Source organism: Bradyrhizobium sp. th-b2, assembly GCF_000426785.1.
Classification (GTDB): domain Bacteria; phylum Pseudomonadota; class Alphaproteobacteria; order Rhizobiales; family Xanthobacteraceae; genus Bradyrhizobium; species Bradyrhizobium septentrionale.
In genome coordinates this window covers 1-56975 of the sequence record NZ_AUGA01000019.1, presented here as the reverse complement: position 1 = coordinate 56975, position 56975 = coordinate 1, and the positions used below count along the sequence as shown (strand labels likewise).

The window sequence follows — 56975 nt, the reverse complement described above, 5'->3', positions numbered from 1 at the left end:
CGGAACATATTTAGTCCCGTCGCGACATCTTGATTGCGGATGCCTTGCCCGAGGGCCCGATTTGCGGGCAGACTGCGACTTGGCAGTCCTGCCAATTTCATTCCTTCCAGACAATTTGCTGGCGTGACGTCGTCGATGGCATCGGCGCCCCACGCGTCAGGAGCTATCCATGGAAAATCTGCAGACACAGGGCATCCGCCTGCCGTAGCTCGGGCTCGGCACCTTCCGCATGCAGGGCGACGCCTGCCGCGCGGCGGTCGAGAGCGCGCTCGGGCTTGGTTACCGGCATATCGACACCGCCGAAATGTACGCTAATGAAGAGGCGATTGGCGCGGCGATCGCGACCGCGAATGTCGCGCGCAAGGACCTGCACGTGACCACCAAGGTCTGGCACGAGAATTTGGCGCCGGACGCGATCCGCAAGGCGTTCGACACCAGCTTGAAGAAGCTGCGGCTCGATCATGTCGATCTCTATCTGGTGCACTGGCCGTCGCGGAGCATGAAGCTGCCGGCGGTGTTTGAAACGCTGATGCAGCTGAAGGAGGAGGGCCGCACCCGCGCGATCGGCGTCGCCAATTTCACCACAGCGCTGCTCAAGACCGTGGTCGAGGACATCAAGGCGCCGATCGCCTGCAACCAGATCGAATACCACGCGATGCTGGACCAGACGCCGGTGCGCAAATATCTCGCGGCGAAATCGATCCCGCTGGTGGCCTATTGTCCGCTGGCCCAGGGCCGCTTCGCCACCGACGAGACCCTTGCAAAGATCGGCAAGAAGCATGATGCGACCGCAGCGCAGGTGGCGCTGAAATGGCTGCTCGATCAGGACGGCGTTGCGGCGATCCCGAAAGCCTCGCGCGCCGAAAGCCAAAAGGCCAATTTCGATGCGCTGAAGGTCAAGCTCGACGACGACGACCGCAAGGCGATCGGGGCATTGCGCAAGGACATGCGCTGCGTCAATCCCGGATTTGCGCCGGCGTGGGATTGAGCCCGGCGGGCATTTGATGAGAACGTAGAAAAAGAAAATGGCTCCGCGAGGAGCCATTTTCCGTCTGTCGATTTAGTAGCGATCCCGCCTGATAACCACCGTGCGGTCATGGTCGTGGTGCCAGCCGCGATGCCAACCGCGGTCGTGGCGCATTCCACGGTCATGGCGCATCTCGGCGCGCGCGCCCCAGCCACGATCCCAGTGATGGTGGCCGCCGCGCTTGATCACGACGGTCTCGGCGCTCGCGATCGACGGAACGGCCACTGCAAGCGCACCGACAGCCGCAAGAACAAAGCCAAATTTTTTCATCTCATCCTCCTCAATGATGCGTGGAGGAAACCGTACAGGCATCGAAACGTTCCTGAGGAAACGGAGGAGTTTTCTGAACGGTTGTTCAGGCAATTGCGGCCGCTGCTGTGCGTCGCGCATTGTCGCGCACAATCGATAGATGAGCGCTGCAGGTCGCTTCGATGGCCTTGCCTAAGGGCTGCGTCCGACGCATCATCGCGTCATAAAAATCATATTGGGGGGCGTCGCCGTGAGCGGATTTTCGCGCCGGGATTTTTTGAAAGTTTCTGGATCGGCCGCTGCCGCCGCCATCGCGGCGCCGGCCGCTGCGGCGATGGGGCCGGACGACAAGTTCGACCTCGTGATCAAGAGCGGCGACGTGATCGATCCCAGCCAGTCGCTGCGCGGCAAGCGCGACATCGGCATCCGCTGGGGCATCATCGAGGCAATCGAAGACGAGATCCCGGCCGCTCGCGCCGCCAAAACCATCGACGCCTCGGGCAAGCTCGTGACGCCGGGCCTCGTCGACCTGCACTGTCACGTCTATCCGTACGGGTCGGCGATCGGCATTCCCGCCGACGAGTTGGTGCAATTCCAGGGCACCACGACGGTGGTCTCGGCCGGCGATGCCGGCGTCAACAATCTGGCGGCGTTGCGGCGCTTCATCGTGGCGCAGTCGCGGGCGCGGATCTACGCCTTCCTCCATATTGCGAACAACGGCCTGTCGGCCTTCCCGGTGGCCGAGCTCTACAATATCGACAACGCCCAGGTCGAAGCCTGCGCGATGGCGCTTGCCGAGAACCCGGACTTCCTGATCGGGGTCAAGGTGCGGATGTCGGAGAACGTCATCTTCAAGCACGGCATCGAGCCGCTGAAGCGCGCCATCCAGGCCTGCGAGATGTGCGGCTGGCCGGCGCGGATGATGGTGCATATCGGCGGCGTCGAGACCAGGGAACTGATGTCCGACATCCTCGATCTGCTGCGGCCAGGTGATATCCTCACCCACGCCTATTCCGGCGCGCCGAACATGTCCGGCGCCTTCACCAACATCGTGCAGGACGGCAAGTTGCTGCCGGCAGCGCTCGAAGCCAAGCAGCGCGGTGTGCTGTTCGATGTCGGCCATGGCGGCGGCAGCTTTGATTTCACGGTGGCGGAGATCGCTATTCCGGCGGGCTGCACGCCCGACACGATCTCCTCCGACATCCATGTCTTCTCGGGCAACTCGCCCGGCATCCCGTTCCTGCCGAACGTGATGAGCAAGTTCCTGGCGATGGGCTCGTCGCTGGATCAGGTGGTGGCGATGGCGACTTCGGTGCCGGCGCGGGCCATCAACCGCGCTCCCAAGATCGGCACGCTGCAGCGCGGCGCGCCCGGCGACGTCGCGATCATGGACCTCGTCGAAGGTCCGGTCACCTTCGTCGACACCCGCAACAACAAGCGCGACGGCAATCTGCAACTGAAGCCGGTGCAAACGGTGGTCAACGGCGTGCCGTTCGGCCGGCCCTATCAGGCGCCGTTTTCGGTGAGGTGATTAGGTCTCTCGATCACCTCTCCCCGTTGGGGAGAGGTCGGCGCGAAGCGCCGGGTGAGGGGACGCAGGTCCACGAGAGGGCGCAACCCCTCACCCGGATCGCATCTGACCTCTCCCGCAAGGGGAGAGGTGAACCGACAACGCTGCTGCAGCCTGACGTGTTCAATTAGCCGCTCTTCTCCACATTGCTGCTTCGTGCCGGTACGCCGAACTCCTTGCGGCACACCTCGGCCAGCACCGCGACGCCCTCGCGGATCTGCTCATGCGAGGGGCTGGCGAAGCAGAGGCGGAGCCGGCTGCCGGAATGCGCCTTGCTGGTCGACCATTCCGGTCCCGGATTGATCGAGACGCCGGCGGCAAGCGCCGTCTGATAGAGCTTCAACGTGTCGACATTGTCGGGCAGCTTGACCCAGAGAAAGATGCCGCCCTTGGGGGCCTCGAATTCGGCCGCGGTGCCGAATTGCTCGTTCAGCGCCTCCATCAGCGTGTCGAGCTTGGCGCGCAGGCCCTTGGTCAGCCGCGGCACGTGGGTCGAGAAATGCGGCGCGCAATATTCTGATAGCACCATCTGCTCCAGCGCGCCGGAGCCGGCGTCGGTCTTCAGCGGCAGCATCCGCGACATGATCTCCCAGGGCGCGACGATGAAGCCGACCCGCAGCGCCGGCGCTATCGACTTCGAGAACGAGCCGATATGGATCACGCCGCCATGCTTGCTCATGGCATGGATCGCGGGCGGCCGTTCGCCGCTCCAGATCAGATCGGCATAGCAATCGTCCTCGAAGATCGGCACGCCGTATTCTTTTGACAGCTTCAGCATCTCGGCGCGCCGGCTCTCGGGCAGGATCGAGCCGGTCGGGTTCTGCACCGTCGGGATGGTGTAGATGTATTTCGGCGTGATGCCGCGCCGCCTGTGATCGGCGAGCGCTGCGGCCAGCGCATCGATCCTGATGCCGTCGCCATCGAGGGGAATGCCGACCGCGTTGACGCCGAGCCGCGTCAACCGGTTCAGCGAGCCCTGATAGGTTTCCTGCTCGATCAGCACGGTGTCGCCCTTGGCGAGCAGGGTCTGATTGACCAAATCGAGCGCCTGCAGCGAGCCGGAGACGATCATGATCTCATCCGGCGTGCAGGCAATCCCCGCATCGCGCTTCAGCTTCTCGGTCAGGAATTGCCGAAGCGGCAGGTAGCCCTGAGGCCCGTGCGCGAGGTTGTAGGTCGCCAGATTCCTGCCTTCGCGTTTCAGCACGGCGTTGACCGCCTCGAGCAGTCCGTCGACCGGGACCTGGTCGGGATCATTGTTGCCGCCGACGAAGCTGTATTTGGCGAGCCCGGTCCATCGCGCCGCCGGCGCAGGCAGGCCGGCCGGGAGCAGCGGTGCGAAGTCGAACTGGGCTGAGGTGGACATGGACGTTTCGCTCCGTGTTGTTGTCGTTGAGAAGGCCGCGCGTAAGCGGCCCTCTATGCAGTCAGTTCTTGCCGGGCAGCCTGATCGGCCGGCCCTGGCTGATGAAGGCGTAGTGCCCGGGGCCGACGCTGCCGACCATCAGGGCCTCGACCGCCGGTTCCGCGATCTCGCCCGCCGCCGCCCAATCGACCACGAAATTCGCGCCGGTGCCGCCGCGGGTATCGGTCGTGGCGATAGCAACCTCGACGGTCGCGAACGGTTTTAGCGCGATCGGTGATTTGAGGTAGCTCTCCACCATCTTGCCTGATGTGTCGTAATAGGCGATCCGCTTCAGCACCAGCGGCCTCGTCTCGGAGGCGTTGTGCACGCTGAGCGTCACCGAGAAATCCGCCCTCAGCTTGCCCTGGCTCATCGACACGCTGGAATAGACCGGCACGTAGAACGCACCGGAGGCCGTGAGCCCTTCGGCCGGCACCGCGGTCAGCGAATTTGCAAAATTTTGTTCAATACTTCCGGGGGATTGTGCTAGCGCCTCAGGCATGCGCACGGTGAGGCAGACCAAAACTGCCAGAAAAATGCCGCCTGCGCGGATGTGACACATTGCTCGGTTGATCCTCACGCCCGGCCCTCTAGGTTGCGGCAACAGGAAGTCTTTGACGCATGCATGAACTGATCCCCGACATCACGCTCTGTATCCTGTTTGCCTGGGGGCTCGGGCTGCTCGCCCATTTCTCCCGGCAACCGCTGATACTGGCGTACCTTATCGCCGGCTTTTTCATTGGTCCATTCGGCATGGGCTGGGTCAAGTCCCAGGAGTCGATCAGCATCATCTCCGAGCTCGGCCTGATCTTCATGCTGTTCATGATCGGGCTGGAAATCGACCTCAAGAAGATCATCCGCGCCGGCAAGGTCATCCTGTTCGCCGGCGTCGGCGAGCTGCTGGGCGGCTGCCTGATCGGCGTCGCGTTCTTTGCAGCCATCGGGCTTGCGATCGGCGGCGGCAAGTTCGACGCGGTCTATCTCTGCGTCGCCTGCGCGCTGTCCTCGACCGTCATCATCGTCAAGGTGCTCTACGAGAAGCGCGAGCTGGATACGCTGCCGGGCCGGATTACGCTGGGCGTGCTGGTGTTGCAGGACATCTTCGCGATCCTGTTCCTGGCGGTGCAGCCGAGCCTGGACAATCTGCAGATCAGCGTCGTGTTGCTGTCGATCGCCCGCGTTGCGGTGCTGGTCGCGACCGCGCTGGTGCTGAGCCGTTACGTGCTGCCGCGGCTGTTCCACCAGATCGCGCGCCGGCCCGAGCTGGTGCTGCTCGGCGCGCTCGCCTGGTGCTTCTTGATCGGCGAGATCGCCGAACGGCTGCATCTGTCGCGCGAGATGGGCTCGCTGGTCGCCGGCGTCTCGATCTCGACCTTCCCCTACGCGCTCGACGTCACCGCCAAGGTCACGACGCTCAGGGATTTCTTCATCACCCTGTTCTTTGTCGCGCTCGGCATGACGATCCCGATTCCGGGACTCTCGGTGATCGGACTGGCGCTGGTGATCGCGGCCTTCACGGTGGCAAGCCGCCTGGTCACGACGTTCGCGCCGCTCTATCTGATGAAGCAGGGTCTGCGCGCCAGCCTGCTGCCGGCGATCAATTTGGCGCAGATCTCCGAGTTCTCGCTGGTGGTGATCCAGACCGGCGTCGCCGCCAACCACATAGCGACCGAAACGGCGAATGCAGTCTCGTTCGCGTTCGTCGTGCTGGCGGTGCTCTCGACCTTCGCGATGGCCCGCAGCGACCAGATCGTGCGCGGCCTGATCGGTCCCTTGAAGCGGATCGGGCTGCGCGACCTCGACCATGAAGGCCAGGGCCGCGGCGAGGCCGGGCAAGCGGGCGAGCATGGCGAGATCCGGCGCATCGTCATCCTCGGCTTTTTCCGCGCGGCGAGCGCGCTGATCAGCCAGATCGAGCGCCAGAACCAGTCGCTGCTCGAGCAGATCAGCGTCGTCGACTTCAATCCGCTGGTGTTCCGCACGCTGACCGATCGAGGAATGCACGTGATCTATGGCGATATCAGCAATGTCGATACCCTGGTCCATGCGGGCATCGGCAAGGCCGAGATCATCATCCTGAGCGTGCCGGATTTCCTCTTGGTCGGCGCCGACAACGAGAAGCTGGTGCGCCACGTCCGCGCGCTGAACCCGACCGCGAAGGTTGTCGCCACCGCGGACCTCTTGACCGGCGTCGACGATCTCTACGCCGCCGGCGCCGATTACGTGACGGTGACCCGCCTCAGCGACGCCGGCGAGCTCTATGCCGTGATCGAGGCCACCGATGCCGGCCTGCTCGACGACAAGCGCGCCGAACTGGACGCCCAGTTGAGCGACCGCCGCGAGGTGCTGCCGTAGGAGAGCATGATCCGGGAAATGCGGTACCCGTCACCGTCCTGGTATGCCTGCCGGACGCATGGCGGGTTGCATAATGATACTGGCGCTGACATCGGAACCCGGCTAATCCACTGCCTGCATGTAACGAGATGTCAGGACAATGGCCGATACGATCCAGGAAGTGCTGCAAGCCTTTGCGAAGGGCGAACTCGTCGTCGTCACCGACGATGACGATCGGGAAGGCGAGGGCGATCTGATCGTCGCGGCGTCGTTCTGCACGGCGGAGAAGATGGCCTTCATCATCCGCCACACCTCCGGCATCGTCTGCGCGCCGATCACCACCGAGGACGCCCGCCGGCTGCGGCTCGACCCGATGGTGGCGCACAACGAGTCCAACCACACCACCGCCTTCACCGTCTCGATCGACTACAAGCCCGACGGCGGCACCGGCATCTCGGCCGAGGAACGCGCCTCCTGCTGCCGCGCGCTCGCCAATCCCAATGCCGGCGCCAACGATTTTGCGCGGCCGGGCCACATCTTCCCGCTGATCGCGCGCGACGGCGGCGTACTGCTGCGCTCCGGCCATACCGAGGCCGCGGTCGATCTGTGCCGGCTCTCGGGCCTGCCGCCGGTCGGCGTCATCAGCGAGCTGATGAACGACGATGGAACCGTGATGAAGGGCGAGCAGGTGGCGAAATTCGCCGCTGCCCACAAGCTCAAGCATGTCACGATCGCGGACATGATCGCCTATCGCCAGGCGCGCGAGAAGCTGATCGAGCGGGTCGCGACCTTCACCACCGAAAGCCCGATCGGGCCGCTGCAGGGCTATGCCTATCGCTCGCCGTTCGACGAGATCATGCACGCCGCCTTCGTCTATAACGGCATCGGCGACGGCCGGGACGTGCTGACACGGCTGCACAAGCCCAACATCGTCAAAGACCTCTTCACCGGGCCGGCGCGCATGGAAGCCGTGCTGCGGCACTTCAAGGCTGCCGGCCGCGGCGTGCTGGTCTATCTGCGCGACGGTGCCGCCGGAGTTCCGGTGCAGCCGGTCGAAGAGTCGAAGACCGCGGAGGCCGATCGCCACAAGCAGTGGCGCGAGGTCGGTGTCGGCGCGCAGATCCTGCGCGATCTCGGCGTCACCTCGATCCGGCACCTGACCTCGTCGGTGCACGACTACAAAGGGCTGTCCGGTTTCGGCATCGAGATCGTGTCGAACGAGAAGCTGGAGACCTAGCACTGTCATTCCGGGGCGATGCGCATGCATCGAACCCGGAATCTCGAGATTCCCCGGGGCGCAATGGCGCCCCTGAGGTTCACGCTGTCGCGTGCCCCGGAATGACGACAACCCAATTCAATTGCGCTTCGCAGCATAGCGCTTTAATTTATCCGCCAATTTCCGAGTGACGATGCGAAAGGATGTTTCATGAGCGTGCGCCCCCAGGCCAAGGACAAGCCGGCTGCCGCCAGCTTCCAGTGGGATGATCCGTTCCTGCTCGACGAGCAGCTCACCGAAGACGAGCGCCTGATCCGCGACACCGCGCGGGCCTATGCGCAGGACAAGCTGGCTCCACGGGTCACCAAGGCCTATCTGGAAGAGAAGACCGATCGCGAGATATTCAACGAGATGGGTGAGCTTGGCCTGATCGGTGTCACGCTGCCCGAGGAATATGGCTGCGCCAATGCGAGCTACGTGGCCTACGGGCTCGTCGCGCGCGAGATCGAGCGCGTCGATAGCGGCTATCGCTCGATGAACTCGGTGCAGACGTCGCTGGTGATGTATCCGATCTACGCCTATGGCGACGAGAACCAGCGCAAGAAGTATCTACCCAAGCTCGCGACCGGAGAATGGGTCGGCTGCTTCGGCCTGACCGAGCCGGACGCCGGTTCCGATCCCGGCGGCATGAAGACCCGCGCCGAGAAGGTGGCCGACGGCTACAAGCTCAACGGCGCCAAGATGTGGATCTCGAATGCGCCGATCGCTGACGTCTTCGTGGTGTGGGCCAAGTCGGCGGCGCATGACAACCAGATCCGCGGCTTCATCCTCGAGAAGGGCATGAAGGGCCTGTCGGCGCCGAAGATCGGCGGCAAGCTCAGCTTGCGCGCCTCGATCACCGGCGAGATCGTGCTCGACAATGTGGTGGTGCCGGAAAGCGCGCTGCTGCCCAACGTCTCCGGCCTCAAGGGTCCGTTCGGCTGCCTCAACCGCGCCCGCTACGGCATCTCCTGGGGCGCGCTGGGCGCCGCCGAGGACTGCATGCATCGCGCGCGGCAATACACGCTCGACCGCAAGCAGTTCAACCGGCCGCTCGCCGCCACGCAGCTGGTGCAGAAGAAGCTCGCCGACATGGAGACCGAGATCGCGCTAGGCCTGCAGGCCTCGTTGCGCGTCGGCCGCCTGATGGACGAGGGCAAGATGGCCCCTGAGATGATCTCGATCGTCAAGCGCAACAATTGCGGCAAGGCGCTCGACATCGCCCGCATGGCGCGCGACATGCATGGCGGCAACGGCATCCAGATCGAGTACCACGTGATGCGCCACGCCGCGAACCTCGAGACCGTGAACACCTATGAGGGCACGCACGACGTCCACGCCCTGATCCTCGGTCGCGCGATCACCGGCATCCAGGCGTTCTCGTAAGGAGCGCTCACCCAAACGCCGTCATGGCCGGGCTTGTCCCGGCCATCCACGTCTTGGGGCTCGCAACGGAAGACGTGGATGCCCGGGACAAGCCCGGGCGTGACGAGGTCAAAGAGAAGCCGGACATCACGGACAAGAGCCATGGCCGACAACGACGACATCCCGTTCAACCGCGATTTTCCGCTGCAGCCCGGCGTGGTCGAACAGGTCCGCCCCGGCGTGCGCCGCGTCCTCTGCAACAATCCGAGCCCGTTCACCTTCACCGGCACGGTCAGCTACATCATAGGCCAGGGCAAGGTCGCGATCATCGATCCCGGTCCCGATGACGAGGCGCATGCGACGGCGCTGCTCGATGCGGTCCAAGGCGAGACCGTGACCCACATCCTGGTCACTCACACCCATCGCGACCATTCGCCGAACACGCCGCGGATCAAGGCTGCGACCGGCGCACCGGTTTACGCCGAGGGGCCGCACCGCGCCTCGCGCCCGCGCTTCGAGAGCGAGAAGCATAATCCGGAGTCCGGTGCCGACCGCGATTTCAGGCCCGACGTCGAGGTCAAGCACGGCGACGTCATCGAGGGCACAGGCTTTGCGCTGGAGGCGGTCGCCACCCCCGGCCACACCGCCAACCATCTGGCGTTCGCCTGGGCCGAGCGCAGCATCAATTTCGTCGGCGACCATGTGATGGGCTGGTCGACCTCGATCGTGGCGCCGCCCGACGGCTCGATGATTGACTACATGGCCTCGCTGGAGCGGCTCGAGCAGCGGCCCGAGCAGCTCTATTTCTCCGGCCACGGCCCGGAGATTCCGGAAGGCCCGCGCTACGTCCGCTTCCTGGCACGGCACCGCCGGGCCCGCGAGGCGTCGATCCTGCATCGCCTCGGCAAGGGCGAGGCCGACATCCCGACCATGGTGCGGGCGATCTATATCGGGCTCGATCCGCGCCTCGCCAATGCCGCCGGCTATTCGGTGCTGGCGCATCTGGAGGATCTGGTCGCGCGCGGCATCGTGGCGACCGATGGCGATCCGGTGATCGGCGGCACGTACAGAGTGGCCTAGCCTGTCATTCCGGGGCGTGCGAAGCACGAACCCGGAATCCATTTCACCATGGAGTCTGCGGCCTGATGGATTCCGGGCTCGTGCGGAGCCTGTCATCGGGCCGCGCCTTGCGCGGACCCGTTGGCGCGCCCCGGAATGACGGGAAGATTACTTCTTCACCGTCTTCGCCGGCGGCGTCTTCGGCGGCGCGACGGGGGCCGCCTTTTTGGCAGGTTTGGCGTTGTCGTTGTCGGCGGCGGTGTTGAGGTCCTCGATCAGCCTCTTGACCCGCGCAGCGTTGCTGCCGAGATCGGCGTCGAAGTAGCGCGACGCCGAGCGGATATCGACGCGCGAGTCCTCGTCGTCGGGCGTGACCCGGATCGAGACGTCCTCGCGGAAACCCATGATCGGGGTGCGCGCCACCGCCTCGATCCGGCCGATGCGGCGCGGCGGCTGCGGCGCGCGCGCGTCGATGACGAGCCATTTGCGGCGGTTCACCAGCCGCAAGGTCATCTCATAGGCGCGGTCGACCGGGGCTTCGAGCTCGACGGTTTCGATATCGGGCCAAGCCGCGCGCTGCTGCTCGGCCGAATAGAGGCCGGCATAGGCGGCCGGGTTGGTGCCTTCCCCGGTGCGCAGCCGCGCCAGCGCCTCGAATTTCGGCGGGTCGATCGCGTCGGTGGTGATGTCGTAGATCCGCGGCAGCTTGCGGTACTGGTAGGCGAGGTAGGCCGGGTAGGCGAGGATCGCGGCGTCGATCACGAGCGCGAGCAGGATCCGGCCCATGCCGCGGGTGCCGTTCTGCCAGATCGCGGCGAAGGCGGCGAGCCCGAGCAGGATCGACAGGCCGGCCAGGCCCAGCGCGCCGAAGAAGGTCATCAGCGCCGGTTTGACCTCCAGGAACCCGAAGCGGACGATGAGGATCGAGACCACCACCGCGACGACGGCAAAGATGGCGAGGTTGCGCGACCAGGTGGCGAGACCGGACACGGGCTCCTGCTGGTAGGGAGCGGAAAACCTGCGCGCCATCGTCGAAAAATCTGCCGGTTGAGATGTCCTTGGGCGACCTCAGCCGCCGCCAATGATCGTGTGAGACCACGGACCTGCGGCGAATTCAAGGGATTTGGGCGTCACCCCCAGATCGTCATGGCCGGGCTTGACCCGGCCATCCAGGTCTTGCGGCACACGAAGGCGTGGATGCCCGGGTCAAGCCCGGGCATGACGACCGTTAGCTTTCACACCGCGGCGGTCGGGAAGGTGTAGTCCTTGAACTGGTCGCGCAGCGCGGTCTTCAGGATCTTGCCGGTCGCGGTGTGGGGAATGCCGTCGACGAAGGCGACGTCGTCGGGCATCCACCATTTGGCGATCTTGCCGTCCATGAACTTGAGGATGTCCTCGCGCGTGGCGCTCTCGCCCTGCTTGAGCTGCACGATCAACAGCGGCCGCTCATCCCATTTGGGATGATGGACGCCGATCACGGCGGCTTCCGCGACGGCCGGATGGCCGACCGCGAGGTTTTCCAGATCGATCGAGGAAATCCATTCGCCGCCGGACTTGATCACGTCCTTGGAGCGGTCGGTGATCCGCATATAGCCGTGCTCGTCCATCGTCGAGACGTCGCCGGTGTCGAAAAAGCCCGCATCGTCGAGGATGTTGGCGTCGACCCGGAAATAGGCCTTGGCGATCGCGGGGCCTGAGACCTTGAGACGGCCGAAGGTCTTGCCGTCCCACGGCAGCTCCTTGCCGGCATCGTCGGTGATCTTCATCTCGACGCCGAACGGCGGGTAGCCCTGGGTCTGCAGGATGTCGAGCCGCTCCTCGCCGCTGCGATCGTTGAACGGCGGCTTCAGCGTGGCCAGCGTGCCGAGCGGGCTCATCTCGGTCATGCCCCAAGCGTGGCGCACCTGGCTGCCCATGTCGAGGAAGGCCTTGATCATCGAGCGCGGCATCGCCGAACCGCCGCAGATCACCATCTGCAGATCCGGCAGCTTGAAATTGTTGGCCGCCATGTATTGCAGCAGCATTAGCCACACCGTCGGCACGCCAGCGGTGTGGGTGACCTTCTCGGTCGACAGAAGCTCGTAGACCGAGGCGCCGTCGAGCTTCGGGCCGGGCATCACGAGCTTGGTGCCCATCGAGGGTGCGGAGAAGGCGATGCCCCAGCTGTTGGCATGGAACAAGGGGACCACCGGAAGCATTGTGTCCGAGGCGGAGGTGCCGAGCGCGTCCTTCGAGTTGGCCATCAGCGCGTGCAACACGTTGGACCGGTGCGAATAAAGCACACCTTTGGGATCGCCCGTCGTGCCGGAGGTGTAGCACATCGCCGCGGCGGTGTTCTCGTCGAAGGTCTTCCACTCGAACTTGCCGTCGGACGCCGCGATCCAGTCCTCATAGGCGACCGCGTTCTTCAGCGCGGTCTGCGGCATGTGCGCCTTGTCGGTCAGCACCACGTAGCGCTCGACGCTCGGCAGCTGGCCGGCGATCTTCTCCAGCACCGGAACGAAGGTGAGGTCGGTGATGACGATGCGGTCCTGGGCGTGGTTGACGATCCAGGCGATCTGTTCCGGAAACAGCCGCGGATTGACCGTGTGGCAGATCGCGCCGATCCCCATGACGCCGTACCAGACCTCGAGGTGACGCCAGGTGTTCCAGGCGATGGTGGCGACGCGGTCGCCGAGCTTGATGCCGTCGCGCTCCAGGCTCTGCGAAACTTTCAGCGAGCGGGCATGGATTTCGGCGTAAGTGGTGCGATGGATCGGGCCTTCGACCGACCGCGTCACGACTTCCTGTGTGCCGTGATATTTGGCGGCGTGCTCAATAATCTTGTGGCACAGCAACGGCCAATCCTGCATCAAGCCAAGCATACGCAAATCCCTCCTCGATCCTCACGCATGATCCACCGGCATCTTGGGCGGCCGGCAGTAAAATCATGGAATTGACATGAACTGTAGCGCGGAGAAAGCAAGCCGAAAATGGCCTGATGGTGCGTTTCGTCGCGCCCGCGCGGCAATGGTTACCGCCGCCGTCGCGTTGCATTGCCTTGGCATGCAAGCAGGATCCGCCGAAGCCGCCCGCCGCGCCCCAGGCTTTCCGTGGGACGATCTGTTCGGCATCAGGCCGCAGCGGCCGCACAAGACGGCCCGCCGCGCAGCAGTGCCGCTGCCGAAGCCGCGCCCGGCTGACGCGCCGGCGGCCGCCGAGCCGCCCGCAGCTGTGACGCAGCCTCCGGCGGCGCCTGCCGAGGCCGCCAGGCCTAGCGAGACGGCGAAGCCGGCCGAGGTTGCAAAACCGGCCGAGCCCGCCGCGCCGCAGCTGTCGGCCTGCCGGCAGGCCCTCACCGAGGAGATCGCGATCGCGCCGAGCATTCCCGACATCCACGGCGCCGGGGGCTGCGGCGGCGAGGATCTGGTGCGGCTGGAGGCGATCGTGCTGCCCGACAGGCGCAAGGTCGCGGTCAAGCCGGCGGCGATCCTTCGCTGCAAGATGGCCGCCGCGGTCGCCGACTGGGTCCGCACCGATATCGCGCCTCTGGCGCAGAGCCTTGGCGGCGGGATCAGCAATCTCGACAATTTCGACTCGTTCGAGTGCCGCGGCCGCAATCGCATCGCCGGTGCCCAGCTCTCGGAGCACGGCCGCGCCAATGCGCTCGACGTGCGCGCGTTCGGTCTAGCCAACGGCAAGTCGATCTCGCTGACCGACCGCAGCGTCGCGCGTGACCTGCGCGAGACCGTGCTGCATTCGGTCTGCGCCCGCTTCTCCACCGTGCTCGGTCCGGGCTCGGACTGGTACCATGAGGACCATGTCCATCTCGACCTGATTGAGCGTCGCAACAATTACCGGATCTGCCAGTGGAATGTGTACGACCCGCTGCCGCAGAGCGCGCCGCTGTTGCCGGCCAAGCGCCCCGACGAGGCGCCGCCGCGCGAGGTCGCCGCCAAATCCGACGCGTCCAAATCCGACGACGGAAAGGCCGATGCCGCGAAATCAGATGACGCGGCCGCCGACAGCGCTATCGAGACCAAGCCGCAGCCAACAAAAAAGCGCCGGCAAAGCCGGCGCCTTTGATCGCGATTGCGACGTGATTGGGATCAGTAGGGGACGTTGCCGCCGCCCTGCAGCGCCATCTGCGGCTTGTAGGGCGAGTCGCCGTGCTTCGGCTCCAGCACCACGACGATGGTGCCGAGCTTGACCCGGCCGTAGAGGTCGATGACGTCCTCATTGGTCATGCGGATGCAGCCCGAGGAGATCGACGAGCCGATGTATTCCGGCTGATTGGTGCCGTGGATGCGGAACAGCGTGTCCTTGCCGCCCGAATAGAGATACATCGCGCGCGAGCCCATCGGATTGTCCGGACCGGGTGCCACGAAGGTCGGAACGCCGAGGCGCGAGATTTCGCCGGGGGTCGGGTGCCAGGCCGGCCATTCGGTCATGCTGCCGACCTTGGCAATGCCGGACCAGGCCATGGCTTCTTCGCCGACGGTGATGCCGTAGCGGATCGCCTTGCCGTCGTTCATCACGTAGTAAAGGTAATGGTTGTCGGAATCGACCACGATGGAGCCGGGGGCTTCCTTGCGGTGATACTCGACGATTGCGCGGCGGAACGGCTCGGCCACCGGGGTCTTGACGTAGGTGGTCTTGGCCAGCAGTTCCTTGTCGTGCGGTTTGAAGTTCGCGGTATTGACCGCCTCATAGGTCGTGGCCTGCATGCAGCCCGACAACATCAGGCCCGCGGCCAGGATTCCAAAGGCAACTTTGAGAGACATGATTACATTCCAATCGAAAATCCGCGTCTCAAAGCGTCAAAATTGCGCCCAAAACGCCACGATTCCATGAAGGGCATTATTGCCGAAGCCTGCCATTATTCCCAGACTTTAGATGCCTTTCCCGCATCGCGGGACGTCGTCTGTGGCTTTTTTGCCGCAAGTGTTCTGGTGCGGGACTGGTTTTTGTGCAAACAGGCAACGGTCATCGAGTCGAAGCCGCGTCGCGTCACATTCACCGCCACTTGGCCGCCACAAAGATGGACGCCCGGTTAATGCCCCGGTCATGAAGCGCCAGCCAGAATCGCGCTAAGTCGGCGGGTCTTGCCAGCCCTGTTTCTTGGAGTTCCTGATGCTGTCGGCGTTCGTTCCTTCCGATTTCTCCCTCAAGAAGGCCGCCATCACCGACCTGGGGTCGCTGCCCGAGGGCGCGGTCTGGGTCGATCTGGTGAATCCGACCGTTGAGGAGGACCGGGCCGTCGAGAAGCTGGCGGGGATCGCGGTTCCGACCCGGGAAGACATGCAGGAGATCGAGATCTCCAGCCGTCTCTATATCGAGAACAGCGCGCGCTACATGACCGCGACGCTGATGTGCCAATCCGACACCGACATGCCGCGCACCACGGCGGTCACCTTCATCCTGACCGGCCATCGCCTGGTCACCGTGCGCTACGACCTGCCGAAGCCGTTCGCGCTGGTCGAGAACAAGCTGGCGCGCGCCTGTGCCCCCAGCATCACCGGCGAGCAGGTGCTGATGGAACTCTTGGACGCGGTGATCGACCGTTGCGCCGACATTTTGGAGCGCTGCGGGGCCGACATCGACCAGGTCTCCCACGACATCTTCGAGCCGGAGAGCGAGCGCCACGGCCACGCCAAGCAATATTCGCAGATTCTGATCACGATCGGCCGCAAGGGCGACCTGACCTCGAAGGTCCGCGAAAGCCTGGTCTCGATCGGCCGCCTCGTCACCTTCCTCTCCGCGATCGTGGAAGGGGTGAAATGGTCCAAGGACATGCGCGAGCAACTCAAGACCATGCAGCGTGACGTCGCCTCACTGACCGACCACGCGTCCTATCTTTCCAACAAGATCACCTTCGTGCTCGACGCCATGCTCGGCGTGGTCAATCTGGAACAGAACAACATCATCAAGCTGTTCTCGGTGATGGCGGTTGTCCTGATGCCGCCGACGCTGATTGCCTCGATCTACGGCATGAATTTCAAGCTGATGCCGGAACTCGAGTGGACGCACGGCTATCCGTTCGCGCTGGTGCTGATGCTGATTGCGGCGATCGTGCCGTACTGGATCTTCAAGTGGAAGAAGTGGCTGTAGGGCCTGTTTTTCAGGGCACGCGTCGCATTTTGGGATTCGGGCAACTGCCTTATTTCCTCTGCTAAAATTTGAGTGTTGCGCTGAACGTTTGGGCGAAACTTGTCTGCGATAACGCCCGCCTCGAAGCCGGAGGACAGCAATGGTTGAGAAGATCATAACGCCACGGCGTAACGTCATCGACTTTGCGCGCTATCAACAGGACCGCGCAGCAGGCAAGGTGCAGGCGATCTCGCCGAGACTTTGCCGTTACTGTGGCGCGGCGCTGCTTGATGGCGAGGACGAAGACGATTGCTCCAGCGCGTTGAACGACATCGCGCTGCAGCCTGAGAAGAAGTCGCGTCGGTTTTACGCCGACTAGAGGCCGAAGCCTCGGAGGCAGAAGCCTCGTTTGCCTTGTTACGCCTGCAAGTGAAGCAATCCCAAAGTGACGGCCGCGGCGGCGGCCGGGATCGCCTCGAAACTTCCTTCGCCGAAATAACGGCTCATCCCAGGCTCAGACGTGCTGACCACCGTTAATGTGGATCTCCGCACCGTTCACGTAAGAGCTGGTCTCCGTACAGAGAACGTAAATGATCTTGGCGACCTCGTCCGGCGTGCCGAGGCGATGCATCGGGATTTGCTGATCGACGATCTTCTCGGTGCCCGGCGACAGGATCGAGGTGTCGATCTCGCCTGGTGCGATCGAATTGACGCGGACGCCGACGCGGCCGAAGTCGGATGCCATTTCCCGCGTCAATGATGCCAGCGCGGCTTTCGAGGTCGCATAGGCAACGCCGGCGAACGGATGCACGCGGGAGCCTGCGATCGAGGTGACATTCACCACCGCGCCCCTGGCGTGCTTGAGCTCGTCGATCAGTCCGCGGGCCAACATGATCGGCGCGAAGAAGTTGACGCGAAACACGTGCAGCCATGTCTCGATATCGGTGTCCATGGTCCCGAGCCGCGCGCCGCCCGCCCCCTTCGGCGAGATCGCGGCGTTGTTGACCAGCGCGTGCAACTCGTCGTTCACCAACCGTTTGCGGATCTCGGAGATGGCGCGAACCGTGTCGTCATGATCGCCGAAATCGACCTCGATGTGATCTTCCGGTCCCGCGCCCCAGGGGCAGACTTCCGGAAATGCATGCCGTGAGCAGGTGATCACGCGCCAGCCGGCGGAAGCAAACCGGATCGCGGTGGCGTGGCCGATGCCGCGGCTGGCACCGGTAAGGAGCAGGGTACGGCGCGGCGCGTTGGAAGGAGGGGACATGGTGTCTTTCAGGCTGTCGTATCAAGGATAGAGCCGCACCTTCGACCAGGCGCTGCCGGCGCCGTCGCGGCGGAATTCGATGCGGTCGTGCAGGCGGAACGGGCGGTCGTGCCAGAACTCGAAACGCTGCGGCGTGATCCGCCAGCCGCTCCAGCCCGGCGGACGCGGCACCTCGCCGATCATGTATCTCGCGCCGGTCTTTGCGATCGCCTGCTCGAAGGCGAAGCGGCTCTCCAGGGGCTGCGACTGCTTGCTGGCCCAGGCGCCGATCTGCGCCTGTTTCGGCCGTGTGGCGAAATAGGCGTCGGCCTCGGCATCGGTCACCGGCGTGACCGGCCCCCGGATGCGCACCTGACGGCGCAATGATTTCCAGTGGAATAGTAAAGCGGCCTTAGGATTTGCGGCCAATTCGCGGCCCTTGGCGCTCGCAATGTGGCTGTAGAACACGAAACCGTCGGCGTCGAAGCCCTTCATCAGCACCATCCGCACGTCGGGCAGGCGGTCGGCATCGACGGTCGCGAGCGCCATCGCGTTCGGATCGTTCGGCTCGGACTTGACCGCTTCCGCAAACCATTCGCCGAACAGGGCAAACGGCTCCTCCGCCGCGGTGAAATCACCCGATGTTAACGGTGTCGGGTGTTTGATGGAGGTCGTGTCGGTCATGTCAGGAGTCCCGATTTGCATCCGCCCGTGTCCGAGAGCGCGCTACTGGCCCTATATAGGGCATGGGGGCGCGTTGGCCTATCGGCGATCCATCCCGCGGGCGCGGTGGTGACATTGATTCTGATCGGCGTTGGCGCCAGCGGCTGCAGCCTGTCGCGCAGCGGTGCTTTCGCCAAGATGGACGACAAGGATGTGACGGGTACGATCAACCCAACCCAGGTCAGCGCGGCGATGCCGACCGAGGGCGATCTTGCCTTCGCCCGCAATGCCGCTTCCGACGTGCTGACCAAGGGCGACAAGGATTCCAGCCAGTCCTGGGAAAACCCTGAGACGGGTGCGCGCGGCTCGGTGACGCCGCTGGCCCAGGCCTATTCGGGCGAGGACGGCAAGCAGTGCCGGGACTTCCTCGCGAGCTATGTCAATGGAGTCACTGAGAGCTGGCTACAGGGCGCCGCCTGCAAGGGTGGACAAGGACGGTGGGAAATCCATAACCTGAAGCCGTGGAGAAAGTCCTGAGAGTTTCGGCAGAAGCCGGCCGATCATGGACGGGCGCTAGTTGCAAAAATGCCACTGAGCCCCCACATGAAGGTAAAGTGGGCCCCGATGGGTTCCATCCAGGACTGATTTTTCCCGTGAAGGAGACGTGACGGATGCGCGACCCCTATGAGGTCTTGGGGGTGCAGCGGAGCGCCAGCGCTGCGACGATCAAGAGCGCCTATCGCAAGCTCGCCAAGAAGCATCACCCTGACAACAACAAGAACGACCCGAAGGCGGCCGCCCGCTTTGCGGAGATCAACACGGCCAATGAGATCGTCGGTGACGAGGACAAGCGCAAGCAGTTCGACCGCGGCGAGATCGATGCCGAAGGCAAGCCGCGCTTCCAGGGTTTCCCAGGCGGCGGCGCCGGTGGCCGTACCGGTCCGGGTGGCTTCGAATACAGCTTCCGCGGCGGACCCGGCGGCGGCGTGGGCGGCGGCAGCTTCGAGGACATCCTCAACAGCATGTTCGGCAATGCCGCGCGCGGCGGCGGTGGCGGCGGCCGTGCGGGGCGGTCCAGTCCGTTCGAGTTTGACGGCGGCGGGGTCGGGGTTGACCTCGATCTTTCGGTCGCCATGACGGTGTCGCTGGAGGAGTCGGTCAGGGGCGGCGACAAGCGCGTCCGCCTGCCGACCGGCCGCGAGCTCAACGTCAAGATTCCGCCGGGCGTGACCGCCGGCCAGCAGATCCGGCTGAAGGGGCAGGGCGAGACCGCTCAGGGCCACCCGCCCGGCGATCTGCTGATCACGATCTCGATCGCGCCGCATCCGTTCTTCAGGATCGACGGCAACGATCTCAGGATCGATCTGCCGGTGACGCTCTACGAGGCGGTGCTGGGCGGCAAGGTCCGGGTGCCGACGCTCGGCAGCGCGGTCGAACTGTCGATCCCGAAAAACACCTCCAGCGGCCGCACCTTCCGTCTCAAGGGCAAGGGGCTGTCGAAGGCGGGTGTATCAGGCGACCTCTACGTCACGACCCGGATCATCCTTCCCGACGGGAACGATGCCGAGCTTGAGGCATTGATGCAGACGTGGCGGGATCGAAACCCCTATAATCCGCGCAGCGATCTTGGCTGACCGCCGATAACGCGCCCCAAAGACGGACGAAGACGCGAAACTGCACCTACCCCGGACTCTATCGGGGTAGACGCGGGCGTTGCGAGCGGGTCAAACAGTGACCGGCCGCCGGAGGTCCGGGTTCTGTGGCGTGCAGACCGGATGGCGGAAAAGAGGAGTGCGGCCTCGAGAGGGGGACCAGCGCGGTACCAAACCCCAATCGAGGCCGCGTGCGCCGATCGGCGGATCGGGCGCAGATCATCTTCGCGTGAATATCCGGTGCGATAATGAGACGCCGCAATGACGCGAATCGAAATTTTCAATGTCGGAATTGGGACGCCGAGTGAGGCCGGATTCACTTTCCCGCCATGACGCAGTTTGCGCGGAAATTTCTTCCGTAGAATTACGGAAGATCAGCCGCCGCTCTTCTCCATCTGATCGTAGACGGCCTGCGCGACCTGGGTCAGGCGGCTGCGGTCGGTGCCGCCGCTGACGACATAGGCGACGCCGCGATCGGCCCAGAACAGCGCGCCGTCGCTGCCCTGGACGGCATAGCGCATCTGGGTCGCATCGGTCTTCGCCTTGGCGGTGTAGACCGTGAAGCGCTCGCCGGACGTGCTCTCATACATCAGGAACGACGCCGGCCCGCTCGGCCCCGGCAGCAGGCGGCCGCCGACCAGCTTCAGCCCGGTGAGCTCCGGCGCGCGGACGTCCCAGCCGCAGCGCTTGGTCAGCCATTGCTGCAGGTGGTCGCGTTCGCTGCCGGGCACCTCGACCGGGTGACGGACCTCGACCACGTAGAGGCGGTGCGCATCGAGCGCATCGACCGTGAAGCTCTGGAAGGCCGACGGCGTCGCCGCAGCGCCGTGCGCGATCCAGCCGACGCCGCCGCCGGCGATGAAGGCGGCCAGCGTCGCCGCCACCGCGCCATAGACCCAGCGGCGCGGCTGGCGCACCAGCCGCTCGAGCTCGAGCCGCTTCGGCACCGCCTCGTCCAGCACGGTGTCGTAGCGCGCATGCAGCCTCTCGGCCATCGCGCGCCATGACTGTACCCGCGCCGCGTCGTCAGGATGCGTGGCGAGCCACGCCTCGACATCGCCGCGGCGTTCGGCCGGCAGCTCATTGTCGACGTAAGCGTGCAGCTCGTCTTCGGTGACGGGGATGTTCGGGTCGGTCATATCATTCGTCTCTGCCAAATCTTGTGCGAAAATCGTTCATCGTAACGCCTGCTGTTGCGCAGCCTATCATTTCACCCGCCTGAGCGTCGGGCGCTGGCCTTCGATTGATGCCCGGACATGGGCGCGGGCGCGGGCGAGGCGGGACATCACCGTGCCGATCGGCACGCCCTGGATGTCGGCGACCTCCCGGTAGCTCATGCCCTCCAGCATCACGAGAAGCAGCACCGAGCGCTGCTCCTCGACCAGCGTCGACAGCGCGCGCTCGATGTCGCGTCCCTCGGCCTCGGTGCCGCTGGCGTCGGCATTGTTGTCGAGTAGCGGCAGGAAGGCCGGCCGCCGCGCCAGCGAGCGCCGGCGGTTCTTGTTCAAATTGGTCAGGATCGTGTAGAGCCAGCTCCTGACGTCGCCGCCGAGAAACAGCCGCTCCGAGCGCAGCGCCCGCACCAGTGTGTCCTGCACCAGATCGTCGGCGATATCCGAGTCACGCACCAGCGCGCGCGCATAGCGGCGGAGCGCCGGGATCATGGCTTCGACACTTTGACGAAACGCGGTCATGCATCCAGTCTTCGATGGTCGCGGCGCTAGCCGCCTCATCAAACATAACACCCTAACGTCACGGCTATTCCGGTTGCGCCGATCTGCATGCATGGCGCCTCAGCTGCGGCCGATTTGGGCTTGTCGCCAGCCGAAGTGCTGGTGTACCTCCGGACCGGAAATATTCGAAGCGAATGCCGGTGCCAACGATCTACTACATCCGCCACGGCGAGACCGCATGGAATGCCGAAGGCCGGCTTCAGGGCGTGCAGGACATCGGCCTCAACGAGCGCGGCCGTGCCCAGGCGGCGCATGCCGGGCGGATCCTCGCCGATCTGCTGGCACGCGACGGCCGTGACAAGACGACGCTGCCGTTCGTCGCAAGCCCGCTGATCCGGGCGCGCGCGACCATGGAGCTGGTCCGCGCCGAGCTCGGCCTGCCGCCCGGCGACTACGCCCTCGACGCGCGGCTGCGCGAGATCGGCTACGGGACATGGGAAGGCTCGACGCTGGCGCAGGCGCAGGCCGCCGACCCCGCCGTGTATGCCCGCCGCCTGGTCGAGAAGTGGACGGTGTCGCCATCCGGCGGCGAGAGCTATGTCGACGTGCAGGTGCGGATGACCGAGTGGTACCGCTCGGTGACCTCAGACACCGTCGCAGTCGCCCATGGCGGCACGGCGCGGGCGCTGATGGTGGCGCTCGGCTTCGAGACCCCGGCTTCGGCCGCGGACCTCTACATCGAGCAGGGCGCGGTCTACGTGTTCGGCGCAGCGGGCCTGCAGAAGTATAGTTAACCTGGGCGGTCACGCGAGGTTTGACCCCGCTGCCTGCGCGCGTTACGACACGCCATGTCCTTCAATACGTTCGGCCATATGTTCCGCGTCACGACCTTCGGCGAGAGCCATGGGGTTGCGATCGGCTGCGTGGTGGATGGCTGCCCGCCGCTGATCCCTCTCACGGTGGAGGAGATCCAGCACGACCTCGACCGCCGCCGGCCCGGCCAGTCGCGCTTCACCACCCAGCGCCAGGAGCCGGATGCGGTGAAGATCCTGTCCGGCGTGATGGCGCATCCGGAGAGCGGGGTGCAGGTCACGACCGGCACGCCGATCGCGCTGTTGATCGAGAACACCGACCAGCGCTCCAAGGACTATTCCGAGATCAAGGACAAATTCCGCCCCGGCCACGCCGACTTCACCTATGAAGCGAAATACGGCCTGCGCGACTATCGCGGCGGCGGCCGCTCCTCCGCGCGCGAGACCGCGACCCGCGTCGCCGCCGGCGCGATCGCGCGAAAAATCCTGCCCGAGGTCACGGTGCGCGGCGCGCTGGTGCAGATGGGCCCGCACAAGATCGACCGCGAGAAGTGGGACTGGGACGAGATCGCCAACAACCCGTTCTTCTGTCCCGACAAGGACAAGGCGGCGTTCTTCGAAAGCTATCTCGACGGCATCAGGAAAAGCGGGTCCTCGATCGGCGCCGTCATCGAGGTCGTCGCCGAGGGCGTGCCGGCAGGCCTCGGCGCGCCGATCTATGCCAAGCTCGACAGCGACCTGGCATCCGCGATGATGAGCATCAACGCGGTCAAGGGCGTCGAGATCGGTGCCGGCTTCGGCGCCGCCGAACTCACCGGCGAAGAGAACGCCGACGAGATGCGGACCGGCAACAACGGCACGCGTTTCCTGTCCAACCATGCCGGCGGCGTTCTCGGCGGCATCTCGACCGGCCAGCCGGTGGTGTTGCGCTTTGCGGTCAAGCCGACCTCCTCGATCCTGACCACGCGCCGCACTGTGGACCGCAAGGGCGCCGATACCGACATCCTGACCAAGGGCCGCCACGATCCCTGCGTCGGCATCCGCGCGGTGCCGGTCGGCGAGGCCATGATGGCCTGCGTGCTGGCCGATCATTTTCTGCGCGACCGCGGGCAGACCGGGCGCTGATCCCCTATATAGTGGCGGTCGCCAGATCGCCCGGGGAATTGCCAATGAATGCGTCGGAGCTACGGGACATCATCGAATGGATGATCGGTGGCGCGCGGTCGGCGCCGACCCCGCCGCAGATGATGGCGGAATGCTGCGAGCGCCTGGTGCGGGCCGGCTTGCCGCTGTGGCGGGTCGGCGTCTTCGTGCGCACGCTGCATCCCGAGATCTACGGCCGCCATTTCTTCTGGACGCCTGGCGCGGAGGTCGAAACCGGCACCGTCGATCACAACATTCTGGACTCCCCGGAATTTGCCGTCAGCCCGCTGTCGATCGTCTTCAGGCAGGGACTTGAAGTGCGCGCGCGGCTCGACGACCCCGCGAGCGCACGCTTTCCGATCGTCGTGGACCTGCAGGCGGAGGGCGTCACCGACTATGTCGCGATGCCGCTGGTCTACACCGATGGCTTCGTCAATGCGTCGAGCTGGACCACCAGGCAGCCGGGCGGCTTCACCGAGGAGCAGCTCGATGCGATCCGCTCGATCACCGTGCCGCTGGCGCGCTACATCGAGATTGTGACCCTGCGCCGCACCGCCACGCTGCTGCTCGACACCTATGTCGGCAACCGGGCCGGCGAGCGCATCATGGGCGGCCAGATCCGGCGCGGCCATGCCGATACGATGGATGCGGCGATCTGGCTGTCCGACCTGCGCGGCTTCACCGCGCTGTCGGACCGCTTGCCGTCCGAGACGGTGGTGGAGATCCTCAACCTCTATTTCGATTGCCAGGTCACCGCGATCCGCGACCATGGCGGCGAAGTGCTCAAATTCATGGGCGACGGCCTGCTCGCGGTGTTCCCGGTCGATGAATATCTCGGCGACGAGGTGCAGGTCTGCTCGCGCGTACTGGACGCCGCGCGCGCATCCCGCGCCGGCGTCGAGGCGCTGCAATTCGCCAACGGCGATGTGGTCGAGCGCTTCCGCTTCGGCGTCGCGCTGCATCTCGGCCGCGTGCTCTATGGCAATATCGGCGGCGGCAACCGGCTCGACTTCACCTGCATCGGTCCGGCGGTCAATCTTGCCGCGCGGCTGGAGAAGATCGCCGGCCGCCTCGGCCGCACCGTCGTCGCCTCCGAGCGCTTCGCCGGCATCTGCGACGGCGGTTGGAGCGATCTCGGCGAGTTTCCGATCGCCGGATTTTCCAAGGCCGAGCGGGTCTACGGCCTGTTCGACGAGGCGCCGCGCGCGGCCGCTGGCTAGCGGCGGCGCGGCGTGACTGACACGGACGCGCAGCGCCGCACCGGGATTGCGCTGGTCGTCGCGGCCGCGGCGGCGTGGAGTACCGCGCCGTTCTTCACCCGGCTGCTGCACTTCGATTCCTGGACCATCCTGTTCTGGCGCGGGTTGTTCGGCGGTGGCGCGATCGCGCTGTTCCTGCTCGCCACGCAGGGCTGGCGCGGCGCGCGCGATCTCGTCGTGATGCCCATGAGCGGATGGCTGGTGGCCAGCCTCTCGACCCTGGGCATGGTGACGTTCATTCCGGCGCTGCAACTGACCAGCGTCGCCAATGTCGCGATCATTGTCGCGATGCAGCCGTTTGCGGCGGCCGCGATCGCCTGGCTCTGGCTCGGCGAGCGGGCGCGCCCCGGCACATTGCTGGCAAGCCTCGTCGCGCTCGCGGGCGTGGCCATCACCGTCAGCGGCGCTGAAGGCATCACGGACTACCGGGGGATCGGCCTTGCATGCATCATGGCGCTGGCGATCGCGCTGATGACGGTGATGATCCGCCGGCACAAGGGCACCCCGATGATCGCCGCCGCGGCGCTCTCGAATGTTCTCGGCAGCGTCGTCAGCCTTCCATTCGCGCAGGGCATCGGCGCGGTCACCGGCGCCGATCTCGGCGTGCTTGCGATGTTCGGGGCATGCCAGGTCGGTCTCGGTCTCACTCTGTTTACGATCGGCTCCAGATTCCTGCCGTCCGGCCAGGCCTCGCTGATCGCCACCCTCGAAACCCCGCTGATGCCGTTCTGGGTATGGCTGGCGTTTGCCGAGGTGCCGTCGCCCCGCGCGTTGCTGGGAGGCGCGCTGGTGATGGGAGCCGTCGTCGCCGATATTGTGGCCAGCCAGCGGACGCAGCTCGCGCGGCCGGCGGAACGGTGATTACAGCTACTCTTCCGGCTCGGTGGTGAACAGCAGTGGATAGCCCTTGGCGCGGCCGGCGTCGGTGGCGCGCGTTGCCTTGGTCTCGGCGACGTCCCTCGTGAACACCGCGACCAGGCAGACGCCGCGCTGGTGTGCGGTCAGCATCACCTTGTAGGCCTGGTCGTCGGTCATGCGGAATTCGCCCTTCAGGATGGTGACGACGAATTCGCGCGGCGTGTAGTCGTCGTTGACCAGGATCACCTTGTGCAGGCGTGGCCGCTCGACCTTGGTCTTGGTCCTGGTTTTTGGTTTGACGACGCTATCGGGCATCGCCCGGCACTCCCTCGCGATTGCCCCGTAAGAATACCGTCTTCCGGCGCGCCTTGGAACCGGTCGAATTGCACGGCGTCATTGCGGCAACGGCACGGCGCGCTTTGTCTCATTCGAGACAGGTGATGTCTAACCTGCAAGCGCGTCCAACCTGCAAGTGACCAACCTGCAAGTGACTAACCTGAATGTGAAGGACAAATGATATCAGCGCTTTTCGCCGCCGGATTTGCGTGTCACCATGACGCTCATACGACGGGAGGGCCGCAATGCGCTGGTATGTCTCGATCGGAGCGGTGCTTGTCGCGGGCATGCTGGCCAGCGGCGATGTGGCCGGTGTTGCCGCGCCGGGCCCGGGACCACAGACCGGCCGGCTGGCGGAAAAGGAATCCACACCGAGCGTCGACATCGAACTGATCATCGCGGTCGACGTCTCCTATTCGATGGACATGGACGAGCTCGCGATCCAGCGCGAGGGCTATGCGCAGGCAATCGTCTCCAAGGATTTCCTGCAGGCGCTGAAGGCCGGGCCGAACGGCAAGATTTCGATAACCTATTTCGAATGGGCCGCTTCCAATGATCAGAAGGTCATCATTCCCTGGCGGGTGATCGATGGCCCGGAATCCGCCGATGCGGTCGCCGCCGAGATCATGAAGACGCCGGTGCGCCGCGCCTCGCGCACCTCGATCTCCGGCGCGATCTATTTCGCAATCCCGATGTTCGACGAGAATCCGCATCGCGGCCTGCGCCGCGTGATCGATATTTCCGGCGACGGGCCCAACAACAACGGCGCGCCGATCACGCCTGCGCGCGATGCGGCGCTCGACAAGGGCATCGTCATCAACGGGTTGCCGATCATGGTGAAGGAGCCCTCCTACTCGACGATGGATATCGAGAATCTCGACCTGTACTACGAGGATTGCGTGATCGGCGGGCCGGGCTCTTTCGTGGTGACGATCAAGGACCGCGAGAAGTTCAAGGAGGCGATCCGCACCAAGCTGCTGCTCGAAGTCGCCGGCCGCACCCCCGAGCGCCCGATCGTGCGGACCGCCGAGAAGGAGCCGCGGGTCAGTTGCACGATCGGCGAGAAGATCTGGCAGGACCGCTGGGGGCGGTAGTGATCGCGTAGGATGGGTAGAGCGGAGCGAAACCCATCATTCTCGTTCCGCTGCGATGGGTTTCGCTCCGCTCTATCCATCCTACGGTTTTATCCTGATCAGCGCGCAAACCGCGCCACCAGTTCGACATGCGGCGTATGGCGGAACTGATCGACCGGGGTGACGCCCGCGATCCTGTAGCCGCCATCGATCAGGATTTTCGCGTCGCGCGCAAACGTCGCTGCATTGCAGGACACCGCGACGATCACCGGCACCTTGCTCGCCGCCAGCTGGGTGACCTGCGCCTGCGCGCCCTGTCTCGGCGGATCGAACACCACGGCATCGAAGTCGCGCAACTCCTGCGGCATCAAGGGGCGGCGGAACAGGTCGCGTGCTTCGGCCTTGAGCGGCTTCAGCCCCGGCGTCGATTGCGCGGCCTTCTGCAGCGCTGTGATCGCGCCGGCATCGCTGTCGAAGGCTGTGACCCGAGCCTTCTCCGCGAGGCGCAGCGCGAACGGGCCGACGCCGCAGAACAGATCGGCGATGTGCTTGGCGCGTCCGCAATGCTCGCGAACCAGCGCCGCAAGCGTCTCCTCGCCCTTGACGGTCGCCTGCAGGAACGAGCCCGGCGGCAGCACCACCTTCACCTTGCCGATCGCAACCTCCGGCGAGCCGCGCTGCAGCACCAGCTCGCTATGCCGCGTCAGCCGCGCCAGCCGATGTTTCTCCGCGACGCGCGACAGCGTGGTGATCAGGCTCGTCGGCAGCGCGCCGGAGCCGCGCACGTCGATGTCGAGGCCGTTGAGGGTCGCGGTGACCTGGATGTCGAGCGGTTTGCCGATCGAGATCAGCGGCTCGGCGACCGCCCAGGCGGCCTCAAGCGCGCCGTCGAGCGCCGGATCGAGGATCGGACAGCGGTCGACCGGGATGATGTCATGTGACCCTGCAGCGGCGAAGCCGACCTTCAGCACCTCATGGGTGCCCATGCGCCCGTGCAGCGTGATGCGGCGGCGGCCCGCGCCGTGGGCATCGAGCAGCGGGGCAACCTCGGCCGCAATCTTCGTCTGCGCCAGGGTCTCGACCACGATGTTGCGCTTCCAGGCATGGTATCCCGCGTCGTTCCAGTGCTGGATCGCGCAGCCGCCGCAGACGCCGAAATGCGGACAGAACGGCGCGATGCGCTCCGGGCTTGCCTGCGCCACCCGCAGCAGCCGACGCCGGTCGGGATGCTGACCGGGGACGTCTTCGACCTCGACCGTTTCGCCGCCGAGCGTGTAGGGCACGAAGGTCGACTGCGCCCCGTCGATCGCGACGCCGTCGCCGCGGTGGCCGACATGGTCGATGGTGAGGAGCTCAGCCACGGCGCGCGCCGAGGAAGAATTCGATATTGCCGTCGCCACCGGTGATGGAGGACGGGAACACATGGATGTCGGTGCAGCCGAGCGAGGCGGCGAAGGCTGCGATATCGTCGCAGATTTCCTGGTGCACCATCGCGTTGCGGATGACGCCGCGCTTGGCGTGTTTGCGCGCCGCCTCGAATTGCGGCTTGATCAGCGCCAACAGATGCATCGGCGCGGCCGCCAGTGACAGCGCCACCGGCAGCACCAGCTTCAGCGAGATGAAACTGACATCGATCACGACGATGTCGGGTCGCGCCGGCAGGCGCTTGCCCTCGAAATTCCGGATGTCGGTCGCCTCCATGGAGACGATCTTCGGATGGCCCTGCAGCGAGGGATGCAGCTGGCCGTGGCCGACATCGATGGCGAACACCAGGCTCGCGCCATTGGCGAGCAGCACCTCGGTGAAGCCGCCGGTCGAGGCGCCGACATCGAGGCAGACGTGGCCCTCGATATCGATCGGATAATGCTCGAGCGCGCCGGCGAGCTTGACGCCGCCGCGCGAGACATAGGGATGCGCCGGCTCGGCCGTGAGTGTGGCACCGGGCGCGACGATCTCGGACGCTTTTGCAATCGGCTTGCCGTCGGCGGTCACGAGGCCGGCGTCGATCGCGGCGCGCGCCCGCGCCCGGCTTTCGAACAGGCCGCGTTCGACCAGCAGCACGTCGATGCGCTTGCCGGCGGATGCGTCGTTGTCGTTGTCGCCCGGCTTGGTCACTTGTTTGGTCACTTGGCGCCCTGACGGCGCTGCGTGGCGGCGAGCCGCACGCAGGCCTCGAAGGAGGTGAGGTCGTGCCACAGATCAGCCGACGGCTCGCGCGGCGTCACCAGCGGACTGCCGTGCAGATCGAGCGCGTGCATCATCATCAGATTGTCCGGCAATCCAAACTCTTCCACCGTCAGCCCCTCCGCGTCGATCAGGCGTCCGTCGGATGCCGGCACGACCTGGCTCAGCCGCGCCACGCGATTGGCGTAGGACGTCGGATCGTTCGAATAGGCGAGGCACAGCTTGCCGCGTCCTGCCATGTAGCCGAGTTCGTAGACGGTGCCTGCGTCGGCACTGGGGCCACGAAACGGCGTCAAATTGGCGATGATGGCGTCGGCAGACTCCATCATCGCCTCGTTGCTCTTGAAGATGGTGAGAGAGGCGCCGGCGGCAGCGGGATCGATGCCGTTGTCGAGCGGATACAGCCCGGTCAGCCCGTGATAGGCGCAAACCTCCGCCTTGCGGCGACCGATCTCCACGGCATCCGGCAGGAACACGTCAGGACCTGCCAGATAGATTTTCATGGACTTGCCTAGGATGAGATCGACTTGGAACCCCTCCCATTGGGAGAGGTCGCGCCCACCGGGTCGCGCCAAAGGCGCGCCCGATGACAGGCTCCGGCGCGGGTGAGGGGTTATGTTCTTCCATGGGGCCTCACCCCCTCACCCGGATCGCTTGCGCGATCCGACCTCTCCCCGGTGGGGAGAGGTGGAACGATTACGCGAGCTTGACGGTCTCGGTCTTGTAGTCCTTGCCGAGGGTTTCGAACACCTTGGCAACGATGCTCTTGGCGTCGAGACCCGCGCGGGCATACATCGCCGCCGGCGAGTCGTGGTCGAGGAACACGTCGGGCAAAATCATCGAGCGGAACTTCAGCATGCCGCTGTCGAGCATGGCGTTGTCAGACAGGAACTGCATGACATGCGAGCCGAAGCCGCCGATCGAGCCTTCCTCGATGGTGATCAGGATCTCGTGCTCGCGCGCGAGCTTCATGATCATCTCTTCATCGAGCGGCTTCATGAAGCGCGCGTCCGCGATCGTGGCGGAGAGGCCGTGGGCGGCGAGTTCGTCGGCGGCCTTCTCGCACTCGGCGAGGCGGGTGCCGAACGACAGCAGCGCGACCTTCTTGCCTTCGCGGACGATGCGGCCCTTGCCGATCGGCAGGGGAACGCCGACTTCCGGCATCTCGACGCCGCGGCCTTCGCCGCGCGGATAGCGCAGCGCGCTCGGGCGATCGTTGATCGCAACCTGCGTCGCCACCATGTGAACCATTTCCGCCTCGTCGGCGGCGGCCATGATCACGAAGTTCGGAAGGCAGCCGAGATAGGCGTTGTCGAACGAACCGGCATGGGTCGCGCCGTCGGCGCCGACCAGGCCGGCGCGGTCGATCGCGAAGCGGACCGGCAGGCTTTGGATCGCGACGTCGTGGACCACCTGGTCATAGCCGCGCTGCAGGAAGGTCGAGTAGATCGCGCAGAACGGCTTGTAGCCTTCGGTGGCGAGGCCGGCGGCGAAGGTCACCGCGTGCTGCTCGGCGATGCCGACGTCGAAGGTGCGGTCCGGGAACGCCTTGTTGAAGATGTCGACGCCGGTGCCCGACGGCATCGCCGCGGTGATGGCGACGATCTTGTCGTCCCTCTCGGCTTCCTTGACGAGGCTCTGGCCGAACACGTTCTGGTAGGCAGGCGCATTCGGCTTGGCCTTGGCCTGGGTGCCGGTCGCGACGTCGAACTTGACCACCGCGTGGTACTTGTCGGCGGAGGCCTCGGCCGGGCCGTAGCCCTTGCCCTTCTGGGTCACGACGTGAACCAGGATCGGCCCGGTCTCCATGTCGCGGACGTTCTTCAGCACCGGCAGCAGATGGTCGAGATTGTGGCCGTCGATCGGGCCGACATAGTAGAAGCCGAGCTCCTCGAACAGCGTGCCGCCGTCCATCATGAAGCCGCGGGAATATTCCTCGACGCGATTGGCGCGGTTGGCCAGCACCTTCGGCAGATGCTTGTTGATCTGCTTGGCCGCCTCGCGCAGCGAGCGGTAGGTCTTGCCGGAGTAAAGGCGCGACAGATAGGCGCTCATCGCGCCGACCGGCGGGGCGATCGACATGTCGTTGTCGTTGAGGATCACGATCAGGCGCGAGTTCATCGCGCCAGCGTTGTTCATGGCCTCATAGGCCATGCCCGCCGACATCGCGCCGTCGCCGATCACGGCGATGACGTTGTTCTTGCCGCCGGAGAGATCGCGCGCCACGGCCATGCCGAGGCCGGCCGAAATCGAGGTCGAGGAGTGCGCGGCGCCGAACGGATCGTAGTCGCTCTCGGTGCGCTTGGTGAAGCCGGAGAGGCCGCCGCCGGTGCGCAGCGTGCGGATGCGGTCGCGGCGTCCGGTCAGGATCTTGTGCGGGTAGGCCTGGTGGCCGACGTCCCAGATCAGTCGGTCGCGCGGGGTGTCGAAGGTGTAGTGGATGGCGGTGGTCAGTTCGACCACGCCGAGGCCAGCGCCGAAATGGCCGCCGGTCACCGACACCGCGTCGATGGTTTCCTGGCGGAGCTCGTCGGCGACTTGCCGCACCTGCTCGACCTTCAGCTTGCGCAGGTCATCCGGCGTGTGAATCGTGTCAAGAAGCGGCGTTTTACTAAATGTGGTCACAGCGAATTTCCAATTTTTTGCCTGTCGGAACGAACGGCCCGACGCGAGATGGGTTGGCGCGCTCACCGCGCAGCGAATGCCAGACACTGGGTGCCGCCCCGGCAGGCCGTGCCTGGTTGTCAGCCTAGATTCACTCCGGATTGGACCACGTGATATGCATCACCTTGGTCGCTCTTCACCCGTCCCGGTTCAGTTTTATCGAACCATTTGAGTTGCTTGCCGCCCGAATAATTCGGGCCGCCCGCCACCCTCAAATGCCCATAGAACTGGAAGCATTACACCAAAGCCGCCGCCAAAGCCAACCCGCTAGGGGCGCTGGGTTCCTATGCCTTCTACTGAAAAATCCAGACTTTTCAATGCTAGAGGCTGCAGGCGGGTTCCAATCCGCCCATTTTTGCGGCAGCCGGCCGGCCCGGATCGGACAGATTCGTGACAGCACCGGACCGCCGCAGTCGTCCCGCGGCGGGGTCAATTGCCGGAAATACGGAGCAACAATTGTCCGCTCTCGCGGACATCCTGTCGCAGGATCGCGATGGTCAGGCGCCTTGCGGGCGCTACTGCACGTCGAGCGGCTCGGTGCCGGTCGGCTGGCCCGAGGCGTCGGTGGTAATCTTGTCGACGCGGGCTTCGGCCTGGCGCAGCAACTCCTCGCAGCGCCGCTTCAGCGCCTCGCCGCGCTCATAGATCGCGACCGATTCCTCAAGCGGGACCTTGCCGTCTTCGAGCCGCTTGACGATCGATTCGAGTTCCTCGATCGCGCGCTCAAAGGAGAGTTTCTTGACGTCCGCCTCGGTGTTTTCGGCCATTCTTTGCGTTCCTGATTGCGCCGATCAGATCGCAACCTGATCTTGTTCGTCCGAGCATGACCTGTCGCAGGCCATGCTCGCCCCGGCGCAGAATCAAACGAATTTTTGCGGGCGTATTGTGGCGGGTATTTAGACGCCCATCAATGCGGTGACGTGAGATGCCACCGACTCTTTCAGGCCCTCGAGGTCGTAGCCGCCCTCCAGCACGGAGACCACGCGGCCGCCGGCGCTCTTGTCGGCCACATCCATCAGCTTGCGCGTGACCCAGCCGAAATCCTCGCCGGTCAGGTTGATCGAGGCCAAGGGATCGCGGTGATGTGCGTCGAAGCCCGCCGAGATGACGACGAGTTCGGGGGAAAACTTCTCGAGCTGCGGCAGGATCAGATTCTCGAAGGCCGCGCGGAACTTGGCACCGCCGTCGCCGGGCGCCAGCGGCGCGTTGACGACGGTGTCGTGCTCGCCGCGCTCGCCGGCGGCGCCGGTGCCGGGGAACAGCGGCATCTGGTGCGTCGAGCAATACATCACGGTGGGATCGGCCCAGAAGATGTCCTGCGTGCCGTTGCCGTGATGGACGTCAAAATCGATGATCGCGGCGCGCTTGATGCCGTATTTGCGCTGCGCGTGGCGCGCGGCGATCGCGACATTGTCGAAGAAGCAGAAGCCCATCGGCGTCGATTTCTCGGCGTGATGGCCCGGCGGCCGCACCGCGACGAAGGCGTTCTGGTGGGCGCCGGTCATCACCGCATCGGTGGCGGCCACCGCGCCGCCGACGCCGCGCATCACGGCTTCCCAGGTGCCCGGCGACATCGAGGTGTCGCCGTCGATATAGATCATGCCCGAGGTCGGCGCGATGTGGCGCAGCTCGCCGACATAATGCTCGCCATGACAGAGCAGCACGGTGTCGAGGTCGCCTTCGGGCGCCAGATCGCGCACCAGCGCCTTGAAGCGGTCCTCGCCAAGCACCTCGGCCACCGCGCGCAGCCGGTCGGGGCGTTCGGGATGTCCTGGAGGGGTCAAATGGTCGAGGCAGGCGGTGTGCGTCAGAAGCAGTGTCATGCAAATTCCCGGCGCAATGGTGGCGCGTGCGAGGACGCATGATCCGGAAAAGTGTGCAGCGGTTTTCCGGACAAGATCATGCGCGAACGATCCCTAATTTAGGCGGTTACCGGCTCGCCGGAAAGGGCCTAGCTTCGATCCTGCCGCATCGTTCCACTCACTAGTCTGATGGCGAAGTGTGTCGGTTGCGCCTCAATTGATCCGCTCGATCCGCTTTCCGGCGGTCGGGCCGATCGGGCTGTTGGCCTTGAAATAGGCATAGAGCGCATCGACGTCGTAGATGCCGAATTGCTGCGCCGTTCCTTCCTTGAACACCGTGAAGCCGTCGCCGCCTTCGGCGAGATAATTGTTCACGGTGACGCGATAGCTCGCGGCGGGGTCGATCGGCCTGCCGTCGAGCGACATCCGCGCGGCGATGATGCGCGCGCCGTCGGGCTTGCTCGCATCCCATGCATACGCAAAGCCCTTCGAGACCTGCAGGGCGCGCGGCCGTTTCGGGTCGGCCCATTGCTGCTCCAGCACGTCCTTGAGCTGCTTGCCGGTCAGCGTCATCGTCACGAGCTGGTTGCGGAACGGTTGGCTGGCGAAGATGTCGGCATAGGTGACCGCGCCGTCCTCGCGCCTGGTGATATCGGTGCGCACGCCGCCCGGATTGGTGAAGGCGATCACCGCGCCGCCATTGGGCTCCGAACTGGTCGCGAGCAGTTGCGCGTCGGCGACGATATCGCCGAGCGGGCTCTCGCCGGAATCATTGGGCACGCGCGACAGCGTTTCGGTGACCGAGCCGGCCGCGCGGTTGGCGATCGGCGCGGCCAGCCGGTCGTAGGATTCCAGCAGCGCGCTCTGCTCCGGATCCTTGGCCGTGCCGGCGATCTTCACGATGGTGTTGTCGGCCTTCGCACTGATCACGTCATGGGTCCGCGGATCGAGCTGCAGATCGATCGCGCTGACCAGCGTGCCGTATTTGTCGCCGGAGGTGACGAGACGTCCGTCGATTTCGCAGACATAGGCCTGGTGGGTGTGGCCGGAGATCACCACGTCGACCGCCTTGTCGAATTTCTTCACGATGTCGACGATCGGCCCGGAGATGCCGGGGCATTCATTATAGTCGCCGGTCGGAAAGCCGCCTTCATGGATCAGAACCACGATCGCCTCGACGCCCTTCGCCTTCAGCTCGGGGATCAGCGCATTGACGGTCTCGGCCTCGTCGCGGAAGTCGAGGCTCGCGACGCCGGCCGGCGACACCAGATTCGGGGTGTTCTTCAGCGTCAGCCCGATGAAGCCGACCGGGATGCCGTCCAATTCCTTGATCTCGTAGGGCGGAAACACCGGCTTGCCGGTGGCCTTGTCGATCGTGGAGGCGGCGAGATAGCGGAATTTGGCCCCCAGGAACGGGTGCGGCCCCTGGCACTTGTCGACCGGGTGGCAACCGCCATTCTGCATCCGCAGCAGCTCGTCCTTGCCCTCGTCGAATTCGTGATTGCCGACCGAGGAGATCGCAAGTCCCATCATCGAAAGCGACTCGATGGTCGGCTCGTCATGAAACATCGCCGACAGGAACGGGCTCGCGCCGATCAGGTCGCCGGCCGCAACGAAGATGTTGTTCTTGTGGCCTTCGCGCAGCTGCTTGACGATGGTTGCCATCCGCTCGGAACCGCCGGCGGGCACCATGATCTTCTTGCTGGCATCGGCGGGATCGGTGATGCGGATGCCGCCCGGCGGCGGCCGCAGATAGCCGTGGAAGTCGTTGATCGCGAGGATGCGCAAGTTCACCGGCGCCGCGGTCTGTGCCCGAGTGGGGCTTGCCGCGACCAGACCGAGTGCGCAAAGCGCGACGAGAGGCGCAAGAGGCTTAAGGCGGGGGCGGGGTTGTCTCATGACCTGTCCATGGAGCGCATAATCATGGCGTGCACGATCATGGAACACACGATCATGGCCCGGCGCCACTACAATTTTGCGACGCTTCGTTTCAATCCTTCGTGCGCGCCATGAAGGCCCTGAAGGCGTCGACCGCTTCGCTGGAGCGCATGCGTTCGCTGAACAGATGGTTCTCCTGTTCGATGCGGCGGGTGACGTCCTCCGGCGGCAGCCGGATCAGACGCCGCGAGATCGCCACCGCCTCGGCCGGCAGCGCGCAGATCTCGCGCGCCACCTTGTGCGCCTCGACCTCGGCATGGCCCGGCGCCACCACGGTGTTGACGAAGCCGGCGACGCGGGCGTCGTCGGCCGACATGGTGCGGCCCATCACCAGCATCGCAAACGCGCGCTGGTGGCCCATCGTGCGCGGCATCAGCAGGCTGGAGGCGCCTTCCGGCACCAGGCCGAAATTGGAGAACGGCGTCGAGAACGACGCGGCCTTGCTGGCCAGCACGTAGTCGCAGTGGAACAGCATGGTGGTGCCGATGCCCATCGCGACGCCGTCGACCGCGGCGATGATCGGCTTCACATTGTGAGCCAATGAATACAGGAGCTTGACCAGGTCGGAGGCGGGCGGCGTCTCGCCGGTCGAGGTGCCCTGCGCGAGCAGGTCCTCGATGTCGTTGCCCGCGGTGAACACGCCGGAGCCGCCGGTGATGATCAGGCAGCGGATCTTCGGATTATTCTGCGCCTTGTCGATCGCGTCGCTGATCGCGCGAAACATCTCCTGGGTGATCGCGTTCTTCTTCTCGGGCCTGCGCAGCCGGATCACGCGTGTAGCGGCTTCATCGGTCACTATGACATGCGCGGTCATCAAGCGGTCCCAGGGTCGGCCGGCATCGTCGCCGGCGAGGTCGTGCCGCTATCCTACATGATCCCGTGCAAGCCCCAAGTGTTCGCGGAGGCTTTTCCTCTTCTGCGAGCATGAGGACGGCGCAATGCAGTTAACCGGAATTCACCTTTCCTGAGCAGGGGACGTTGGTCGTAGGGAAGGACCGCGCGATGATGGCACGCAGCGATCGCGCCCGGTTCGGGGATGCGGTCGATCGTCACGGCGCATTGCGCTTTCGTTCGGCGCTCGATGCGATGGAGATACGCGCGCTCGAGATCGTACTAGCCGCGCCCGACGAACGAGCGGATGCCGCGGCCGATCGCGGCGCCATGCTCTAGCAGGGCACCAAGGTGATCGCCGGGGACCGACATTGCGTACAAGCCGTTCTCCGCGGCGAAGCGCTGCATCGGCGCATGCGGGCCGTCGTCCTGCCCGTTCCACAGCAGCACCGGCACGCGCGAGGAGAGCACCGCGTCCTTTGCGCCGTCGACCTGGCCAAGCGCGTCGAAGCAGGCGCGCACGCCGCCTTCCAGATCGGGCGTCACCCATTCGGCGAGCTGCGGGGCGGTGCGGCGGGCAAAGGTGATGAAGGCGCCATAGGTCAGCGGGCCGGCATTGCCGCGCGGCAATCCGGTGAGAAAGTCCCAGCCGCCGATCGCAAGCGACGCCAGCCGCGTCGGGAAGAATCTGGCGACGCCGACCGCGACCCAGCCGCCCATCGAATGTCCCACCACATGGGCGCGCTCGCCGCCGAGATCGTCGATCACGGCAACGATGTCGCCGGCGCGCTGGGCCTGGTTATAGAGCGCCGGATCGGCCGGCTTGTCGCTCAACCCATGCCCGAGCGAATCGACGCAGACGACGCGAAAGCGGTCGGCGAGCGCGTCGACCACGCCGCATTGCTTCCAGCTCGCAGCGTCGAGCAGCAGGCCGTGCTGCAGCACGATCAGCGGCCCCGTTCCCTCGACAGTGTAATGGATGCGCTGGCCCCGATGATTGGCGAATGGCATTGATAGAATTCCCCACGTTTTCACCCACAGGTGAGTGCGGAGATACCGGGATTCAAGACCCTTGTTCCGGATCGGGAACCGACCCGTGCGGCCGGACAGCGGGCGAAACTTCGGCTCAGCCGCCCCACACGGTGGCTTCGCTCCAGCCGAGCTCCTTGAACTCGGCTTCCCGGAGCGGGGCTTCGCCGGCGGCGAAGAATTCGTCGAGCTGCGGCGGCTTGACCGTGGTCTCAGAGAGCATCGCATGGGCCTGGCCGCGATGATGGATCTGGTGCTGGAACAGATGCATCAACAAGCGGTCGCGCCGCTCGGTCTGCACGGAGGTGTCGCGATTGACCTTGACCGCATCGTCAAGCCGCTCGGGCGTCAGCGCATCGCAGTGAGCGATCAGGCGCTGGTCGATCGCGCGCTGCGCAGCTTTCAGCGCGGCGACCGCCGGGTAGGGCACCTCATCGGCCCATGCTTTCGGCCCGAGCCAGCCGCCCTCGAGCGCGTCGACATAGAAGAGATCGATGACATGGATGTGGTTCAGCGTCGCCTGCAGGCTCGGAAAGAACCCGGTGCGCGCGGCGGCAAATTCCGCCTGGCTGAGACCGGCGCAGGCCGTGAGCAGGCGATGATTGGCCCAGGCGTTGTTGTAGGCAAAAGCGCGAAGAGTCTGAACGAGGCTCGCCGGCATATCGGTCCTCACTGGATTGAAGGGATCAGGCGGGCGCTGCGGCCAGCCGGCCGACCCGCGACAGCAGCAGCTTCAGGATCGTGGATTTGTTGGCCTTGTGATAGGCGATCACGAGGTCGAGCGTCGGCGCCTCTCCCTGCACCGGGCGGGTGGTGATGGTGTCGGGCAGATAGCGCGCCGTGTAGGCCGGCAGCAGCATCACCGCATGCGTCGAGGTGATCATCGATATCGCGTGCACGACATTATGCACCTCGTGCTCGGGCCTGAGATCGATGCCGGCGCGGCTGAAATACTCCAGCACGACGCGGCGCACCGCCGGCGCCGATCTGGACGGCAGATAGAAGGTTTCATTGACGATGTCTTCGGGCGCGACGGCGGCCTGCGCGGCCAGGCGATGGTTGCTCGGAAACACGAACACCAGCGGGTCGGTGCGCACCCGCTTGCAGGCGAGATCCTCCGTGTTGTCGTCGGCGCGCATGAAGGCGGCATCGAGCTTGCGCCGCATCAGTGCTTTGGCGAGCACCGGCGAGTAGTCGCTCGACAGGCGGATATCGATGCCGGGAAATTCGTCGCGCAAGACGCGGGTCACCTCGGGCAGCAGATCGATCTCGGCGCCGGACAGGAAACCGAGCGAGAAGCTCGGCTTCGGTGGCTGCGCCGCGCGCAGCGCCGCCTCCTTGGCGGCCTCCGCCTGCAGCAGCGCCATTCTGGCGTGATCCAGAAAGGCCTTGCCGGCCGCGGTCAGCTCGATGCCCTGCGCGCCGCGGTTCAACAGTTGAACGCCGACCTCCTGTTCGAGATCGCGGATCTGCCGGCTCAGCGAAGGTTGCGAGGTGTGGAGTTTTTGCTCGGCGGCGACCGTCAGGCTGCCGGCATCGGCCACGGCAACGAAGTAGCGCAGATGCCGGAGCTCCATCACCGTCTCCCGATCACGGCCTGTCATATCCGGCAGGCATGGGGCCAGCCTACAAAGTCTTTTTCGCGCCGGCCAGCGCTCTCTATAGCAGTACGCATTCTACGCGGGGTCTGCCTGGCAGGCAGAGGATGTTCCTTCTGCCCGGCACGAAGGCCTGCGCGTCGCCCGCCGGAGCCTGCGCATGTGGAGAAGCATCAGAGCGTCGCTGTTGTTGCTGGCGGCGGTGACGGGATGCGGCGGCGCCGCGGCCCAGTCATCAGGCAATCAACCGAAGGCAAGCGCCATGGAACAGGACGTCGCGACAATCAGGCAGGCCCTCGCCGGAAACTGGGAGAGCATCGCGCCCGAGATCCGGCCGAGCAAGAATCCGGACGGCTCGATCAAGCCGTTCTACCTCAAGCGCGCCTTCATTTATCAGTCCTCCGACCGGTTCGAGCTCGTGGTGATCAATTCGGCCGATCCGTATGGCAAGGTGCCGCTGGCGCGGATCAGGATCGTCGGGCACCTGCAATGGCAGGGCGCGCATCCGATCGCGCCGGGCGCGCAGAAGGTCGATTTCGTCGCCGACGAGGTCTATGAGGTGACGCCGCTGGCGCAGGGCTTCGCCGATGTGCTCAACAAGGTCGCTTCTGCCGGCTACGCGCCGTGGGCGGTCGATGCACCGCAGAGCATCTTCGGCAGGTCGTTCCTCCCCTTCGGCCTCAAGGAAGGGACCAACTTCATGGAGTACGACCTGGTCTATCTCAGGGGCGACCTGTTGTTCTGGGGCGCCCGCAATGTCGACGGCCGCGGCTTCGACACCGAGCAGAACCGGCCGACCAATCTGCAGATCCCGCTGCTGCGGAAGTAACCTCCCGGCAAGGAGTGTGGCCATGAGCACATCGACCGAAGACCGCCGCGTCCAGATCGTGCTGGACGCGTTCGATACCCTGTTCAACAAGCGCGACTATCCCGCCGCCGAGCGGTTCTGGTCATAGCACTACATCCAGCACAGCGCGCATATTGCGCCCGGCCGGGACGGGCTATTCGAGCTGGTGAAGGGCTTGCCCGCGACGCTGCGCTATGAGAACCATGTCGGCGCGGCGAGCGGCGATTTCGTCATTCTGCACGGCCGGTTCAGTGGTCATGGCCTGCCGGCGGCATGGGTCGTCGCCGATATCGTGCGCATGGAGGGTGACGTGCTCGCCGAGCATTGGGACGTCATCCAGGACGAGGCGACGCGCGAACAGTCGCGCAGCGAACTGCCGATGTTTGGCGATCGCTTTCCCGGCTGAGCGGGCCCAGCGAGCGCGCAGGGCGGCCGAGGAGACCGGGCATGCAGCTTGCGAAGAACGTGATCGACGTCGGCCTCTCCACGAACAATCTCGAACCGATGCTGCGGTTCTGGCAGCAGGATGCCGGGCTTCGCTTCGATCATGTGCAGCCGATCCGCCGCGGGCAGAAGCAGTACCGGCACGACGCGCATGGTTCGGTGATCAAGCTCAACCATCATTTCGAGCCGCTGGGCGACGCCGCGCCGAGCGGCTATCGCGAGCTGATCATCGCGCGCGAGGGCATCGAGACGCCGCAGCGCATGGTCGATCCCGACGGCAACAGCGTTTGCCTGGTAGTGCCGGGACATGACGGCATCACCCAGATCGCCGTCGCGATGGCCGTGCGCGACCTCGCCGCGCATTGCAGGTTCTACGGCGACATTCTCGGCTTCCCCGAGCAGTCATGGTCGGGCGGTCCGGCCTTTCGCCTTGGCGACAGCCTGATCCTGCTCGCGGAAGATCTTGCCGCGACCGTCGATCCCACCAGGCAGGCGCGCGGCTGGCGCTACATCACGCTGCAGGTTGCCGATATCGACGCCGTGCATGACGAGCTGCGCGCCAAAGGCGTGCGCGAGGGCCTGGCGCCGGTGACGCTTGGCGAGGTCGCGCGGATTGCCATGATCCTCGATCCCGACGGCAACTGGATCGAACTGTCCCGCCGGGCATCGATCGTCGGCAGCCTGTCCGATCACAAGGCGTGATCGGCCGGCGCGGGGTGCCGTGCCGAGCGTGTCACAAACCTGCGACATATCTCGTGGCAATGTACAGCTTGCCGGGGGATTTCAGGGGCCCGGTGCCGAACCAACGCCGCCAAGCGATCCATATTCCGCTTGGGCGGCGTTGTGCTTTCGATGGTCCGAAGGGTGCCGTGAAATGCCGGGCGCCGATGATATAATCCGGCGGACCACGTCTGCCACGATATGACAGCGCGCCGATCTCACGGGAACATTCGCCCGCCAAGTGTGGCGTTCCGTGCTCTGTCAGAGCGGACATTTCGCATCGTCGGGGCCGGTCGCTGCTCTGTCCCCTCGCCAGGAACGATCGACAGTTCGGCCTCTTATCAGTGATGACACGCTACTATTTCGATCTTCGTGACGGCGGTGGCTTGGCGATCGACGAAGAGGGCCTGGTGATGTCCGACCTCGCGGCGGTTAAAGAAGAGGCCGCGCGCTCTTTGGCCGACATGGTTCGCAATTCCGCTTGCGGTCACAATCTCGGTCAGATTGCAATCGAAGTCCGGGACGACAACGGGCCTGTGCTTGAAGCGGGCATCGCGTGGCGCACGCGCCGGCCGGATTTCTAAGGTTTGGTTTTGCGCCGACGCGCCTAGCGCCTCGTGATGCCCAGATCGAGACTGACGTCAAACAATGGCCCGTCGTCGGTGCGGACCTCAAACGCCAGCAGCCTGTGCTTGTCCAGAGGCGGATTGTCTTTCGCCATGCCGAGCAATGACTGCATCGCTTCGTGCGCGGCAGTCTCCTCGTCGCGCAGCTCGATGCCCTGCCTGTCGGCATAGAGTTCCTCGCCGTTCCGGATATCGAAATAATAGCGGGTTGCCATTTGCGGCTCCCTTTTGTAGCGGGAGCTGCCCAGGCTCTCGAGTGCCGGCGCCCTGAAATCACCCGGCAGCGCCGTAGTCTGCGTCAGACGGTCCGAATTTGCCACTCTACAATGACATTGATGCAGGGAACCGCTCGGGCCAGGCGCTATCGTCTTCGCCGACGATCTCCAACGTGCTTGATCCGTCAGAGATAATTCCCGGGATTTGCAATTGCGCCTTGCATAGCTGGGATAAGTGTATACTTATGGTGTATCGACTGGCCTTGAGCCTTGTAGATCGGTCCTACTGGACCCTTTTCCAAAGACATCGTCGGATGAAAGTGAGGACGCGTGCTTGCAGCACTGCGGCTAAGGCTTTCGTCATGTTGTTGATCGGCTGCCGTTTCACGGATGTACTGGAATGGCAGTGCGGCCCGCTCTGTCACCGATAGAGCGGGCTTTCGTATTTGCGCGCTCAACGTACCTAGAGTGTTTTCGAGCGAAGCCTGTCCCGCACTTGATGCGGGATGGATACCGGTTCGCGAAGAAAACGCGTCAAAACAAGAAGCTAGAGCTTCGGTTCTGATTCCTGTCAGAACCGAAAATGCTCTAGCGCCGCGAGAGGTGATCCATTGCAGGTTCTTGTCAGGGACAACAACATCGACCAGGCGCTGCGCGTTCTGAAGAAGAGGTTGCAGCGCGAGGGCGTCTTCAGAGAGATGAAGCGCCGCCGATCGTTCGAAAAGCCTTCGGAAAAAAGGATTCGAGAGAAGGCCGAGGCCGTGCGGCGCGCGCGCAAGCTTGCCCGCAAGCAGGCGATCCGCGAGGGATTGATTGCGGCTCCGCCGAAGAAGCCCAGATTGGCGGCGCCAAAATTCCCGGCATCAGGGCAATTGCTGCCGCGAACAAACGGCTCGCCGGAGCGTTAGTCTGTACCGCAATCCTGTTGGAGGGAGCGTGCACGATGAAGCAGCGACCTTATCGAGGCAACGGATGCCTCCAGGAACGTCTCTCCGATGAGATCTGTCGTCGGCGAGACCAAGATCGGGATGTTCGATCGAGGGACGAGAAGCGGCGGCAACGTGCGCAGAACCTGGCCGGCACGGCCATCAACGCAATGGCAGATGATACGGCCAGCCGGATCGAACAGTCTGCCCGCAAGCATGATCTGCTGGATGGCCCCAGAGAGTTTCGTTCGTTGCGCCGGGATCGCTGACAAGCGGTAGTGTGACGGCCGGTCGGCTTTGCCGTGATCGCGAACTCTATCTGATCTGCTTCAGGCACAAAAGCGACAGCGCGGTGGCAGCCAAGGTAATCCAGAAAATGTGGATCGTTGAGCTAGGCGACACGAGGCTATTTGAGCCGAAAGGTAGGTTCAGCGGCTTATCGGCATTATTTGTGCGATAACCGGACGCCTGGAGTCATCGTATCTGCGCCCAATCACTGAGTTGCCCGACGGCGCAAGCCCCACAGCAAAAATATTTCGCTTTATCAGAAGTGCAACTCAGTGTATGAATTCCCCGTCTCACCCGATCGAGGGGCGCTGCGCATCGTCACGGGTGTTGCGGTGAGATGCGGTGGACGCCGATTCCGCAACTGACGAGTGCGCATGACGCGGACGGCGAAGTCTTGTGGTCCCGACGCCCTAGCGGCCGGTGTCCCCCGCGAGATGCGAAGCATCTTCGCGGAGGCGATGACAAAAAAGCCCAGTCTCGCCGGGGAGAGCACGAAGTAAGCCGTAACCCATCGCGCAGGGAAAGCCGGGATGTTTCCGGTTACACCTGTGGTCCTACCTCCGGTGCTTTTTGTTGCACCGGACCCATGGGTGCAATCGGCACCCGGCTTTCCCTGCGCCCTCTGTTCAAGGAGAGGGCGGACGAGATGCAAAGCTCGGACAAAGCATGTCGCGAGAATGCGGATGTATGACTCACAGGCCGTGCAACACACTCAGTGTCGTCCCTGCGAAGGCAGGGACCCATAACCACAAGTGCCGATCATTTTGCGTCGCTGGAGCGACAAGTCCCTTCAACAACACAAGCCGCGGCGTATGGGTCCCTGCTTTCGCAGGGACGACAGGGGAGCAAGCGGTAGTCTCCCCGCCATCCGGGTATCATCTGTGAAGGCGCGACGCGCAGAGCGCCTTCTACCCCGCCAACACCGCGTCCGCGCCGGTCACGGCCTCGGCGCTTTCGGTCACGGTCTTCTCCAGCGACGGTGCCTGCACGGAGATGTTTTCGGCGAAGAAGCGCGCCAGCGCGACGTAGCGCTGCGGCTCGGCCTCGCCGTTGGCCTTCGCGGCCAGCGCCTCGCCGGCGAGCATGCAGCCGCCGAGCGTCGCGGCGAACAGCCGCAGATAGGGCGTAGCACCAGCCAACGCATCGTTCGGCGCGGAGGCGAGCCGCTCCAGCAACCATTTGCTTGTGCGCTCCAACGCGGAGTGCGCGTCGCGCAGCTTGGTGCCGGTGGTGCCGAACGCCGGATCGTTGGAGGTTTCGACCTGCTTGATGGTTGCCGCGAGCTCGTCGAGCAGCGCCCACACCGAGGCGCCGCCATTGGCACCGAGCTTGCGGGTGACGAGGTCGATCGACTGGATGCCGTTGGTGCCTTCATAGATCGATGTGATGCGGGCGTCGCGATAGTGCTGCGCGGCGCCGGTCTCCTCGATGAAGCCCATGCCGCCATGGACCTGGACGCCGAGATAGGCGACCTCGTTGCCGACGTCGGTGGAGAAGGCCTTGGCGATCGGGGTCAGCAGCGCGCCGCGCGCGGCGGCGTCCGCGCGGACCTTGGCGTCCTTGGCGCGTGTCGCGACGTCGAGCGCGACCGCGGTGGCGTAGCAGATCGTGCGCGCCGCCGCCGTCATGCTGCGCATCTGCATCAGCATGCGCTTGACGTCGGGATGCACGATGATCGGATCCATCCCGTCGCCCTTGTGGCCAATAGCCTTTCCCTGCCGGCGCTCCTGTGCATAGGCCAGTGCCTGCTGATAGGCGCGGTCGGCGATGCCGACGCCTTCGAGGCCGACGCCGAGCCGCGCCTGGTTCATCATCGTGAACATACAGCGCATGCCTTGGTTTTCCTCGCCGATCAGGTAGCCGATCGCGCCGCCTTGATCGCCCATCGTCATGGTGCAGGTCGGCGAGGCGTGCATGCCGAGCTTGTGCTCGACGCCGCTCGCATGGATGTCGTTGCGCGCGCCGAGCGAGCCGTCGGCATTGACCAGGAATTTCGGCACCAGGAACAGCGAGATTCCCTTGGTGCCGCCGGGCGCATCGGGCAATCGTGCGAGCACGAAGTGCACGATGTTGTCGGTCATGTCGTGCTCGCCATAGGTAATGAAGATCTTGGTGCCCTTGATGCGGTAGGTGCCGTCGGGCGCGCGCTCTGCACGGGTGCGCAGCGCGCCGACGTCGGAGCCGGCATTCGGCTCGGTGAGCTGCATCGTGCCGGTCCATTCGCCGGTGACCATCTTCTCGAGATAGATCGTCTTCAATTCCTCGCTGCCATGGGCGTCGAGCGCCTCGATCGCCGACAGCGTCAGCAGCGGGCAGAGGCCGAAGGCGACGTTCGATGCGCTCCAGATCTCGGTGCAGGCGGCGTTGACCGCGAGCGGCAGGCCCTGGCCGCCGAACGCTTCCGGCCCCGATACCGCGTTCCAGCCTGCGGCGGCCCAGCGCTGATAGGCGTCGGGCCAGCCGGGCGCGGTCGTCACCTTGCCGTTGTCGAGCTTGATGCCGTGCTCGTCACCGACCTTGTTCAGGGGCGCCAGCACATCGGAGGCGAACTTGCCGGCTTCTTCCAGCACCGCAGCGGTAATATCGCCGTCGAAATCGCCGTAGTGGCCGGCCTGCACGGCGGCGGCGAGCCCCGCGCCGTGATTGAGGGACAGCAGGATATCGTTGATCGGTGCGCGGTAGGTCATGGCGTTACTCCCGACGAGGCGTTTGGAAATTGTCTTCCCATGAAACCAGCGGCCTCTCAACTGTCCGAGTGGACATCGCGCGGTCCGTTCCGGCCAGCGCAGCGTCGCTCTATAATAAGGGCGAGGGCGCCATCCCGCGGCTTTCCTGCCTTTTCGATCGCCGCCCTGTTGAAATACCCGCCCTCACTCTATAGACCGGCGAGGCCTTCGATCGGCGCGTTGGGGCGTAGCCAAGCGGTAAGGCAGCGGATTTTGATTCCGCCATTCGGAGGTTCGATCCCTCCCGCCCCAGCCATCCATAGCCGATTTTGGAGAATTTCCTTCTCTTTGAGGAAGATTCCCGCAAAATGCGGCATTTTCAACTCATGAATAGTCTCTGGAGACCCATGATCGAACTTTTTGGTCCGGAAATTCCCAAAAGTCTCTAAGCAAATCCACGAAAATTCCCATTTTCTGGAGACTGGCGCCCGAGACCGGAGAATAAAACCACTGCGTGGTGGGGCGGCATGTAGCCGCGATCACCGGCCCCAGGGGGCTCCGCTTCCAGTATGGTGCCAGCTATTCAATTACGTAACCCAGCGCTCGATACCCGGCACGTCGTTTCGTGGCCATCCGCGCAAGAACGGGAACCGTCTGATCGACGTAGTCCACGACAAGGACGTCCTTCTTTCCATCATGCAGGCGATGGAGGCGGCCGACATACTGCGCCAATGTCCCCTTCCAGGCGATCGGCATCGTCAAAAACAGCGTGTCGAGCCGTGCGTCATCAAATCCTTCACCGATGTACCGCCCTGTCGCGAGGATCAGGCGTTCATCGCGATCTGAGACATCCAACGCCGTGTTGGCGATTTTGCGTTCCTTCGCCGACATGCCGCCGCGCAGGACCACAAGGTTTCTCACGAATGGCGAGAGCCTCCTCTGAAGATAATCGAGGTGGTCCTTTCGCTCCGTCAGAACGATGGGCGAACGCTTCGCCTCAAGCGATTTCAGTACGTCATCGAAGATAAGATCATTGCGTCCGCTGTCCTGGGCCAAGGCTGCATAGATGGCAGACATCGAGGGGCGTTCGACTGACGCTAAGTATGATGGCAATTCAAATTTCGTCGAACAATCGCGTACGCGATGGCGGATTCCACGCTCAGCAGCTTGGGTCCGTGCATCAACTCGATGGCGAACGGGGCCGCATTGCATGAATATAATGGGATGGTGACCGTCTTTGCGGGCAACGGTCGCTGATAGGCCGACGACGTATCGCGCCTTCGAGCGCCGCGCAACAAGCTCGAAGCTTGCTGCGGACAGGTGGTGGCATTCATCGACAATCAGGTGGCCGTAGTTGGCGACGATATCGGCGACCTCTCCATTGCGAACCAGGCTTTGGATGAGCGCGACATCGATGACGCCTGTCGGCCTTCGTTTCCCGCCGCCAATAACGCCAATCTGCTCCGGGTCGATACCCAAGAAAGATCGCAGGCGTTCTACCCATTGATTGAGCAGCTCTCGTCGATGAACGAGGACGAGCGTGTTTCTAGCTCGGTAGGCAATTAGTGCTGCTGCAATGACGGTCTTGCCGAAAGCTGTCGTCGCGGCAAGCACGCCGTTCTCGTAGGAAATGAGAGCATCGAAAGCTCCCAATTGCGGCCGCTGCAGTTCGCCACGGAAGGAACAATCCGCGGGAAGTGCCGTTCCGACTTCACGTTGATCTTCCAATTCGGCAACGCCGCCGTGGCTTTTGATGAGGTCGAGCGTCTCTTCTAAGCAGCCTCGAGGTAAAGCGACATGCTGCGCGAAGAGCTCGGCGCATGAAACAACCCGAGGTTTGCCGAATGTTGGCAACCGCATGGCCTGGGCGCGATAGAATTCCGGGTTCTGGAAAGCTGCTATGCGAATTAGTTGCGCGATCAGGGCAGTCGGAAGCTCCGTCCTGTCGATATAAACCTGATCAGCGACCACGATCCTGATGCTTTTCGGTATCGTGGCCTTGATAGTCCCCGGCGTGCTGCGGCGCGACGGCGCCATTTTCCACGGCTCATCAGCATGTTCGTCGTCGACCGGCATGCGAATACCCAACACACGGCCTGATCGTTCCGCTTCTTCCGCGATCTTGAAGGCCATGTCCGCCGACAACCGGGGCAGGGACGACAGGTAAGCCCATTGATCGTCGTAAGGCCGGAGGTTCGTGTCGACAAAGACGCTATTGCCGATCTCCCGAGCCGTTTTTTGCAGCGGCAGGGCAATCAGATTGCCAAAGCCTCCGAGAGGCATTGTATCCTGATTTGGAAAGAAACGATCATAGGATGTAAAGCCGATCTCGGGGCGTTTCTCCATCGTCTCCGTGATAAGGGCTGAGCCCATCTGCCTGGCGATTCTTGCCGGAACGGGCTCGGAGAATAATATCCAGACATGCCCGCCGTTTCCTGATCGCGACCGTTCGAGGGCGGCGGCAATCCCCTTCGCATGGCACGTGTCGAGGAGTGCCCTCGCGTCATCCGCCCAACTATCCTTGTCGAAGTCGGCGGCAAGGAACCAGCAGGTCTCATCTTGCAGCAGGGGATAGACCCCAGCGACAAAGTCACCGGAGCGGGTATCGCCACCGCGCAGATGCTTTTCGATGACGTCCCTGGAGGGCGGGATGAATGCCTGATGCGGGCATTCTCCACACTTCACCTTCGGCTTGCCACAAATCCCCTTCGCCCATTCGTTGGAACAGGCTGGTGAGTATCCCGAGCGCCCGGCCTTTCTGTTTTCCCATCGAACTGGAAAGACGTCAGGACGCCCGGCGAATAAGCGCCGGAACAGCGCGATCTTCTCGTTCGGCGGCGAACTGTTGGTAACGGGGGCATCAGCACAAGGCCGCTCGGCTGTGCTACCGCTATCGCAGATCAGCTCCTGTTCACGCGTTTTCAGTTCGCGCTCAAGCGCGGTCCTCTCCGCATCCAAAGCAGCCAACCGCATTTGAATGCGTGCAATTTCCCCCGAGGCGTCGCCGTTACCCGCCAAAATGGTAGCTCATGCTTAAAGCCCACTCCGCCGGCCAACATAAACCAAAGTCGGTTCGGGCTTAAGGTGCACAGTATGAGGGACGCCGCGCCGCGGTTCGACGATGGGGATCATACCGAGGTGCCCGACGAGACCGGTGGAGAGCTTACAGGTATCCCAGACCAACTCTGCGCAGTGTCCAGCTCCGTTGCACAACGGGCCCTACACTGCACGCGGATATCAACTACTCCGCTTTGCCGAGACCTCACGTGGAGACTGGTTCGAGCAGGAATGCGTGAGTTCGATCCTCTCGTCTCCAGCCATCCATAGAGATTTCCGGCTAAAGGTCTGAAAAAGCAGGATAATAGGGCAGATTCGCCGGACTTTCGCCGGCGCCGATAGTCTCCGGCGTCTCCGCTATCGTTTTTCTGAGCCAAGTGCGTGGCTTTCGGCCGCCGCCTCGTAGCGCGCCTTGCTTCTGGTCGGGACCTTAGACCGGCGCTTTCCGGCCTCGCACGCATCGCAATTTCGATGGTTTGTGGCGGGATTCTGTCGAGGCGCCGCTCGCCGCATTGACAGATCATCGCGACGCCAGACTCGCGAACCTCGCAAAAGGCCTTGGCGATGCGTTTGGATTCGCTGCCAACCAGCGCGCCTTGCGTGCTCCGGTGGGCGTTTTACAGGTCCACAGACATCGTGGCGCGTCCGGACAGCCCCGGGAATGCTAAGACCCTAAAAGCTGCGTATTTCCAGTAACTTCTCTTCACTTACGATCTTGGTAGCCTATAGTGCAACCAATGAGCGAGTAAACACTACTGGAAGCGGGAGCCGCCAAGGACGCCGAATTGAAGTCGGCGTTCGCTGCGCTTTCGAAGGACTATAGTAACCTGACCGCCCGCATCAGGAACTTGAGCCATTCGGTTGTCTGCACATGCTCGGGCGTCACGCTACGCCTCCATTTTCCCGCTTTTCGCCAGAGCAAACCGACCCTCACCGAATTGGTCGACGCGATCGCGATTTACCTCGTCCACTTCGCGCTGCCACGGTCTGAGATTGAAGCGCTGACCGCGATCTATAAGACGACCGATCCAATCGAATTTATGAAACGGTATTCGCTATTGGAATCGCGGGCGCGCGCTCTTTTTATTAAGGCGAACGAGACGACCGAGCGAAATGGCGAAGCTGGCGAGCTGTTGCTTTATCTGCTGACCGAGTGGATTCTTGGTGCGCCTCAGCTCATCGCCAAAATGTCTCTCAAAACGAACCCGAGCATGCCCGTTCACGGGGCGGATGGTGTTCACGTCCGGTATTCGGAAAAAGAAAAGAAGTTGCTTCTCTATTGGGGCGAGTCAAAGCTGCACGCAAATGTGGGAAACGCCATTGCGGCAGCCGCAAAATCCATCACCGAAGCGTTGCAACCGGACAAGCTTAAGCATGAGATCGATCTTGTGCAGCAAAATATCAGCTTTTCTGGCCTTCAACCCGCCGAGAAGGAAGCGCTGCTACGGTATCTGAATCCGTTCGAAGAAGAATACAACGAGCGGCTCGACGTAACGACGTGCCTTATCGGATTCAACTTTGATGGTTTTGCAAAAGTGGCGGCGGTCGACCCCAAGGCAGCGGAGGCCGAATTCAGGACCCTTGCGCAAGCCGAGCTTGTAAAGGTAGCGCCGAAGCTCGCCAAAGCCTTGACTGACATGGGTCTGGCGACGCAGCCGATCGAGATATTCTTCCTTCCTCTTCCATCGGTGAGCGACTTCCGTGATCTTTTTCAAGCCAAGGTTGGTTGGAAGGCATGATTTCAGAATTGGTCGAACGGGTGTGGGAAAGCCCGAGGCTTCATAAAGCGGTGCAGTTTGTCGAGGTCGCTTGGTTAAAGCGTGAACTTGGCGTCGCAGGTGACGACGATATTCCAATCGACGTGGCGCAAAAGATCATCCGCGCCGCGGCGATCCTGTCCTGTTCCGGTACCCAACTCCACCGCGAGACGGCGTTCCGCGCCGCTACGTGCGTGTATGACCTCATGGGCACGGAAGAACTTCCGATGGATCAGGCTCTGCGTGTGGTCTTGTCCCGGCTTGGAAATTTCCCGTCGCTGGCGACGAAGAACGACGTCGACGTGGCTTTGCCGGTGCTCCCTCTCAGCCTCGTCACAGAGGAGCTTGAAAAGGCGGCCTCACGCGCCGTCATGGTCAACGAAGAGCGTCTGGTTTTCACAAATTTTCAGTACGACCTCTGGAGCAGGCTCGCGGCCAAGGAGCGGGTCGCGTTGTCTGCCCCAACCTCGGCGGGTAAATCCTTTGTCCTGCAAAATTATCTGGTCTCGGCGTTCTCCGAGAACAAGCCGCTTTCGATTGTTTACATCGTTCCGACCCGGGCCCTGATCACGCAAGTCGCGCTCGATCTCGGTCTGTCTTTTCGAGAGGCTGGAGCGAAAGTAGCGCCAGAAATCGTGACCGTGCCGCCAGATGCGGACACCCCGCTTCCAGAGCTGGGCATCTACGTGATGACCCAAGAACGGCTTCAATTGACCTTGGCGAACCATCCGGAGTTCAGCGCGGCCATCGTTGTTGTGGATGAGGCGCAGTCCATTTCTGACGGCGCGCGCGGAGTTTTGTTGCAGTGGGTGCTGGATGACTTGCTCGCCCGCAAGGCCAGCGCGCAAACGCTGTTTGCCAGCCCTAACGTTCGCAACCTCGATGTTTTCGGGAAACTGTTTGGCCTTGGCGACATCAAGCGGGTGTCGTCGAGCGAGCCGACGGTGGCGCAGAATTTCCTTGTTATAAAGATATTGTCCGGGACCAAGGGACGCGTATCGGTGATCCGAACGTCTTCAGGCAACGAGACGGAGGTCGCGCAAATTGAGATCGGCCACACGCTAGCAAGCCGGGTCGAAATGCTTGTGCACGTGGCGGCAAAACTCGGGAGACACCACGCCAATATTGTCTATGCAAATGGTGCGGCAGATGCTGAAAAAATCGCGATGCAGCTCGCCGATTTGTTTTCGGACCGCGAGCCCACGCCCGAGCGGGCCGCCCTGTCAGAGTTGGCGCATGAGGTTGTGCACCCCAATTATGTACTGGCGGAAAGCGTCAAGCGTGGCGTGGCATTTCACTATTCGAACATGCCCACACAACTGCGACGGGCTGTCGAAGAGGCCGTTTCAAAAGGGCACGTCGATTATCTTGTTTGCACAAGCACGCTTCTCCAAGGTGTCAATCTCCCGGTTCGGAATATCTTTATGTGCAAGCCCGAACGAGGAAAGTCGCACCCGCTCGATTCAACGGATTTCTGGAATTTGTCCGGTCGGGCCGGGAGGCTGCGAAAGGAGTTCCAGGGAAATATTTTCTTGATCGATTATCCGCGCTGGAAAACGAAACCGCTGGAGGGACCCAAGGACGCGGTCGTCACCCCGGCGATTGAAACCACGATGCGCGATCAGCAAGAGAAGCTCGTGACAGTGATGCGGAACCAAGGCCAGCCTGGGCGCAGTGACGATCCGGCCATTGAAACGACCTTTGGTCGGCTTTATTCCGACTATAAGCGCGGGCTGCTGGACGACACGCTTTTCCGTGCCGGTGTCGCCGGGGGGGTGGCGGTGGATGCATTCGCAAACGCGCTTCTGGCAGCCGATGAGCAGATCACGCTACCTCCCGGGGTTATCCGGCTGAGTCCCAACATCTCGGCGCATAAGCAAGAGCGGCTATTCGGCGCTTTAAACGGGGAGGTCGTAAAGGGACAAGGCCAAGCGGCGAAAATGATCCCGGACCATCCGAGGGATACGGAAGCGTTTGACTCCTACGCGCGCATTCTCAAGCTTTGCCACGACTTGATCCTTGGGCTCGATACCACGCGTTCGCTGCATCGGTTTCACGCGCTCATGGCTCTAAAATGGATGCGCGGATTGCCGCTCCCCCAGATCATCGATGAGCAGATCCGGCGGGACACCCGCGGGAAAGATCAGCGGACGATCATTCGAGACACGCTTGAACTGATCGAAGGGCAAATTCGTTTTCAGGCCGTGCGGCTGTTCGGCTGCTACAACACCCTCTTGAGGCACGCATTGGTGATCAACCATCTCGAGGATTTGGCAGCGAGCATTCCGCCCCTGCCGCTCTATTTGGAGGTCGGTGCCTCAGACAAAACGATGATTAGCTTTATCGCCCTCGGATTGTCCCGTGTCACGGCCATGAGGCTGAACGAGCTCTCGGCACGCAAGGATCTTGATACTGCCGACGCCCTTGAATGGTTGCGGTCGCGGCAACTGGAGCAGCTAGGCCTATCGACGTTGCTGCTTGGCGAGCTTCGCTCGGTGCTACTTGTTAAGTAAGCTATCGCGCGGGAACATGACGGCGCAAACTGTGCCCGGAAAACGCCGTCTACCGTGCTAAGGCGACGTGTAGGCGCGTTGCACGCTCCCAGAAAGCGCATTCGCCGCCCTCAAGATGTGACAGGCGGCCTTGCGGATGTGGGCGCTCTCCAATCCGACCGAGAGATAAGGTAATAAGCGGCAACTCGCCGAGTTCATGAGGACCAGCTTCGCAATGATGATCGGGTCACGAATCGGTATTGACAACAAGATTGGCGTCGTTGGTCCGTCCCTGACTCAGTAAAACGGGGGGACTCGGAGGATCAGCACGCGATCATCGGTGGGAATGGGTACTAGGAACTTCTAGAGTTGCAGAAAACATCGGCACCAGTCGACCACCAGGATAACGAGGAAGCACATGGCCTTCAAGAGTGCCCCACCACCCGAAGTTGCTCCCGACAGCCCTGATAAAATTCTGCTGGAGCTGCCCCGGCGAAAAATTCCCAGCGTGTTGCTGCATCAAGGTCAGATGATGCAAAAGTACGTGGTGGAGGCGCAAAGCGTCACCGACGTTGCGCTTCAACTACCGACTGGCAGTGGCAAAACGCTCGTAGGATTGTTGATTGGTGAATGGCTTCGCCGCAAGAACCACGAGCCGGTAGTCTTCCTATGCCCTACGCGGCAACTAGTAAACCAGGTCGTCGAGCAGGCAGAACAGCAATATGGTCTGAGCGTCCACGGCTTCATCGGGTCGAAGCAATCCTTCGACGCCGCGGCGAAGGCGGACTATCAGGCCGCGCGCAGGATTGCCGTAACCACCTACAGCGCGTTATTCAACATCGCGCCATTTTTCGATACGCCAGGCGTGATCGTCTGCGATGACGCGCATGCTTCTGAAAATTACATTGCTTCCATGTGGAGCATGCGGATTCAGCGCGCGAACAACGAACACGAGACACTTCACTCGGCGCTTGCCGCGCTTATTCAGCCTCTGCTAGACGGAACCGATTTCGGCCGGTTGACCGGGAGTATTGATGATAGTCTGTCGGATGCGGCGTGGGTCGAGAAACTGCCGACGCCGGCCTTCGCTCCTATTGCTGATGAATTCATGGCGATTGTCGATCAGCATGTGGGGGCGATCGACGACTTGCGTTACGCGTGGCGCCTGTTGCGCGATAATTTACATGCCTGCCATGTCTACCTGACGCCAAGCGAGATATTTGTCCGTCCATTAATTCCACCGACATGGACACATGCGCCGTTCACCAACGCGCGGCAACGCATCTATATGTCGGCAACGCTCGGCGAAGGCGGTGACCTAGAGCGCCTCACAGGCCGGCCGAATATCACGCGTTTGTCGGCACCGGCTGGCTGGGACCGACAGGGGATCGGGCGACGTTTTTTCATTTTTCCGGAGATGACGTTGACCGCCGATCAAACAATCGACCTTCGCAAAGCACTTATGCAACGTGTTCAAAGAAGCGTCGTGCTCGTGCCGAATGATCGAAAGAGGAAAGAGGCAGAAGCCGAGGCAGAGTCGATCGGGGCAACGGTATTCGATGCAGGCGCGATTGAAGACTCCAAGACCGCTTTCCTAAGCGCCCCACGCGCGGTGGCCGCGTTCGCCAATCGCTACGATGGTATAGATTTCCCCGGCGACGAATGCCGGCTGCTCTTCCTCGACGGCCTTCCAAAAACGACGAATGCGCAGGAGCGGTTTTTTGTAGCCAAGATGGGCGCCAACGCGCTGCTCCAGGGACGGATTCAAACGCGCGTCGTGCAGGCGGTGGGTCGATGTACCCGCTCGCTGCAGGATTATTCGGCAGTTGTCGTAACAGGCGGCGAGTTAACAGATTATTTTAACAGCCCCGTGCGGCTTAGCTTCCTGCATCCGGAGCTACAAGCAGAACTCGATTTCGGCGCCCGGCAGTCTGTAAACACTACCCAAGCGGAACTGCTCGAGAACTTCGATATTTTCATGCGCAATGATGCCACGTGGGAAAGCGTCAACCGGCAGATTCTGGCGAAGCGCGACGCTGCGACGCAAGAAAAGCCATCAGGAGTGGGGCAGCTACAGGCCGTCGTCGCCGCAGAAATCAACTACCAGAAGAACCTTTGGCAAAAACACTACGAGGGCGCGGTCGAGAACGCTGGGCAGGTTCTTGCTGGTCTCACCGATACATCCCTCCAAGGCTATCGGGCACTGTGGAACTACCTCGCTGGCTCGGCTGCAGCCTATGGTGAGAGCAGCGGCGTCGCGGGCATGAAGGTTCGTGCGCGCACGCATTTTGCGGCAGCGCGCGATGCAGCTGGGGCTATTCGGTGGCTCGCTAGCCTCGCGCGTTTCCGGCCAGAGCTCGTCGCGGCATCCCCGGATGACAGCGCATTGCAGTCGCAGATCGAGCGGCTTGAAGCATTGTTGTTGAGGCTCGGAACCAAGCATGAAGCTCGTTACGCGCAGGTAGAAAAGTCGATCGTTGCCGGGCTGAAATCGGCAGACGCGACCGAATTTGAAGTTGCCCATTGCGAGCTCGGGAAGATGCTCGGGTTCGAGGCAGCACGGCATGAGTCCGATGCATCGCCCGATCCGTGGTGGATCGCGGGGAAATATTGCCTTGTATTCGAGGACCATTCGGGCGCGCTAGTTTCTTCTTCGCTAGGTGCTGATAAAGCCCGGCAAGCAGCTGGACATCCTAACTGGATGTTGGCGAACGCAGCATTGACGCACATAACTGCCGACACGGCGATCCAGCCAGTTCTCGTTACACCTGTATCGCGAGCGGAGGCTGGCGCATTTCCCCATTTGGCCACTGTGGGTCTATGGCCCTTGGAGCAATTCCGCGCATGGGCGCGAGATGCGCTGGCTGTAGTCCGGCAGCTGCGGCGGACGCTCGGTGATGATGGTGACTTGGCGTGGCGCGCGGAAGCCCAAGCAATGTTCGAGCAGAAGGGCTACGACGCGGCAAGCCTGTTCCGCAAGCTTGGCGGGGTCAAAGCATGCGACGGGCTCAAGCGGTGACACGCCGCCGTGCCCGGTAATGCCTGCCGGAATTGGGCGCGACGAATGCGCTACGCCCAAGGTGAGGGTTCAGTGGATGGCCGGCAGCTTCTCAAGTCTTGGGCCGCAACACGAGGGTAGCCATTCACTAAGGCTTACGCCATCAATCCTAGCCGTAAGTCTCGAGAGGCTGGCACACATTCAGATCTTGATTACAAACCAACCAAGTCTGTTCGCTGACTGATGAGGAAATTACACCAGTGGAGTCAGTTGGGATAAAGTTCCATAACATTCGATGCGCGAATGGCCGCCGTTGGCGCAGAGCTGCCGTTCAAGGGCATGTCCGTTCCTGGGGGTGGAACGGAAGTAGGATTTCGGGACCGTCAGGTCCGAGTGACCCTGAACGGACATCACCGTCGCGGCTACCGCACGGATAGGGACTTCATCTGCTATCCCCTGATAATATAGGCTTCTGTTCCTGTAGCCGTCCAAGCTATCCCGTCCGTCAATATCGGCTCGCAGAGACAAGGCACACATCGGTCTCGCGCAAGCGAGCCAACCATCCCTGATCGGGATTATCCGTACCGGCACCCGACTGAACTAATCTTCTGCGACCAACTCACTCAGGCGGGAGTTTTGTCGGAAATATCTGGAACATTCCTGGCTATCCGATCCGCAACGAATCGGGACAAAGCCGGGCCAATGATGAGGACGAGCATAAAACGAGCGATCTGCTGCGCCATAACAAACCCGACATCGACATTGGTGGATGCCGCAATAATGGCGACCGAATCTACCCCGCCCGGGCTGGTGGCAAGATAGGCCGTCAAAGGATCGATATCGAA

General features: G+C 63.4%; 51 protein-coding genes, 1 tRNA gene and 2 pseudogenes (1 of these 54 running past the window's edge). 27 read left to right on the top strand and 27 right to left on the bottom strand.

The window, feature by feature from the left end:
* Positions 1–14, top strand: partial view of an alkaline phosphatase gene (locus K359_RS0122830; protein WP_051346300.1) — the final stretch only. It extends 1567 nt beyond the left edge of the window; the window shows 14 of its 1581 coding nt (coding positions 1568–1581); its start codon lies beyond the left edge, outside the window; the stop codon is at positions 12–14.
* A gap of 155 nt (positions 15–169) precedes the next feature.
* Positions 170–988, top strand: a pseudogene (locus K359_RS52695) (aldo/keto reductase).
* Between the two features lie 72 nt (positions 989–1060).
* On the opposite strand, the gene K359_RS0122820 reads toward K359_RS52695, so the two are convergent.
* Positions 1061–1297, bottom strand: coding sequence for a hypothetical protein (locus K359_RS0122820; RefSeq protein WP_029081412.1), 237 nt, complete (start codon positions 1295–1297; stop codon positions 1061–1063).
* A 229-nt stretch (positions 1298–1526) separates the two neighbouring features.
* On the opposite strand from K359_RS0122820, the gene K359_RS0122815 reads away from it, so the two are divergent.
* Entirely contained in the window at positions 1527–2807 is a 1281-nt protein-coding gene (locus tag K359_RS0122815; RefSeq protein ID WP_029081411.1) for an amidohydrolase family protein, read from the top strand.
* A 166-nt stretch (positions 2808–2973) separates the two neighbouring features.
* On the opposite strand, the gene K359_RS0122810 is transcribed toward K359_RS0122815, so the two are convergent.
* Together K359_RS0122810 and K359_RS0122805 are read right to left on the bottom strand one after the other, a co-directional pair.
* Entirely contained in the window at positions 2974–4212 is a 1239-nt protein-coding gene (locus K359_RS0122810; RefSeq protein WP_029081410.1) for a PLP-dependent aminotransferase family protein, read from the bottom strand.
* Between the two features lie 61 nt (positions 4213–4273).
* Positions 4274–4813 (bottom strand): DUF3124 domain-containing protein, encoded by a 540-nt coding sequence (locus tag K359_RS0122805; protein WP_371261177.1) that lies wholly within the window; start codon positions 4811–4813, stop codon positions 4274–4276.
* Between the two features lie 59 nt (positions 4814–4872).
* On the opposite strand from K359_RS0122805, the gene K359_RS0122800 reads away from it, so the two are divergent.
* The 4 genes from K359_RS0122800 (at position 4873) to K359_RS0122785 (ending at position 10285) form a co-directional block, all read left to right on the top strand.
* Positions 4873–6606, top strand: coding sequence for a cation:proton antiporter (locus tag K359_RS0122800; protein ID WP_029081408.1), 1734 nt, complete (start codon positions 4873–4875; stop codon positions 6604–6606).
* A 139-nt stretch (positions 6607–6745) separates the two neighbouring features.
* A complete protein-coding gene (gene ribB, locus K359_RS0122795; protein ID WP_029081407.1) occupies positions 6746–7822 on the top strand; it encodes a 3,4-dihydroxy-2-butanone-4-phosphate synthase in 1077 nt (358 codons plus the stop codon).
* 189 nt (positions 7823–8011) lie between these two features.
* Positions 8012–9226 carry an acyl-CoA dehydrogenase gene (locus tag K359_RS0122790; protein WP_029081406.1) on the top strand — a complete coding sequence of 405 codons (1215 nt, stop codon included), beginning with the start codon at positions 8012–8014 and terminating at the stop codon, positions 9224–9226.
* A 141-nt stretch (positions 9227–9367) separates the two neighbouring features.
* Positions 9368–10285 carry an MBL fold metallo-hydrolase gene (locus tag K359_RS0122785; RefSeq protein ID WP_029081405.1) on the top strand — a complete coding sequence of 306 codons (918 nt, stop codon included), beginning with the start codon at positions 9368–9370 and terminating at the stop codon, positions 10283–10285.
* Between the two features lie 147 nt (positions 10286–10432).
* Here K359_RS0122785 and K359_RS0122780 read toward each other — a convergent pair whose 3' ends face one another.
* On the bottom strand, positions 10433–11293 hold the full coding sequence (locus tag K359_RS0122780; RefSeq protein WP_029081404.1) for a DUF1499 domain-containing protein: 861 nt from the start codon (positions 11291–11293) through the stop codon (positions 10433–10435).
* A gap of 206 nt (positions 11294–11499) precedes the next feature.
* Positions 11500–13128: a fatty-acid--CoA ligase gene (locus tag K359_RS0122770; RefSeq protein WP_029081403.1), complete on the bottom strand. Its 1629-nt coding sequence runs from the start codon at positions 13126–13128 to the stop codon at positions 11500–11502.
* Positions 13129–13204: 76 nt separating this feature from the next.
* On the opposite strand from K359_RS0122770, the gene K359_RS0122765 reads away from it, so the two are divergent.
* Entirely contained in the window at positions 13205–14329 is a 1125-nt protein-coding gene (locus K359_RS0122765) for an extensin family protein (protein WP_029081402.1), read from the top strand.
* A gap of 23 nt (positions 14330–14352) precedes the next feature.
* Here K359_RS0122765 and K359_RS0122760 read toward each other — a convergent pair whose 3' ends face one another.
* Positions 14353–15027 carry a L,D-transpeptidase gene (locus K359_RS0122760; protein ID WP_035976922.1) on the bottom strand — a complete coding sequence of 225 codons (675 nt, stop codon included), beginning with the start codon at positions 15025–15027 and terminating at the stop codon, positions 14353–14355.
* A 349-nt stretch (positions 15028–15376) separates the two neighbouring features.
* Between K359_RS0122760 and K359_RS0122755 the strand changes: the two genes are divergently transcribed.
* Positions 15377–16354, top strand: coding sequence for a magnesium transporter CorA family protein (locus K359_RS0122755; RefSeq protein ID WP_029081400.1), 978 nt, complete (start codon positions 15377–15379; stop codon positions 16352–16354).
* Positions 16355–16493: 139 nt separating this feature from the next.
* Positions 16494–16712 (top strand): hypothetical protein, encoded by a 219-nt coding sequence (locus tag K359_RS0122750; RefSeq protein ID WP_029081399.1) that lies wholly within the window; start codon positions 16494–16496, stop codon positions 16710–16712.
* Between the two features lie 135 nt (positions 16713–16847).
* Here K359_RS0122750 and K359_RS0122740 read toward each other — a convergent pair whose 3' ends face one another.
* Positions 16848–17600, bottom strand: coding sequence for an SDR family NAD(P)-dependent oxidoreductase (locus tag K359_RS0122740; protein WP_029081398.1), 753 nt, complete (start codon positions 17598–17600; stop codon positions 16848–16850).
* Positions 17601–17621: 21 nt separating this feature from the next.
* Positions 17622–18263, bottom strand: a complete 642-nt coding sequence (gene pdxH, locus K359_RS0122735) for a pyridoxamine 5'-phosphate oxidase (protein WP_029081397.1) — start codon at positions 18261–18263, stop codon at positions 17622–17624.
* 108 nt (positions 18264–18371) lie between these two features.
* Here pdxH and K359_RS0122730 point away from each other — a divergent pair, with 108 nt between their 5' ends.
* On the top strand, positions 18372–18779 hold the full coding sequence (locus tag K359_RS0122730; RefSeq protein ID WP_029081396.1) for an RT0821/Lpp0805 family surface protein: 408 nt from the start codon (positions 18372–18374) through the stop codon (positions 18777–18779).
* A 134-nt stretch (positions 18780–18913) separates the two neighbouring features.
* Positions 18914–19876, top strand: a complete 963-nt coding sequence (locus K359_RS0122725; protein ID WP_029081395.1) for a DnaJ C-terminal domain-containing protein — start codon at positions 18914–18916, stop codon at positions 19874–19876.
* Positions 19877–20268: 392 nt separating this feature from the next.
* Here the strand turns inward: K359_RS0122725 and K359_RS0122720 are convergent, their stop codons facing one another.
* Both K359_RS0122720 and K359_RS0122715 read right to left on the bottom strand, forming a co-directional pair.
* Positions 20269–21033, bottom strand: coding sequence for an anti-sigma factor (locus K359_RS0122720; RefSeq protein ID WP_029081394.1), 765 nt, complete (start codon positions 21031–21033; stop codon positions 20269–20271).
* A gap of 66 nt (positions 21034–21099) precedes the next feature.
* Entirely contained in the window at positions 21100–21588 is a 489-nt protein-coding gene (locus tag K359_RS0122715) for a sigma-70 family RNA polymerase sigma factor (RefSeq protein ID WP_029081393.1), read from the bottom strand.
* Positions 21589–21761: 173 nt separating this feature from the next.
* On the opposite strand from K359_RS0122715, the gene K359_RS0122710 reads away from it, so the two are divergent.
* Genes K359_RS0122710 through K359_RS0122695 form a run of 4 tightly spaced genes read left to right on the top strand, consistent with a single transcriptional unit; the run spans position 21762 to position 25642 of the window.
* A complete protein-coding gene (locus K359_RS0122710; RefSeq protein ID WP_029081392.1) occupies positions 21762–22361 on the top strand; it encodes a histidine phosphatase family protein in 600 nt (199 codons plus the stop codon).
* 54 nt (positions 22362–22415) lie between these two features.
* A complete protein-coding gene (gene aroC / locus K359_RS0122705; RefSeq protein WP_029081391.1) occupies positions 22416–23504 on the top strand; it encodes a chorismate synthase in 1089 nt (362 codons plus the stop codon).
* Positions 23505–23548: 44 nt separating this feature from the next.
* On the top strand, positions 23549–24742 hold the full coding sequence (locus K359_RS0122700; protein ID WP_029081390.1) for an adenylate/guanylate cyclase domain-containing protein: 1194 nt from the start codon (positions 23549–23551) through the stop codon (positions 24740–24742).
* A 12-nt stretch (positions 24743–24754) separates the two neighbouring features.
* Entirely contained in the window at positions 24755–25642 is an 888-nt protein-coding gene (locus tag K359_RS0122695; protein WP_029081389.1) for a DMT family transporter, read from the top strand.
* A 6-nt stretch (positions 25643–25648) separates the two neighbouring features.
* Here the strand turns inward: K359_RS0122695 and clpS are convergent, their stop codons facing one another.
* Positions 25649–25954: an ATP-dependent Clp protease adapter ClpS gene (clpS, locus tag K359_RS0122690; protein WP_029081388.1), complete on the bottom strand. Its 306-nt coding sequence runs from the start codon at positions 25952–25954 to the stop codon at positions 25649–25651.
* A 266-nt stretch (positions 25955–26220) separates the two neighbouring features.
* Between clpS and K359_RS0122685 the strand changes: the two genes are divergently transcribed.
* The gene (locus tag K359_RS0122685) at positions 26221–27069 is read left to right on the top strand and encodes a DUF1194 domain-containing protein (RefSeq protein ID WP_029081387.1); all 849 of its coding nucleotides are present in this window, start codon (positions 26221–26223) and stop codon (positions 27067–27069) included.
* 98 nt (positions 27070–27167) lie between these two features.
* Here the strand turns inward: K359_RS0122685 and K359_RS0122680 are convergent, their stop codons facing one another.
* The 11 genes from K359_RS0122680 to K359_RS0122630 form a co-directional block, all read right to left on the bottom strand.
* Positions 27168–28409: a class I SAM-dependent RNA methyltransferase gene (locus K359_RS0122680; protein WP_029081386.1), complete on the bottom strand. Its 1242-nt coding sequence runs from the start codon at positions 28407–28409 to the stop codon at positions 27168–27170.
* Positions 28402–29175: a TlyA family RNA methyltransferase gene (locus K359_RS0122675; RefSeq protein WP_245284691.1), complete on the bottom strand. Its 774-nt coding sequence runs from the start codon at positions 29173–29175 to the stop codon at positions 28402–28404. The genes K359_RS0122680 and K359_RS0122675 overlap by 8 nt, the downstream gene beginning before the upstream one ends.
* Positions 29172–29735: a nucleoside 2-deoxyribosyltransferase gene (locus K359_RS0122670; RefSeq protein ID WP_029081384.1), complete on the bottom strand. Its 564-nt coding sequence runs from the start codon at positions 29733–29735 to the stop codon at positions 29172–29174. The genes K359_RS0122675 and K359_RS0122670 overlap by 4 nt, the downstream gene beginning before the upstream one ends.
* 193 nt (positions 29736–29928) lie before the next feature.
* The gene (gene dxs / locus K359_RS0122665) at positions 29929–31857 is read right to left on the bottom strand and encodes a 1-deoxy-D-xylulose-5-phosphate synthase (RefSeq protein ID WP_029081383.1); all 1929 of its coding nucleotides are present in this window, start codon (positions 31855–31857) and stop codon (positions 29929–29931) included.
* A gap of 554 nt (positions 31858–32411) precedes the next feature.
* Entirely contained in the window at positions 32412–32663 is a 252-nt protein-coding gene (locus tag K359_RS0122660; RefSeq protein WP_029081382.1) for an exodeoxyribonuclease VII small subunit, read from the bottom strand.
* A gap of 129 nt (positions 32664–32792) precedes the next feature.
* Positions 32793–33719, bottom strand: coding sequence for a histone deacetylase family protein (locus tag K359_RS0122655; protein WP_029081381.1), 927 nt, complete (start codon positions 33717–33719; stop codon positions 32793–32795).
* Between the two features lie 192 nt (positions 33720–33911).
* Positions 33912–35597, bottom strand: a complete 1686-nt coding sequence (locus K359_RS0122650) for a bifunctional UDP-sugar hydrolase/5'-nucleotidase (RefSeq protein WP_245284690.1) — start codon at positions 35595–35597, stop codon at positions 33912–33914.
* Between the two features lie 91 nt (positions 35598–35688).
* Complete coding sequence (locus tag K359_RS0122645) at positions 35689–36450, bottom strand: crotonase/enoyl-CoA hydratase family protein (protein WP_029081379.1); 762 nt, start codon at positions 36448–36450, stop codon at positions 35689–35691.
* 299 nt (positions 36451–36749) lie between these two features.
* Positions 36750–37478, bottom strand: coding sequence for an alpha/beta fold hydrolase (locus K359_RS0122640; protein ID WP_029081378.1), 729 nt, complete (start codon positions 37476–37478; stop codon positions 36750–36752).
* A gap of 115 nt (positions 37479–37593) precedes the next feature.
* Positions 37594–38157 (bottom strand): DinB family protein, encoded by a 564-nt coding sequence (locus K359_RS0122635; RefSeq protein WP_029081377.1) that lies wholly within the window; start codon positions 38155–38157, stop codon positions 37594–37596.
* A gap of 25 nt (positions 38158–38182) precedes the next feature.
* Entirely contained in the window at positions 38183–39073 is an 891-nt protein-coding gene (locus tag K359_RS0122630; RefSeq protein WP_029081376.1) for a LysR substrate-binding domain-containing protein, read from the bottom strand.
* A gap of 181 nt (positions 39074–39254) precedes the next feature.
* Between K359_RS0122630 and K359_RS0122625 the strand changes: the two genes are divergently transcribed.
* The 4 genes from K359_RS0122625 to K359_RS0122610 all read left to right on the top strand — a co-directional run bounded on the left by K359_RS0122625 (position 39255) and on the right by K359_RS0122610 (position 41689).
* Positions 39255–39923: a hypothetical protein gene (locus K359_RS0122625; protein ID WP_029081375.1), complete on the top strand. Its 669-nt coding sequence runs from the start codon at positions 39255–39257 to the stop codon at positions 39921–39923.
* A 184-nt stretch (positions 39924–40107) separates the two neighbouring features.
* On the top strand, positions 40108–40347 hold the full coding sequence (locus tag K359_RS63355; protein WP_245284689.1) for a hypothetical protein: 240 nt from the start codon (positions 40108–40110) through the stop codon (positions 40345–40347).
* 41 nt (positions 40348–40388) lie between these two features.
* A complete protein-coding gene (locus K359_RS0122615; protein WP_029081374.1) occupies positions 40389–41087 on the top strand; it encodes a VOC family protein in 699 nt (232 codons plus the stop codon).
* Positions 41088–41452: 365 nt separating this feature from the next.
* A complete protein-coding gene (locus K359_RS0122610) occupies positions 41453–41689 on the top strand; it encodes a hypothetical protein (RefSeq protein WP_029081373.1) in 237 nt (78 codons plus the stop codon).
* Between the two features lie 23 nt (positions 41690–41712).
* On the opposite strand, the gene K359_RS0122605 is transcribed toward K359_RS0122610, so the two are convergent.
* Complete coding sequence (locus K359_RS0122605; protein WP_029081372.1) at positions 41713–41946, bottom strand: hypothetical protein; 234 nt, start codon at positions 41944–41946, stop codon at positions 41713–41715.
* A gap of 611 nt (positions 41947–42557) precedes the next feature.
* Between K359_RS0122605 and rpsU the strand changes: the two genes are divergently transcribed.
* The gene (gene rpsU, locus K359_RS0122600) at positions 42558–42854 is read left to right on the top strand and encodes a 30S ribosomal protein S21 (RefSeq protein ID WP_029081371.1); all 297 of its coding nucleotides are present in this window, start codon (positions 42558–42560) and stop codon (positions 42852–42854) included.
* Between the two features lie 35 nt (positions 42855–42889).
* The gene (locus tag K359_RS61430; protein WP_156928622.1) at positions 42890–43141 is read left to right on the top strand and encodes a hypothetical protein; all 252 of its coding nucleotides are present in this window, start codon (positions 42890–42892) and stop codon (positions 43139–43141) included.
* 927 nt (positions 43142–44068) lie between these two features.
* On the opposite strand, the gene K359_RS0122580 is transcribed toward K359_RS61430, so the two are convergent.
* Complete coding sequence (locus K359_RS0122580) at positions 44069–45847, bottom strand: acyl-CoA dehydrogenase (RefSeq protein WP_029081368.1); 1779 nt, start codon at positions 45845–45847, stop codon at positions 44069–44071.
* 220 nt (positions 45848–46067) lie between these two features.
* Between K359_RS0122580 and K359_RS0122575 the strand changes: the two genes are divergently transcribed.
* Positions 46068–46142, top strand: a tRNA-Gln gene (locus K359_RS0122575).
* 263 nt (positions 46143–46405) lie between these two features.
* Here the strand turns inward: K359_RS0122575 and K359_RS0122570 are convergent.
* Entirely contained in the window at positions 46406–48844 is a 2439-nt protein-coding gene (locus K359_RS0122570; RefSeq protein ID WP_029081367.1) for a DEAD/DEAH box helicase family protein, read from the bottom strand.
* Positions 48845–49668: 824 nt separating this feature from the next.
* On the opposite strand from K359_RS0122570, the gene K359_RS0122565 reads away from it, so the two are divergent.
* Positions 49669–50622 carry a DUF1837 domain-containing protein gene (locus tag K359_RS0122565; RefSeq protein ID WP_035976920.1) on the top strand — a complete coding sequence of 318 codons (954 nt, stop codon included), beginning with the start codon at positions 49669–49671 and terminating at the stop codon, positions 50620–50622.
* Positions 50619–53153, top strand: a complete 2535-nt coding sequence (locus K359_RS52685; RefSeq protein ID WP_051346296.1) for a DEAD/DEAH box helicase — start codon at positions 50619–50621, stop codon at positions 53151–53153. Before K359_RS0122565 ends, K359_RS52685 begins: the two co-directional genes overlap by 4 nt.
* A 49-nt stretch (positions 53154–53202) precedes the next feature.
* Here the strand turns inward: K359_RS52685 and K359_RS66225 are convergent.
* Positions 53203–53418: pseudogene (locus K359_RS66225) on the bottom strand (hypothetical protein); the annotation flags it as partial.
* Between the two features lie 132 nt (positions 53419–53550).
* On the opposite strand from K359_RS66225, the gene K359_RS0122555 reads away from it, so the two are divergent.
* Positions 53551–56151, top strand: a complete 2601-nt coding sequence (locus tag K359_RS0122555; RefSeq protein WP_035976919.1) for a DEAD/DEAH box helicase — start codon at positions 53551–53553, stop codon at positions 56149–56151.
* 602 nt (positions 56152–56753) lie between these two features.
* Here the strand turns inward: K359_RS0122555 and K359_RS52680 are convergent.
* Positions 56754–56975: AbrB family transcriptional regulator (locus K359_RS52680; protein WP_035976918.1), on the bottom strand; the 222-nt coding region annotated here is incomplete at its 5' end.

What these genes read in the sequence shown, in the direction of transcription:
- K359_RS0122610 (WP_029081373.1), top strand. Translation starts at nt 41,453, where the DNA reads ATGACACGCTACTATTTCGATCTTCGTGACGGCGGTGGCTTGGCGATC.
- K359_RS0122720 (WP_029081394.1), bottom strand. Translation starts at nt 21,033, where the DNA reads ATGACCGACCCGAACATCCCCGTCACCGAAGACGAGCTGCACGCTTAC.
- K359_RS0122685 (WP_029081387.1), top strand. Translation starts at nt 26,221, where the DNA reads ATGCGCTGGTATGTCTCGATCGGAGCGGTGCTTGTCGCGGGCATGCTG.
- K359_RS0122805 (WP_371261177.1), bottom strand. Translation starts at nt 4,813, where the DNA reads ATGTGTCACATCCGCGCAGGCGGCATTTTTCTGGCAGTTTTGGTCTGC.
- K359_RS0122810 (WP_029081410.1), bottom strand. Translation starts at nt 4,212, where the DNA reads ATGTCCACCTCAGCCCAGTTCGACTTCGCACCGCTGCTCCCGGCCGGC.
- K359_RS0122630 (WP_029081376.1), bottom strand. Translation starts at nt 39,073, where the DNA reads ATGGAGCTCCGGCATCTGCGCTACTTCGTTGCCGTGGCCGATGCCGGC.
- K359_RS61430 (WP_156928622.1), top strand. Translation starts at nt 42,890, where the DNA reads ATGAAGCAGCGACCTTATCGAGGCAACGGATGCCTCCAGGAACGTCTC.
- K359_RS0122755 (WP_029081400.1), top strand. Translation starts at nt 15,377, where the DNA reads ATGCTGTCGGCGTTCGTTCCTTCCGATTTCTCCCTCAAGAAGGCCGCC.
- K359_RS0122625 (WP_029081375.1), top strand. Translation starts at nt 39,255, where the DNA reads ATGTGGAGAAGCATCAGAGCGTCGCTGTTGTTGCTGGCGGCGGTGACG.
- aroC (WP_029081391.1), top strand. Translation starts at nt 22,416, where the DNA reads ATGTCCTTCAATACGTTCGGCCATATGTTCCGCGTCACGACCTTCGGC.
- K359_RS0122790 (WP_029081406.1), top strand. Translation starts at nt 8,012, where the DNA reads ATGAGCGTGCGCCCCCAGGCCAAGGACAAGCCGGCTGCCGCCAGCTTC.
- K359_RS0122645 (WP_029081379.1), bottom strand. Translation starts at nt 36,450, where the DNA reads ATGACCGCGCATGTCATAGTGACCGATGAAGCCGCTACACGCGTGATC.
- K359_RS0122800 (WP_029081408.1), top strand. Translation starts at nt 4,873, where the DNA reads ATGCATGAACTGATCCCCGACATCACGCTCTGTATCCTGTTTGCCTGG.
- K359_RS0122655 (WP_029081381.1), bottom strand. Translation starts at nt 33,719, where the DNA reads ATGACACTGCTTCTGACGCACACCGCCTGCCTCGACCATTTGACCCCT.
- K359_RS0122715 (WP_029081393.1), bottom strand. Translation starts at nt 21,588, where the DNA reads ATGACCGCGTTTCGTCAAAGTGTCGAAGCCATGATCCCGGCGCTCCGC.
- K359_RS0122615 (WP_029081374.1), top strand. Translation starts at nt 40,389, where the DNA reads ATGCAGCTTGCGAAGAACGTGATCGACGTCGGCCTCTCCACGAACAAT.
- K359_RS0122555 (WP_035976919.1), top strand. Translation starts at nt 53,551, where the DNA reads ATGGCCTTCAAGAGTGCCCCACCACCCGAAGTTGCTCCCGACAGCCCT.
- K359_RS0122760 (WP_035976922.1), bottom strand. Translation starts at nt 15,027, where the DNA reads ATGTCTCTCAAAGTTGCCTTTGGAATCCTGGCCGCGGGCCTGATGTTG.
- K359_RS52685 (WP_051346296.1), top strand. Translation starts at nt 50,619, where the DNA reads ATGATTTCAGAATTGGTCGAACGGGTGTGGGAAAGCCCGAGGCTTCAT.
- clpS (WP_029081388.1), bottom strand. Translation starts at nt 25,954, where the DNA reads ATGCCCGATAGCGTCGTCAAACCAAAAACCAGGACCAAGACCAAGGTC.
- pdxH (WP_029081397.1), bottom strand. Translation starts at nt 18,263, where the DNA reads ATGACCGACACGACCTCCATCAAACACCCGACACCGTTAACATCGGGT.
- K359_RS0122605 (WP_029081372.1), bottom strand. Translation starts at nt 41,946, where the DNA reads ATGGCAACCCGCTATTATTTCGATATCCGGAACGGCGAGGAACTCTAT.
- K359_RS0122780 (WP_029081404.1), bottom strand. Translation starts at nt 11,293, where the DNA reads ATGGCGCGCAGGTTTTCCGCTCCCTACCAGCAGGAGCCCGTGTCCGGT.
- ribB (WP_029081407.1), top strand. Translation starts at nt 6,746, where the DNA reads ATGGCCGATACGATCCAGGAAGTGCTGCAAGCCTTTGCGAAGGGCGAA.
- K359_RS0122670 (WP_029081384.1), bottom strand. Translation starts at nt 29,735, where the DNA reads ATGAAAATCTATCTGGCAGGTCCTGACGTGTTCCTGCCGGATGCCGTG.
- K359_RS0122740 (WP_029081398.1), bottom strand. Translation starts at nt 17,600, where the DNA reads ATGTCCCCTCCTTCCAACGCGCCGCGCCGTACCCTGCTCCTTACCGGT.
- K359_RS0122770 (WP_029081403.1), bottom strand. Translation starts at nt 13,128, where the DNA reads ATGCTTGGCTTGATGCAGGATTGGCCGTTGCTGTGCCACAAGATTATT.
- K359_RS0122820 (WP_029081412.1), bottom strand. Translation starts at nt 1,297, where the DNA reads ATGAAAAAATTTGGCTTTGTTCTTGCGGCTGTCGGTGCGCTTGCAGTG.
- K359_RS0122580 (WP_029081368.1), bottom strand. Translation starts at nt 45,847, where the DNA reads ATGACCTACCGCGCACCGATCAACGATATCCTGCTGTCCCTCAATCAC.
- K359_RS0122765 (WP_029081402.1), top strand. Translation starts at nt 13,205, where the DNA reads ATGAACTGTAGCGCGGAGAAAGCAAGCCGAAAATGGCCTGATGGTGCG.
- K359_RS0122660 (WP_029081382.1), bottom strand. Translation starts at nt 32,663, where the DNA reads ATGGCCGAAAACACCGAGGCGGACGTCAAGAAACTCTCCTTTGAGCGC.
- K359_RS0122725 (WP_029081395.1), top strand. Translation starts at nt 18,914, where the DNA reads ATGCGCGACCCCTATGAGGTCTTGGGGGTGCAGCGGAGCGCCAGCGCT.
- K359_RS0122650 (WP_245284690.1), bottom strand. Translation starts at nt 35,597, where the DNA reads ATGAGACAACCCCGCCCCCGCCTTAAGCCTCTTGCGCCTCTCGTCGCG.
- K359_RS0122785 (WP_029081405.1), top strand. Translation starts at nt 9,368, where the DNA reads ATGGCCGACAACGACGACATCCCGTTCAACCGCGATTTTCCGCTGCAG.
- K359_RS0122640 (WP_029081378.1), bottom strand. Translation starts at nt 37,478, where the DNA reads ATGCCATTCGCCAATCATCGGGGCCAGCGCATCCATTACACTGTCGAG.
- K359_RS0122710 (WP_029081392.1), top strand. Translation starts at nt 21,762, where the DNA reads ATGCCGGTGCCAACGATCTACTACATCCGCCACGGCGAGACCGCATGG.
- K359_RS0122700 (WP_029081390.1), top strand. Translation starts at nt 23,549, where the DNA reads ATGAATGCGTCGGAGCTACGGGACATCATCGAATGGATGATCGGTGGC.
- K359_RS0122635 (WP_029081377.1), bottom strand. Translation starts at nt 38,157, where the DNA reads ATGCCGGCGAGCCTCGTTCAGACTCTTCGCGCTTTTGCCTACAACAAC.
- K359_RS0122750 (WP_029081399.1), top strand. Translation starts at nt 16,494, where the DNA reads ATGGTTGAGAAGATCATAACGCCACGGCGTAACGTCATCGACTTTGCG.